47 protein-coding genes (1 of these 47 only partly in view) are annotated in these 49,175 nt (G+C 66.9%); 20 read left to right on the forward strand and 27 right to left on the reverse strand.

The annotated features are described in order from the left end of the window. On the forward strand, positions 1-738 hold the 3' portion of the coding sequence (locus L3N39_RS18465; RefSeq protein ID WP_237258881.1) for an HlyD family type I secretion periplasmic adaptor subunit. It extends 615 nt beyond the left edge of the window; only the last 738 of its 1,353 coding nucleotides appear in the window; its start codon lies beyond the left edge, outside the window; its stop codon occupies positions 736-738. Here L3N39_RS18465 and L3N39_RS18470 read toward each other — a convergent pair. Beyond that, positions 714-1,331: a tRNA-uridine aminocarboxypropyltransferase gene (locus L3N39_RS18470; RefSeq protein WP_237258882.1), complete on the reverse strand. Its 618-nt coding sequence runs from the start codon at positions 1,329-1,331 to the stop codon at positions 714-716. The two genes, L3N39_RS18465 and L3N39_RS18470, sit on opposite strands and share 25 nt — an antisense overlap. A 92-nt stretch (positions 1,332-1,423) precedes the next feature. Here L3N39_RS18470 and L3N39_RS18475 point away from each other — a divergent pair, with 92 nt between their 5' ends. Beyond that, positions 1,424-2,089 carry a glutathione S-transferase gene (locus tag L3N39_RS18475; RefSeq protein ID WP_237258883.1) on the forward strand — a complete coding sequence of 222 codons (666 nt, stop codon included), beginning with the start codon at positions 1,424-1,426 and terminating at the stop codon, positions 2,087-2,089. 12 nt (positions 2,090-2,101) lie between these two features. On the opposite strand, the gene L3N39_RS18920 is transcribed toward L3N39_RS18475, so the two are convergent. The 3 genes from L3N39_RS18920 to cysK all read right to left on the reverse strand — a co-directional run bounded on the left by L3N39_RS18920 (position 2,102) and on the right by cysK (position 5,157). Next, positions 2,102-2,230 carry a PA1414 family protein gene (locus L3N39_RS18920; protein ID WP_284691956.1) on the reverse strand — a complete coding sequence of 43 codons (129 nt, stop codon included), beginning with the start codon at positions 2,228-2,230 and terminating at the stop codon, positions 2,102-2,104. A 176-nt stretch (positions 2,231-2,406) separates the two neighbouring features. Further along, positions 2,407-4,128: a bifunctional isocitrate dehydrogenase kinase/phosphatase gene (aceK, locus tag L3N39_RS18480; RefSeq protein WP_237258884.1), complete on the reverse strand. Its 1,722-nt coding sequence runs from the start codon at positions 4,126-4,128 to the stop codon at positions 2,407-2,409. A gap of 54 nt (positions 4,129-4,182) precedes the next feature. Further along, entirely contained in the window at positions 4,183-5,157 is a 975-nt protein-coding gene (gene cysK / locus L3N39_RS18485; protein WP_237258885.1) for a cysteine synthase A, read from the reverse strand. Between the two features lie 125 nt (positions 5,158-5,282). On the opposite strand from cysK, the gene L3N39_RS18490 reads away from it, so the two are divergent. The 4 genes from L3N39_RS18490 to L3N39_RS18505 all read left to right on the forward strand — a co-directional run bounded on the left by L3N39_RS18490 (position 5,283) and on the right by L3N39_RS18505 (position 9,082). Next, positions 5,283-6,353: a DUF748 domain-containing protein gene (locus L3N39_RS18490; RefSeq protein WP_237258886.1), complete on the forward strand. Its 1,071-nt coding sequence runs from the start codon at positions 5,283-5,285 to the stop codon at positions 6,351-6,353. Between the two features lie 142 nt (positions 6,354-6,495). After that, entirely contained in the window at positions 6,496-7,341 is an 846-nt protein-coding gene (locus tag L3N39_RS18495; RefSeq protein WP_237258887.1) for an AAA family ATPase, read from the forward strand. A 120-nt stretch (positions 7,342-7,461) separates the two neighbouring features. Then, on the forward strand, positions 7,462-7,860 hold the full coding sequence (locus L3N39_RS18500) for a GFA family protein (RefSeq protein ID WP_237258888.1): 399 nt from the start codon (positions 7,462-7,464) through the stop codon (positions 7,858-7,860). A gap of 43 nt (positions 7,861-7,903) precedes the next feature. Next, on the forward strand, positions 7,904-9,082 hold the full coding sequence (locus L3N39_RS18505; RefSeq protein WP_237258889.1) for a vWA domain-containing protein: 1,179 nt from the start codon (positions 7,904-7,906) through the stop codon (positions 9,080-9,082). A 7-nt stretch (positions 9,083-9,089) separates the two neighbouring features. Here the strand turns inward: L3N39_RS18505 and L3N39_RS18510 are convergent, their stop codons facing one another. The 3 genes from L3N39_RS18510 to L3N39_RS18520 are packed head-to-tail and all read right to left on the reverse strand — an operon-like array spanning position 9,090 to position 10,896. Next, a complete protein-coding gene (locus L3N39_RS18510; protein WP_237258890.1) occupies positions 9,090-9,605 on the reverse strand; it encodes a DUF2937 family protein in 516 nt (171 codons plus the stop codon). Beyond that, a complete protein-coding gene (locus L3N39_RS18515) occupies positions 9,599-10,381 on the reverse strand; it encodes a class II glutamine amidotransferase (protein WP_237258891.1) in 783 nt (260 codons plus the stop codon). The genes L3N39_RS18510 and L3N39_RS18515 overlap by 7 nt, the downstream gene beginning before the upstream one ends. Positions 10,382-10,422: 41 nt before the next feature. Next, positions 10,423-10,896 carry an MFS transporter gene (locus L3N39_RS18520; RefSeq protein WP_237258892.1) on the reverse strand — a complete coding sequence of 158 codons (474 nt, stop codon included), beginning with the start codon at positions 10,894-10,896 and terminating at the stop codon, positions 10,423-10,425. A gap of 201 nt (positions 10,897-11,097) precedes the next feature. Here L3N39_RS18520 and L3N39_RS18525 point away from each other — a divergent pair, with 201 nt between their 5' ends. Beyond that, positions 11,098-11,538, forward strand: a complete 441-nt coding sequence (locus L3N39_RS18525; protein ID WP_237258893.1) for a universal stress protein — start codon at positions 11,098-11,100, stop codon at positions 11,536-11,538. Positions 11,539-11,569: 31 nt separating this feature from the next. On the opposite strand, the gene L3N39_RS18530 is transcribed toward L3N39_RS18525, so the two are convergent. Together L3N39_RS18530 and L3N39_RS18535 are read right to left on the reverse strand one after the other, a co-directional pair. Beyond that, positions 11,570-12,262: a DUF6901 family protein gene (locus L3N39_RS18530; RefSeq protein ID WP_237258894.1), complete on the reverse strand. Its 693-nt coding sequence runs from the start codon at positions 12,260-12,262 to the stop codon at positions 11,570-11,572. Between the two features lie 123 nt (positions 12,263-12,385). Continuing rightward, on the reverse strand, positions 12,386-14,302 hold the full coding sequence (locus tag L3N39_RS18535; protein WP_237258895.1) for an ATP-binding cassette domain-containing protein: 1,917 nt from the start codon (positions 14,300-14,302) through the stop codon (positions 12,386-12,388). A 230-nt stretch (positions 14,303-14,532) separates the two neighbouring features. Between L3N39_RS18535 and L3N39_RS18540 the strand changes: the two genes are divergently transcribed. After that, on the forward strand, positions 14,533-16,455 hold the full coding sequence (locus L3N39_RS18540; protein WP_237258896.1) for a transglycosylase SLT domain-containing protein: 1,923 nt from the start codon (positions 14,533-14,535) through the stop codon (positions 16,453-16,455). A 12-nt stretch (positions 16,456-16,467) separates the two neighbouring features. Here the strand turns inward: L3N39_RS18540 and L3N39_RS18545 are convergent, their stop codons facing one another. From L3N39_RS18545 to yegS, 3 genes are read right to left on the reverse strand one after another with little or no spacing between them, the layout of a single operon-like run. Beyond that, positions 16,468-17,268 (reverse strand): MOSC domain-containing protein, encoded by an 801-nt coding sequence (locus L3N39_RS18545; protein WP_237258898.1) that lies wholly within the window; start codon positions 17,266-17,268, stop codon positions 16,468-16,470. A 45-nt stretch (positions 17,269-17,313) separates the two neighbouring features. Then, entirely contained in the window at positions 17,314-18,246 is a 933-nt protein-coding gene (locus L3N39_RS18550; protein WP_237258900.1) for a chemotaxis protein CheV, read from the reverse strand. Positions 18,247-18,301: 55 nt separating this feature from the next. Then, positions 18,302-19,246 carry a lipid kinase YegS gene (gene yegS / locus L3N39_RS18555; protein WP_237258901.1) on the reverse strand — a complete coding sequence of 315 codons (945 nt, stop codon included), beginning with the start codon at positions 19,244-19,246 and terminating at the stop codon, positions 18,302-18,304. Between the two features lie 376 nt (positions 19,247-19,622). Between yegS and L3N39_RS18560 the strand changes: the two genes are divergently transcribed. From L3N39_RS18560 to L3N39_RS18610, 11 genes are all read left to right on the forward strand, one after another. After that, positions 19,623-21,056: an undecaprenyl-phosphate glucose phosphotransferase gene (locus L3N39_RS18560; RefSeq protein ID WP_237258903.1), complete on the forward strand. Its 1,434-nt coding sequence runs from the start codon at positions 19,623-19,625 to the stop codon at positions 21,054-21,056. A gap of 151 nt (positions 21,057-21,207) precedes the next feature. Then, complete coding sequence (locus L3N39_RS18565; protein ID WP_237258905.1) at positions 21,208-21,645, forward strand: low molecular weight protein-tyrosine-phosphatase; 438 nt, start codon at positions 21,208-21,210, stop codon at positions 21,643-21,645. Positions 21,646-21,661: 16 nt separating this feature from the next. Continuing rightward, positions 21,662-23,872, forward strand: coding sequence for a polysaccharide biosynthesis tyrosine autokinase (locus L3N39_RS18570; protein WP_237258906.1), 2,211 nt, complete (start codon positions 21,662-21,664; stop codon positions 23,870-23,872). Between the two features lie 134 nt (positions 23,873-24,006). Next, positions 24,007-25,077: a glycoside hydrolase family 5 protein gene (locus tag L3N39_RS18575; RefSeq protein WP_237258908.1), complete on the forward strand. Its 1,071-nt coding sequence runs from the start codon at positions 24,007-24,009 to the stop codon at positions 25,075-25,077. Positions 25,078-25,095: 18 nt separating this feature from the next. Further along, a complete protein-coding gene (locus tag L3N39_RS18580) occupies positions 25,096-26,283 on the forward strand; it encodes a polysaccharide pyruvyl transferase family protein (protein WP_237258909.1) in 1,188 nt (395 codons plus the stop codon). Positions 26,284-26,286: 3 nt separating this feature from the next. Then, positions 26,287-27,519 carry a lipopolysaccharide biosynthesis protein gene (locus L3N39_RS18585; protein ID WP_237258910.1) on the forward strand — a complete coding sequence of 411 codons (1,233 nt, stop codon included), beginning with the start codon at positions 26,287-26,289 and terminating at the stop codon, positions 27,517-27,519. 59 nt (positions 27,520-27,578) lie between these two features. Beyond that, complete coding sequence (locus L3N39_RS18590) at positions 27,579-28,829, forward strand: Coenzyme F420 hydrogenase/dehydrogenase, beta subunit C-terminal domain (protein WP_237258912.1); 1,251 nt, start codon at positions 27,579-27,581, stop codon at positions 28,827-28,829. Positions 28,830-28,872: 43 nt separating this feature from the next. Continuing rightward, positions 28,873-30,126 (forward strand): hypothetical protein, encoded by a 1,254-nt coding sequence (locus tag L3N39_RS18595; protein ID WP_237258913.1) that lies wholly within the window; start codon positions 28,873-28,875, stop codon positions 30,124-30,126. Next, positions 30,086-30,964 carry a glycosyltransferase family 2 protein gene (locus tag L3N39_RS18600; protein ID WP_237258915.1) on the forward strand — a complete coding sequence of 293 codons (879 nt, stop codon included), beginning with the start codon at positions 30,086-30,088 and terminating at the stop codon, positions 30,962-30,964. Before L3N39_RS18595 ends, L3N39_RS18600 begins: the two co-directional genes overlap by 41 nt. Further along, complete coding sequence (locus L3N39_RS18605; protein WP_237258916.1) at positions 30,954-31,721, forward strand: WecB/TagA/CpsF family glycosyltransferase; 768 nt, start codon at positions 30,954-30,956, stop codon at positions 31,719-31,721. The genes L3N39_RS18600 and L3N39_RS18605 overlap by 11 nt, the downstream gene beginning before the upstream one ends. Before the next feature lie 363 nt (positions 31,722-32,084). Further along, on the forward strand, positions 32,085-33,185 hold the full coding sequence (locus L3N39_RS18610) for a polysaccharide biosynthesis/export family protein (protein WP_237258917.1): 1,101 nt from the start codon (positions 32,085-32,087) through the stop codon (positions 33,183-33,185). Between the two features lie 71 nt (positions 33,186-33,256). Here L3N39_RS18610 and L3N39_RS18615 read toward each other — a convergent pair whose 3' ends face one another. The 12 genes from L3N39_RS18615 to L3N39_RS18670 all read right to left on the reverse strand — a co-directional run bounded on the left by L3N39_RS18615 (position 33,257) and on the right by L3N39_RS18670 (position 45,593). Next, entirely contained in the window at positions 33,257-34,525 is a 1,269-nt protein-coding gene (locus L3N39_RS18615) for an OprD family porin (RefSeq protein ID WP_237258918.1), read from the reverse strand. A 97-nt stretch (positions 34,526-34,622) separates the two neighbouring features. Continuing rightward, entirely contained in the window at positions 34,623-35,840 is a 1,218-nt protein-coding gene (locus L3N39_RS18620) for a benzoate/H(+) symporter BenE family transporter (protein WP_237258919.1), read from the reverse strand. 198 nt (positions 35,841-36,038) lie between these two features. Beyond that, the gene (catA, locus tag L3N39_RS18625; RefSeq protein ID WP_237258920.1) at positions 36,039-36,977 is read right to left on the reverse strand and encodes a catechol 1,2-dioxygenase; all 939 of its coding nucleotides are present in this window, start codon (positions 36,975-36,977) and stop codon (positions 36,039-36,041) included. A gap of 43 nt (positions 36,978-37,020) precedes the next feature. Continuing rightward, on the reverse strand, positions 37,021-37,311 hold the full coding sequence (gene catC / locus L3N39_RS18630) for a muconolactone Delta-isomerase (RefSeq protein WP_237258921.1): 291 nt from the start codon (positions 37,309-37,311) through the stop codon (positions 37,021-37,023). Between the two features lie 19 nt (positions 37,312-37,330). After that, positions 37,331-38,452: a muconate cycloisomerase family protein gene (locus L3N39_RS18635; RefSeq protein WP_237258922.1), complete on the reverse strand. Its 1,122-nt coding sequence runs from the start codon at positions 38,450-38,452 to the stop codon at positions 37,331-37,333. Positions 38,453-38,480: 28 nt separating this feature from the next. Further along, positions 38,481-39,824, reverse strand: coding sequence for an MFS transporter (locus L3N39_RS18640; RefSeq protein WP_237258923.1), 1,344 nt, complete (start codon positions 39,822-39,824; stop codon positions 38,481-38,483). Between the two features lie 148 nt (positions 39,825-39,972). Beyond that, positions 39,973-40,737, reverse strand: a complete 765-nt coding sequence (locus L3N39_RS18645; protein WP_237258924.1) for a 1,6-dihydroxycyclohexa-2,4-diene-1-carboxylate dehydrogenase — start codon at positions 40,735-40,737, stop codon at positions 39,973-39,975. Positions 40,738-40,885: 148 nt separating this feature from the next. Further along, positions 40,886-41,896 (reverse strand): benzoate 1,2-dioxygenase electron transfer component BenC, encoded by a 1,011-nt coding sequence (gene benC / locus L3N39_RS18650; protein ID WP_237258925.1) that lies wholly within the window; start codon positions 41,894-41,896, stop codon positions 40,886-40,888. Positions 41,897-41,953: 57 nt separating this feature from the next. After that, complete coding sequence (benB, locus tag L3N39_RS18655; RefSeq protein WP_237258926.1) at positions 41,954-42,442, reverse strand: benzoate 1,2-dioxygenase small subunit; 489 nt, start codon at positions 42,440-42,442, stop codon at positions 41,954-41,956. Continuing rightward, positions 42,443-43,804, reverse strand: coding sequence for a benzoate 1,2-dioxygenase large subunit (gene benA / locus L3N39_RS18660; protein ID WP_237258927.1), 1,362 nt, complete (start codon positions 43,802-43,804; stop codon positions 42,443-42,445). It abuts the gene before it with no gap. Positions 43,805-44,004: 200 nt separating this feature from the next. Then, positions 44,005-44,955, reverse strand: a complete 951-nt coding sequence (locus L3N39_RS18665; RefSeq protein WP_237258928.1) for an AraC family transcriptional regulator — start codon at positions 44,953-44,955, stop codon at positions 44,005-44,007. 242 nt (positions 44,956-45,197) lie between these two features. After that, a complete protein-coding gene (locus tag L3N39_RS18670; RefSeq protein WP_237258929.1) occupies positions 45,198-45,593 on the reverse strand; it encodes a MerR family transcriptional regulator in 396 nt (131 codons plus the stop codon). 64 nt (positions 45,594-45,657) lie between these two features. Here L3N39_RS18670 and L3N39_RS18675 point away from each other — a divergent pair, with 64 nt between their 5' ends. Then, positions 45,658-46,293 (forward strand): cation efflux transmembrane domain-containing protein, encoded by a 636-nt coding sequence (locus tag L3N39_RS18675; RefSeq protein ID WP_237258930.1) that lies wholly within the window; start codon positions 45,658-45,660, stop codon positions 46,291-46,293. A gap of 25 nt (positions 46,294-46,318) precedes the next feature. Here L3N39_RS18675 and L3N39_RS18925 read toward each other — a convergent pair whose 3' ends face one another. The 3 genes from L3N39_RS18925 to L3N39_RS18685 form a co-directional block, all read right to left on the reverse strand. Then, positions 46,319-46,453 carry a hypothetical protein gene (locus L3N39_RS18925; RefSeq protein WP_284691957.1) on the reverse strand — a complete coding sequence of 45 codons (135 nt, stop codon included), beginning with the start codon at positions 46,451-46,453 and terminating at the stop codon, positions 46,319-46,321. 127 nt (positions 46,454-46,580) lie between these two features. Further along, entirely contained in the window at positions 46,581-47,417 is an 837-nt protein-coding gene (locus L3N39_RS18680) for a CAP domain-containing protein (RefSeq protein ID WP_237258931.1), read from the reverse strand. Positions 47,418-47,545: 128 nt separating this feature from the next. Beyond that, positions 47,546-48,937: an amino acid permease gene (locus tag L3N39_RS18685; RefSeq protein ID WP_237258932.1), complete on the reverse strand. Its 1,392-nt coding sequence runs from the start codon at positions 48,935-48,937 to the stop codon at positions 47,546-47,548. Positions 48,938-49,175: the final 238 nt, after the last annotated feature.

Below are 49,175 nucleotides of genomic sequence, written 5' to 3' on the forward strand. Positions count from 1 at the left end.
CAGCAGGAGCTGAACATGTCGAGCCCGCTGGTGGCCGCCGGCGCGGTGTCGGAGGTGGAGATCCTCAGGCTGCGCCGCAGCATGGTGGAGGTGCGCGGCGCGCTGGATGCGACCACCCTGGCGCTGCCGCGGGCCGAGGCGGCGGCCAAGGAGATCCAGAGCCGGATCGAGCAATCTGAACTGGCCTTCCGCGCCCAGGCGGTCAAGGAGCTGAACGAGGCGCGCACCCACCTGCAGAAGGTCACCGCCACCAGCGTGGCGATCCAGGACCGCGTCAGCCGCACCACGGTGATGTCCCCGGTACATGGCGTGGTCAAGCAGCTGAACGTCAACACCATCGGCGGCGTGGTGCAGCCGGGCAGCAACCTGCTGGAGATCGTGCCGCTGGAGGACAACCTGCTGGTCGAGGCCAGGGTCCGCCCGCAGGACATCGCCTTCCTGCACCCCGGCCAGCGCGCCATGGTGAAGTTCACCGCCTACGACTACACCATCTATGGCGGCCTCACCGCGAAACTCGAGCTGATCAGCGCCGATACCATCACCGACAAGGATGGCCGCAGCTTCTATCTGATCCAGGTGCGCACCGACAGGAACTACCTCGGCACCAAGGACCACCCGCTGGTGATCATCCCCGGCATGGTCGCCACCGTGGACATCATCACCGGCCACAAGAGCGTGCTCGACTACATGCTCAAGCCGGTCCTCAAGGCCCGCTACGAGGCGCTGCGCGAACGCTGAGCCAGCGCCTCGCCTGTGGCATGGTTGCGCCGGTAGGTCTGCTCGCCCATCGCCGCGATCTGCCCGTCGATCAGGGCTTCGAACGGGCGCAGCAACGCATCGAAGCGCCGGGTGTCCTCCAGCGCGTTCAGCGCAGTGACCAGCGCTTCGATCGTCGAAAGCGCGCCCTCGGCCGGAGCCTTGCGCAAGCGGTAGCGTGAAGTCAGCCCCGGCGGCAGGGCCACCCGTGGCAGGGCCGCCAGCCAGGGGTTCACATGCAGCAGCTTGCGCGCCTTGCGCCAGGTGCCATCGGGCACGATCAGCCGCAGCGGCCGCTCGCTGGCCGCCAGCTCGGTCAGGCTCAAGGCATCGTCACCAGGGAACAGCAGATAGTCGCCCACCAGGCCATCGACGGGCTCGGCGAAGCGCTCGCCGATGCAAAGCTGCGCGTTGCGCAGGCCCAGCGCCGCCAGCCGCGCGGTGTTCAGCGCATGCCCGGCCTCGCTCGGGTGCTGCAGGATGAGCACCTGTGCGCGGCTGTCCAGCGAAGGAATCAGCGGGCAGAGGCACTGCGCCAGGGGGCGCTGGCAGCGGGAACAGGATGGTCGTGGCATGGCTTCACCTCGGGCGGCGCAGTCTGCCACAAGCGGGCAGCCTGCGGCAGAGCGACTAAGCTTGCTGCCGCCGACCGCAGAAGGACACTCCCATGATCACCGTGCATCACCTGGAGCACTCGCGCTCCCACCGCGTGCTCTGGCTGCTCGAAGAGCTTGGCGCGCCCTACACGCTCAAGCGCTACCCGCGCGACCCGCAGACCCTGCTCGCGCCCGACGAACTCAAGGCCGTGCATCCGCTGGGCAAGTCGCCGGTCATCGAGGATGGCGAGCAAGTCGTCGCCGAATCCGCCGCGATACTCGAGTACCTGCTCGACACCCACGGCGACGGGCGGCTGCGCCCGGCGCCGGGGACGCCCGAGTACCTGCGCTACCGCTACTGGCTGCACTATGCCGAAGGCTCGGCGATGCCGCCGCTGCTGCTCAAGCTGGTGTTCGATCGCGTGGCCAGCGCGCCCATGCCGTTCTTCGTGCGGCCGATCGCCCGCGCCATCGCAGCCAAGGCCAACCAGGCGTTCATCGGCCCGCAGCTGCGCTTGCACCTGGACTATCTGGAAGCGGAGTTGGACAAGACACAGTGGTTCGTCGGCGACAGTTTCAGCGCCGCCGACATCCAGCTGAGCTATCCCATCGAGGCAGCTGCGACCCGCGCCGGCCTGGACGAAAGCCGGCCCCGGCTGATGAGCTACCTGCAGCGCATCCGCGCGCGCCCGGCCTACCAGCGGGCGGTCGAGCGCGGCGGTTCGCCGGTTCCCTGAAGTGCGCCGAACTCAGCGCCGGCGCGGTCGCCCGGCGTCGGCGCGCTCGGCACGCACGCGGATCGGCTGTATCCGCGGCGGCTCGGCCAGCCCGAGGGCAACCGCCAAGCGCCACATCAAGTAGTTGAGCCTTGCTTTCATGGTGGAACCCTCCTGCTGAAACGGGTCACAGCACAGCCGAGCTGGCTTCATACCGAGCATAATCCAAGTTCCGCCGGATCGCCTGCCTCCCTTCCCGCCGCTCGGCGGTTGCGTCGCCGTGGCTTGGCCGGCCCTATCAAGTGCGACCGGCACGCGGCTGCGGCGTTCACCCAGCCCTACTGGCGGTCGTTGCGCCGCCGATAGGGGAACACGTCGATCACCTTGCCCGCGCGAATCGCCTCCTGCAGGCCCTTCCAGTAGTCGGCGTCGTAGAGTTCGCCATGCAATTGCGCGAACAGCCGGCGCAGCTTGGCGTCAGCGAACAGGAAGCGCGGGAACTCCTCGGGGAAGACATCGTTGGGCCCGACCGAATACCAGGGCTCCGAGGCCAGCTCGTCCTCCGGGTAGCGTGGCTCGGGGATATGGCGGAAATTCACCTCGGTGAGAAAGCAGATCTCGTCGTAGTCGTAGAACACCACCCGTCCGTGGCGGGTCACGCCGAAGTTCTTCAGCAGCATGTCGCCGGGGAAGATGTTCGCCGCGGCCAGCTGCTTGATCGCCAGGCCATAGTCGTCGAGCACCTCGCGCCGCTGCTCCTCGCTGGCGTGCTCCAGGTAGATGTTCAGCGGCGTCATGCGCCGCTCCGTCCAGCAGTGGCGCACCAGCACGCTGTCGCCCTGGACCTCGACGGTCGAAGGCGCGACCTCGAGCAGCTCGGCCAGGCACTCCGGCTCGAACCGTGCCTTGGGGAAGCGGAAGTCGGCAAACTCCAGGGTATCGGCCATGCGCCCGACCCGGTCCACGCTCTTGACCAGCCGGTACTTCTCGATGACGGTCGCATGGTCGACGGTCTTGGTCGGCGAGAAGCGATCCTTGATGACCTTGAACACCGTGCTGAAACCCGGCAGCGTGAACACGCTCATCACCATCCCGCGCACCCCGGGGGCCATGACGAAGCGATCGTCGCTGCTGGCCAGGTGGCCGATCAGCGCGCGATAGAACTCGGACTTGCCGTGCCGGTAGAAGCCGATCGAGGTGTACAGTTCGGCGATGTGCTTGCCCGGCAGGATGCGCCGCAGCAGGCCGATGAACTCCGCCGGCACCGGCACCTCGACCATGAAGTAGGAACGGGTGAAGGAGAAGATGATCGAGACTTCCGCCTCGTCGGTGATTGCGCCGTCGGCGATGATGCCCTCGCCCTCGCGGTGGATCAGCGGGATCGCCAGCGGCCACTGCTCGTCCAGGGTGAAGATCCGCCCGATCAGGTAGGCGCCCTTGTTGCGATAGAGCACCGAGGCGAAGAGTTCGACGGTCAGTTCCGGGTCCTTGCAGACCCAGTCGGGCAGCGACTCGCACAACTGCGCCTGCAGGTGGCGCACGTCCGCCGCGCGGTCGAGGTAGGGCACGCCGAAGGCATAGTCGTCGAGGATGTGTTCGAGGGTGCCGGCCAGGTCGCCCTGCGGCCGGTAGCTGCGCGTCTGCGCGACACGCTCACGCCCGGCGACCGAGGGCCGGGTGGTATGGATGAACATGGTGCCGTCGCTGATGCAGTCGTGGCTGAAAAGGCTGCAGAAGATCGAGTTGTACCAGGTCTCCGACAGCTCGTCGTCGAAGCGCGGGTCGATCAGCTCGATATAGGCGCTCTTGACCTGCGGCCAGCGCTCGACCTGAAGCAGCGTTTCGCCGACGAAGGCGGCCAGCAGGCGCTGGCGCGTCTCGGCGACCTTCTTCTCGTACAGGTGGATACGCTCGGCCGAGGCACGCTGGGCCTCCTGCCACTGCGCCCGCTCGAAACGCTCACGCGCGCCCTCGGTGATCAGCCGGAACTGTTCGCGGTAGTCGTCGAAGCCAAGCAGGATCTGCCGCGCGATCTCGGCAGCGGGCCATTGCCTCGCCATGGGTAACTCCAGCGGATCGGGGACCATGCGCCGCGGGCAACGCCCGCGGCGCCCCTACTGCACCAGTTCCTGGTCGCTGAACAAGTCGGCGAAGAGCATGGTCGACAGGTAGCGCTCGCCCGAGTCGGGCAGGATCACCACGATGTTCTTGCCCTGCATTTCCGGCCGCTCGGCCAGGCGAACCGCCGCCGCCATCGCCGCACCGCCGGAGATGCCGCAGAGGATGCCCTCCTCGCGCATCAGGCGTAGCGCCATCTGCTTGGCCTGCTCGTCCTCGATCAGCTCGACGCGATCGACCAGCGACAGGTCGAGGTTCTTCGGCACGAAGCCGGCGCCGATGCCCTGGATCTTGTGCGGGCTGGGCTTGAGCGCCTCGCCGGCCAGCGTCTGGCTGATCACTGGCGAGCCGCTCGGCTCGACCGCGACGCTGAGGATCTGCTTGCCACGGGTGTGCTTGATGTAGCGCGAGACGCCGGTCAGCGTGCCGCCGGTGCCCACGCCGGCGACCAGCACGTCGATGCCGCCGTCGGTGTCGTTCCAGATCTCCGGACCGGTGGTCTTCTCGTGGATGGCCGGGTTGGACGGGTTGTCGAACTGCTGCGGCAGGAAATAGCGCGCCGGGTCCGACTCGGCGATCTCGGTGGCCTTCTCGATGGCGCCCTTCATGCCCTTGGCCGGTTCGGTGAGCACCAGCTCGGCACCGAGCGCCTTGAGTACCTTGCGTCGCTCCAGGCTCATCGAGGCCGGCATGGTCAGCATCAGCTTGTAGCCGCGCGCCGCGGCGACGAACGCCAGGCCGATGCCGGTATTGCCGGAGGTCGGCTCGACGATGGTCATGCCCGGCTTGAGCCGGCCGCTCTCCTCGGCGTCCCAGATCATCCCGGCACCGACGCGGCACTTGACCGAATAGGCGGGGTTGCGACCCTCGGTCTTGGCCATGATGCTCACGCCCTTGGGTCCGAGGCGGTTGATCATGACCAGCGGCGTATTGCCGATCGAACGTGCGTTGTCTGCGTAGATGCGGCTCATCGGGGTATCCCTGCGTGACGTGAAACCAGGCCGAAAGCCTATGCCCAGTCCGCACGGGCGTCCAGCCGAACTCGATGCCGCCGGGCGCGGTCCATCGAGGGAACCTTGTGCTGCGGATCGCTCCGATGAAACGCCGCTACCTGCCCTTCTGGCTGCTTGCCGCCGTCGCCCTGCTGCTCCTGGCCGTGCACCTGGCCCTACCGCCCTACGTGCGCAACTACCTCAACCAGCGCATGGCCGACATGGGCGACTACCGCGGCCAGGTGGAAGATGTCGACCTGGCCTGGTGGCGCGGCGCCTACCGGGTCGAAGGCCTGCTGATCGAGAAGAAGGGCAAGCGCGTGCAGGCGCCGCTGTTCAAGGCCCCCGGCATCGACATCGCGGTCAGCTGGCGCGCGCTCTGGCAGGATCGGGCGATCGTCGGCGAGGTGGAGTTCGAGCAGCCGCAGCTCAACTTCGTCGACGGCGGCAAGGGCGGCGAATCGCAGCGCGGCGAAGGCGTGGACTGGCGCGACATGCTCGACGAACTGCTGCCCTTCACCCTAAACGAGATCCGCGTGATCGACGGTCAGCTGTCGTTTCGCAACTTCAATGCCGACCCGCAGGTGCACGTCTATGCCAGCGACATCGACGCCTCGCTGTACAACCTGACCAACACCCGCGACGAGGACGGCAAGCGCGTGGCCACCTTCGAGGGCACCGGCAAGCTGTTCAACCGCGACCCCATCGAGGCCAGCGCCCGCTTCGATCCCTTCACCGACTGGCAGGACTTCGAGCTGAGCCTGCGCACCACCGGCGTCGCCCTTACCCAGCTCAACGACTTCAGCCAGGCCTACGGCAAGTTCGACTTCGCCGGCGGCAGCGCCGACCTGGTGATGGAGGTCGAGGCCAATGACGGCAAGCTCGATGGGTATATCAAGCCGCTCCTGCACGATGTCGACGTGTTCGACCTGGAGCAGGACGTGGAGAACGACGACCGCGGCTTCTTCCAGGCCTTGTGGGAGGCGGTGGTCGGCGGCGGGCAGGAAGTCCTGCAGAACCAGCGCAAGGACCAGTTCGCCACCCGCATCGAGCTCTCCGGCAGCACCCAGTCGGCCGACATGAGCCCCTTCCAGGCCTTTATCGCCGTGCTGCGCAATGCCTTCGTCGAAGCCTTCACCCCACGTTTCGAGCGCTCGCTGGACGAGGGGGACTGAGCGAACGCGGCCCGAATCGCTCGACTCGATCATTCAGTGACTGAATGACGGTCTCGCGTTCACAGCCAGCCGCCCTTCCCTTATAGTCGAGCCCCTGTTGCAAACCCACGCCTGCGTGCCAGGCCGGCCCAAGGAATCCGCGATGAAATTCGAAGGTACCCAGTCCTACGTCGCCACCGACGACCTCAAGCTCGCCGTCAACGCCGCCATCACCCTGCAGCGCCCGCTGCTGGTCAAGGGCGAGCCGGGCACCGGCAAGACCATGCTCGCCGAGCAGCTGGCCGAGTCCTTCGGCGCCAAGCTCATCACCTGGCACATCAAGTCCACCACCAAGGCCCACCAGGGCCTCTACGAATACGACGCGGTCAGTCGCCTGCGCGATTCGCAGCTGGGCGTGGACAAGGTCCACGACGTGAAGAACTACATCAAGAAGGGCAAGCTGTGGGAGGCCTTCGAGGCCGAGCAGCGGGTGATCCTGCTGATCGACGAGATCGACAAGGCCGACATCGAGTTTCCCAACGACCTGCTGCAGGAACTCGACAAGATGGAGTTCTACGTCTACGAGACCAACGAGACGATCAAGGCCAGGCAGCGGCCGATCATCATCATCACCTCGAACAACGAGAAGGAGCTGCCCGACGCGTTCCTGCGCCGCTGCTTCTTCCACTACATCGCCTTCCCGGATCGCGAGACGCTGCAGAGGATCGTCGACGTGCACTACCCCGGCATCAAGCAGTCGCTGGTGTCCGAGGCGCTGGACATCTTCTTCGACGTGCGCAAGGTGCCCGGCCTGAAGAAGAAGCCTTCCACCAGCGAACTGGTCGACTGGCTGAAGCTGCTGATGGCCGACGAGATCGGCGAGGCGGTGCTGCGCGAGCGCGACCCGACCCGGGCGATCCCGCCCTTGGCCGGCGCCCTGGTGAAGAACGAGCAGGACGTGATGCTGCTCGAGCGCCTGGCCTTCATGAGCCGGCGCGCCAGCCGCTGAGCGCCTGTCGTCGGCGCGGCCGGCACGGGGTTCGCCGGCTGGCGGCGCCTCGGCTAACGTCACAGAAGATGCGGCTTTGCCGTCGCCCTGCCGTGATCACCGCCGAACTGGAGAGAAGCCATGCAAACGCATACCGGAAGCTGCCTGTGCGGCGTCGTGCGCTATCGCATCGACGCGCCGATCGACGCACTGACCCACTGTCACTGCAAGATGTGCCGCAAGGCGCATGGCACCGCCTTCGCCAGCTACGCGAGCGTTCCGCTGGAGGCCTTCCACTTTCTCTCCGGCAAGGACCAGCTGGGCGTGTATCACTCCTCCGACCATGTCACCCGTACCTTCTGCATCCGCTGCGGCTCGAACCTGCAGTTCGTCGACAACCGCGAGCACCAGTTGGGCGTCGCCGCCGGCACCCTCGACTCGGCGCTGCCACCGCCGCCGCAGGAGCACATCTTCGTCGACTCCAAGGCGAGCTGGTACGAGATCGATGACGCCCTGCCGCAACACAATGCCGATCGCTAACTTGAATGCCCGTGCCACCGCCGGCACGCCCGAGGTGTAGTCCATGCTGCTTGGCCTGTTCAACGAAATGCGCGCCGCCAAGGTTCCGGTCTCGCTGCGCGAACTGCTCGACCTGATCGAGGCGCTCAAGCACCGCGTGGTGTTCGCCGACATGGACGAGTTCTACTTCCTGGCGCGCACGGTGATGGTCAAGGACGAGCGCCACTTCGACAAGTTCGACCGGGCGTTCGGTGCCTACTTCAAGGGCCTGGAGAATCTCGACCGGCATCTCGAGGCGCTGATTCCCGAGGACTGGCTGCGCAAGGAATTCGAGCGCCACCTCAGCGACGAGGAACGCGCGCAGATCCAGTCGCTCGGCGGCCTGGACAAGCTGATCGAGGAATTCAAGAAGCGCCTCGAGGAGCAGAAGGAGCGCCACGCCGGCGGCAACAAGTGGATCGGCACCGGCGGTACCAGCCCGTTCGGCTCCGGCGGCTACAACCCCGAGGGCATCCGCGTCGGCGATGCCGGCAAGCGCCAGGGCAAGGCGGTCAAGGTCTGGGACCAGCGCGAGTACAAGAACCTCGACGACCAGGTCGAGCTGGGCACGCGCAACATCAAGATCGCCCTGCGCCGCCTGCGCAAATTCGCCCGTGAAGGCGCGCACGACGAGCTGGACATCGACGGCACCATCGACCACACCGCGCGTGACGCCGGCCTGCTGAACATCCAGATGCGCCCGGAGCGGCGCAACGCGGTCAAGCTGCTGCTGCTGATGGACATCGGCGGCTCGATGGATGCCCACGTCAAGGTCTGCGAGGAGCTGTTCTCGGCCTGTCGCACGGAGTTCAAGAACCTCGAGTTCTTCTACTTCCACAACTTCATCTATGAATCGGTGTGGAAGAACAACTTCCGCCGCATGTCCGAGCGCACCGCGACGCTGGACCTGCTGCACAAGTACGGCCCGGACTACAAGGTGGTGTTCGTCGGCGACGCGGCGATGGCGCCCTACGAGATCACCCAGGCCGGCGGCAGCGTCGAGCACTGGAACGAGGAAGCCGGCTACGTCTGGATGCAGCGCTTCATGGAGAAGTACAAGAAGCTGGTCTGGATCAACCCCTACCCGAAGGACGCCTGGGGCTACACCGCCTCGACCGGCATCGTGCGCGAACTGGTCGAGGACCGCATGTACCCGCTGACCCTCGGCGGGCTCGAGGACGGCATGCGCTTCCTCGCCAAGTGACGGCCGCTCAGCGATAGCCCCGCTGGCGCCTGGACCGCGGGCGCAACGGATAGCTCAGCGCCAGCAGCAGGCTCTCGACCAGCCAGGCCAGCAGCAGCGCCGAACCGATGCCCCAGGCCACCGCATCCGGCGCAAGCAGCACGCGGAATTCGTAGCTGCGCCAGACTTCCGCACGCAACGAGCGCTCGGCGCCCAGCAGCACATGCCAGGCACGGGCGTACCAGGGCCGCTGCATCGCCTGCCATTCGCGCTCCAGCAGGCTGGCCCGCTGCACCAGCCGGTCGACGCTCGCCGCATCGCTCTGGATCACCGGGTCCTGGCTCTCGCGGTAGTGCGCGACCAGAGCGGCCAGGTCGCCGTCGAAGAAGCGCCGCGCGGTGTCATGGAAACCGCCCAAGGCCTGCTCGGCCTCCAGCCGGCGCGCCTCGACATGGCGGCTGTAGGCCTCGAGGAACCCGGGCACCTGCACGCCGACCAGCAGGCCGAGGGCGAACAGCGCCAGGCGCAGGTAGCTTCTCAGCATGCTTCCACCTGGCCGCTGGCCACGCACTGCCCCAGTCGCCAGAGGCTCCACTGCCCCGGGGCGTGCAAGTCCCAGCGCTCGTTATCGGTGAGCGGCTCGGTAGCCAGCACGGTCACCACGTCGTCCGGTGTGGTCTCGGCGCGAAAGTCGACCTTGAGTTCGGTATCGCGCAGTTGCGCCGGGCCGAACGGCGCCTGGCGGGTGATCTGCGCCAGCTTGGTGCTGCAGAAGCTGAACAGCCATTCGCCGTTGCTCAGCAGGCAGTTGAACACGCCGCGGGTGCGGTATTCGGCGCAGGCCTCGATGAACAGCGGCAACAGCGACTCGGCGGCGACCGGCTCGGGAAAGCCCGCGCGGACCCGGTTGAGCAGATCGCAGAAGGCCGCCTCGCTGTCGGTCTCGCCGACCGGGCGATAGAAGCCGGCGGCCGGATAGAAGTCGGCCAGCTGGCCGTTATGGGCGAAGCACCAGTACTGGCCCCACAGCTCGCGGCTGAACGGGTGGGTGTTGGCCAGCGAGACGGTGCCGACGTTGGCGTGGCGAATATGGCCGATGACCACCTCGCTCTTGATCTGGTAGCGCTGCAGCATCTTCGCCACCTCGGAGTCGCAGCTGGCCACCGGATCCTGGAACAGCCGCAGGCCGCGCCCTTCATAGAAGGCCACGCCCCAGCCATCACGGTGCGGGCCGGTACGCCCGCCCCGCTGCATCAGGCCGGTCAGGCTGAAGACGACGTCGGTGGGAACGTTGGCGCTCATGCCAAGCAACTCGCACATGCCTCTACTCCGCTGGGGGCTTCGCTGACTGGGACGGCTTTCTACAGCCTGGGTTCGGTTCGCAGGTAGCGGCCGCGCGGCGCCTCTCGCTCGGTCTCGTCCGCTTCGAGCCGCTCGCGCAGGGTGCGCGGGTCGTCCTCCTGCCGCTCGCCCTCGCGCGCCGCCCGGCGCTGGCGGGCCTTGCGCTCGAGCGGCCAGCGCACCAGCACCAGCAGCAGGTAGAGCGCCAGGGCGATCAGCCCGTAGACGGCGAGGTCCGCCACCGCGCGCCAGGCGTTGTTGCCGACGTCCAGCAGCATGTCCATCGCGGTGATCGCCACCGCCGGGGCAAACAGCTCCTTCTCCGGCTCGACGATGGTTGGCGTGAACAGCAGCACGGCCACAATCAACCGCAGCGGCTCGCGCAGCCCGCGCCACATCCAGCGCGTGGCGCGGAACCAGACCAGCAGGCAACCGAGCGCGGCGACCAGGTACAGCGACCAGGCCAGCAGGTAGTCGTTGTGAAATATCTCCATTCAATCTCTCGCAGCGGCGGACACGCCCGGGCAAACAGGTGCGGCATGATAGCAGCCCGGCGGCATGCCGGTTGCGCCACGCGACCATGGGGCACTGGCGCAACGGGGATCAACTTCGTATAACCGCACCACTCATCGAAAGCCTGCCCGCATCGATCCGGGCGACCATAATTGCCAATACGCAAGCCAAGGAGAATCACCATGCCCTACCAGAACATACTGGTTGCCACCGACCTCCACGAGGAGTGCCATCCGGTCGTCGCGCGGGCGCAGGACCTGGCCACCAGCAGCGGTGCCAAGCTGATGCTGGTGCACGTCATCGAGCCCATGGCCATGGCCTTCGGCGGTGACGTGCCGATGGACCTGTCGATGCTCCAGCAACAGCAGTTCGAGCAGGCCCGCGACCGGCTGAATGTCTTTGCCGAGAACTACCCGGGATTGCTGCCCGAGCACCGCCACGTCGCCTACGGCCAACCGCGCCAGGAAGTGCATCGCCTGGCCAAGGAACAGCACTGCGACCTGATCGTGGTCGGCAGCCACGGCCGCCACGGCCTGGCGCTGCTGCTCGGCTCGACAGCCAACGACATCCTCCACGGTGCGCCCTGCGACGTGCTGGCGGTACGCCTGAACAAACCGGAATGAACCCCTGCCCCGCGCCGCGAGGGCGCGGGGTTCAGGTCATTTCCAGCTCCTCGCCTGCGGACATCACCAGCGGGCGGATCTTCTGCAGCTGGGTTTCCAGCGAGACGGTCAGGCTCGATGCCATGGAAAAGAAGGTCAGGAAGGCCTTGAGGTTCGAGTCGCCCTGGCAGGTATCGTGGATGCGCTGCCAGAACGCCTGGTTGACCAGTTGCAGCTGCTGGAACGAGCGCACCAGCCCGCGCAGCTCCCAGTCGGCGTGACGCCCCTCGCGCAGGTTGAAGTATTGCCGCGCCAGGTACAGCGACACCGCGCGCAGGACGAACTCGCGGTTGTTGGCGAACGGCAGGTGCTGCTGGGCCATCGGCTTGAGACGGGCCAGCACCGGGCAGGCGCTGGTCGCCATGATCACCCCGAGCAGCGCACGCAGCCCTTCCTCGAGGCCGACCATCTTGGTGTATTCGCGCTCGGGCGTGCGCACCCAGACCAGCGCCTTCTGGATGGCCGGCAGGCCCTGGAAGTCCTCGATCACGCGGTGCAGGTCCACCGCCGCCGGGCAGTGGCTGTACTGCTCGCGGCTCAGCGGGCAGTTGGCACAGCGCTGGTGCTCCAGGCGCGTCCACTGCGGCGCCTGCGCCGCGGCCTGCGGGTCGTAGCCACGATCCAGTTCGATCCGGTAGCTGAAATCGTGCTGGTCATCCAGGGTGATACGGTATTCGATAGCCATCTATGCTCCATCATCGTGACTGCGACCGACGCAAGCTAAGGGTCGCCGGCCGCGCCGACATTGACCCAACTCACGCTGCCATCAGTTCGCCATCCACCCTCTGTGGCGTTTGGCGACCCCGCCTCATTCTTCCAGTTCGGCCCAGCGCTCGACGAGGCCATCGAGTTCCTGCTGCAGCGCCTCGAGCCGCGCCAACACCTGGCCGGTGACCTCGGCAGGCTGCTGGTAGAACGCCGGCGCCGAAATCTGCGCCTGCAGCGCGGCGATGCCTTGCTCCACCTCGTCGATCTTGCCGGGCAGTGCTTCCAGCTCGCGCTGCAGCTTGTAGCTGAGCTTCTTCTTCGCCGGCGCCTCGACCGCCACGGCGGCCGGCTTGGCGGCTTCGGCGGCCGGGCTGTCGCCGCCCCTGGCAGGCTTGTCGGCGCCGTCGGCCACGCCCAGCAGCTTCGGCGAACCGCCCTGGCGCAGCCAGTCCTGGTAGCCGCCGACATACTCGCGCACCTCGCCGTCGCCCTGGAACACCAGCGTGCTGGTGACCACGTTGTCGAGGAAGGCGCGGTCGTGGCTGACCATCAGCACGGTGCCCTGGAAGCCGAGCAGCACCTCCTCGAGCAGCTCGAGGGTTTCCACATCGAGATCGTTGGTCGGCTCGTCGAGCACCAGCAGGTTGGCCGGCTTGCTGAACAGGCGAGCCAGCAAGAGCCGTGCCCGCTCGCCGCCGGACAGCGCCTTGACCGGCGTGCGTGCGCGCTGCGGGCTGAACAGGAAGTCGCCCAGGTAGCTCAGCACGTGGCGGTTCTGGCCATCGATGGTGATGAACTCGCGGCCCTCGGCGAGGTTGTCGATGACGGTCTTTTCCAGGTCCAGCTGGTGACGCAATTGGTCGAAATACGCCACTTCCAGCTTCGTTCCCACATGGATGCTGCCGCTGCTGGGCTGCAGCTCGCCGAGCAGCAGCTTGAGCAGCGTGGTCTTGCCCGAGCCGTTGGCGCCGAGCAGGCCGATGCGGTCGCCGCGCTGCAGCACCATGGAGAAGTCGCGGATCAGCGGCTCGCCGCCGGGATGGGCGAAGCCGACGTGCTCGGCGACGATCACCTGCTTGCCGGACTTCTCCGCCGCCTCGAGCTGGAAGCTGGCCTTGCCCTGGCGCTCGCGGCGCTCGCTGCGTTCGGCACGCATCGCCTTGAGCGCGCGGACGCGGCCCTCGTTGCGGGTGCGGCGCGCCTTGATGCCCTGGCGGATCCACACTTCCTCCTGGGCCAGCTTCTTGTCGAACAGCGCGTTGGCGGTCTCTTCGGCGGCCAGCTGCTGCTCCTTGTGCACCAGGAAGCTGGCGTAGTCGCCGTTCCAGTCGATCAGGTGGCCGCGGTCGAGCTCGAGGATGCGCGTGGCCAGGTTCTGCAGGAAGGCACGGTCGTGGGTGATGAACAGCACCGCGCCGTTGAAGCCGGCGAGCGCATCTTCCAGCCAGGCGATGGCACCGATGTCCAGGTGGTTGGTGGGCTCGTCGAGCAACAGCAGGTCCGGCTCGGAGACCAGCGCCTGGGCCAGCAGCACGCGTCGGCGCCAGCCGCCGGAGAGTTCGGCCAGGGTGCGGTCGGCAGGCAGTTGCAGGCGGCTCAGGGTGCTGTCGACCAGTTGCTGCAGGCGCCAGCCGTCCTTCGCCTCCAGGGCCTGCTGCACGTGCATGAGCTTTTCCAGGTCGGCCTCGCCCTGGATGTTCAGGCTCAGGTGGTGGTACTCGGCGAGCAGCTCGCCGACGCCGGCCAGCCCCTCGGCGACCACGTCGAACACGGTGCGCTCGTCGGCGCGCGGCAGCTCCTGCGGCAGCTCGCCGATCTTCAGCCCCGGCGCCCGCCAGATCTCGCCGTCGTCGGGCTGCCGGGCGCCCTTGACCAGGCTCATCATGCTGGACTTGCCGGTGCCGTTGCGGCCGATGATGCAGACCCGCTCGCCGCGCGCGATCTGCCAGGACACCTGGTCCAGCAGCGGGGTGGTGCCGTAGGCGAGGGACACATCGGCGAACTTGAGCAGGGTCATGGCTACCTCCGGAAAACAGGGCGCGCAGTCTAGCAGATGGCGGCTGCCAGCCGGCCGGCGCGAAGCTCAACCGGCGCGGGGACGGCGGCGTCTGGCGCGGGGCCTGGCTGACGTTCGTCGGCTGGATTCTTTTCTCACCGCAGCCAGCCGATAGCACGTTTAACTGCTCCGGGCGGCAGGCTAAGCTAGCGCCTGTAGCGCCCTGCTCGAACCCCTTGCCCGGAAGTCTCATGCGCAGTCGACTCCCCCGCCTCCTATTGTTGCTCCTGCTCGCGGCCATGGCCCTGCAGGCCACCGCCGCGAGCCTGTCCCAGCAACGCCAGTACTACGACGAAGCCAAGCGGGCGCTGGCCAAGGGTGACAGCGGCCCCTACCGGCGCTACGCCGCGGCGCTGCGCGACTATCCGCTGGAGCCCTATCTCGCCTATGACGAGCTGACCGCGCGGCTGAAGACGGCCAGCAACGCGGAGGTGGAGAAATTCCTCGCCGAACACGGCGACCTGCCCCAGGTCGGCTGGATGAAGCTGCGCTGGCTGCGCCTGCTGGCGGCGCGCGGCGACTGGCAGCCGTTCCTCGATCACTACGACCCCAAGCTCAACTTCACCGAACTCGACTGCCTGTTCGGCCAGTACCAGGTCGGCCGCGGCATCGCCGAAGGCGACCAGACCGCCGAGAAGCTGTGGCTGGTCGGCAAGTCCCAGCCCGAAGCCTGCGACCGCCTGTTCGAGATGTGGCAGGCGCGCGGCGGGCTGACCGAGGAACGGCTCTGGAAGCGCACCAAGCTGGCGGTGGAGAACGGCAACTACGGGCTGGCCAGCTACCTGACCAAGCAGCTCGGCAGCCACCGGGCCTACGGCCAGCTGCTGGTGGAAGTCGCGCAGAAGCCGCAGCTGCTGGCGCAGACCGAGCGCTTCGGCGCCGCCAACCCGGCCATGGCCGACGTGGTCTCCATCGGCCTGCGCCGCCTCGCCCGCCAGGATCCGGAAAAGGCCCTCGGCCTGCTGGACGGCTATGCCCGGCGCATGGCCTTCTCCGCCGAGGAAAAGGTCGCCATCGCCCGGCAGATCGGCCTGACCCTGGCCAAGCGCTTCGACAGCCGCGCCCTGCAGGTGATGGCCGAGTACGATCCCGAACTGCGCGACAACACCGTCAGCGAATGGCGCGCACGCCTGCTGCTGCGCCTGGGTCGCTGGGACGATGCCTACCGGCTGACCAGTCGCTTCCCCGACGAGCTGGCCAAGACCAACCGCTGGCGCTACTGGCGGGCGCGCAGCCTGGAACTGACCGCTCCGGAAAAGCCCCAGGCCATCCCGCTCTACGCGCCGGTGGCCGAGGAGCGCGACTTCTACGGCTTCCTCTCGGCCGACCGCATCCAGGCGCCCTACAAGCTCAACCACCAGCCGCTCAAGCTGCCACTCAGGGTGGTGCAGAAGGTGCGCAACACGGCCGGCATCCGCCGCGCGCTGGAATTCCACGACCGCGGGCAGATCGTCGACGGCCGCCGCGAGTGGTACCACGTCGGCCGCCTGTTCGACCGCGACGAGCTGGTCGCCCAGGCCCAGCTGGCCTACGACAAGGGCTGGTACTTCCCGGCGATCCGCAGCATCAGCCAGGCACAGTACTGGGACGACCTGGACATCCGCTTCCCCATGGCGCACCGCAGCACCCTGGTCAGCGCCGCCCGCGCCCGGGAGATCCACCCCAGCTGGGCCTTCGCCATCACCCGCCAGGAAAGCGCCTTCATGGCCGATGCGCGCTCGCACGTCGGCGCCAGCGGGCTGATGCAGCTGATGCCGGCCACCGCCAAGGAAACCGCCAGGCGTTTCGGCATTCCGCTGTCCTCGCCGCAGCAGGTGCTCAATCCGAACGTCAACATCCAGCTCGGCACCGCCTACCTCAGCCAGATCTACAACCAGTTCAACGGCAACCGCGTGCTCGCCTCGGCGGCCTACAACGCCGGCCCGGGCCGCGTGCGCCAGTGGCTGCGCGACGCCTCGCACCTGTCGTTCGACGTCTGGGTGGAGAGCATCCCCTTCGACGAGACGCGTCAGTACGTGCAGAACGTGCTGACCTATTCGGTGATCTACGGGCAGAAGCTCAACACCCCGCAACCGCTGGTGGAGTGGCACGAGCGCTTCTTCGACGGCCAGTGAGGCGCGGCGGCGCTACTCGAGCACCTCTACCGGCATGCCCAGCTCTAGCTCGCCGCAGCCCTCGGCGATCAGGTTCTGGCCGAAGAACACCCCGCCATCGCCCTTGCGGTAGCTCATCAGCGTGGCCAGCGGCTCGCGGTCGGCGGCGCGCTCGGCGGTGCGCGGGTCGATGGTCGGGATCACGCAGCGCGAGCAGGGCTTGACCACGCGCAGCTCCAGCGCGCCGATGCGGATGCGCTTCCAGCCATCCTCGGCATAGGGCGCGGCGCCGGCGACCACCAGGTTGGGGCGAAAACGCAGCATCTCCAGCGGCCGGCCGACGCGCTCGACCAGGTCGTCCAGCGACGCCTGGCCGATCAGCAGGAAGGGAAAGCCATCGCTGAACGCAGCGCGCTCGCCCGGCCCGGCATAGGCCGGGTCGATCGGGATGCCCTGCCCGGCCGGCATGTACACCAGCCGGCAGGGCCGGCCGAGCCAGCGGCTCAGCCACTCGGCCGCGGCCTCGCCGGCATCCGGCACCTGCACCTGGTTGTTCCAGATCTGCACGCCGCGCGCGGCCTCGCCTGCCGGCACGCCGACCCTGAGCGGCGGCATGCCGGGCGCCGCCAGGCCGAGCGCCGCGGCGTCGTGCCAGCGCGCCTCGAGCAGGGCCAGTTGCGGCAGCACGCGCTGGGTCAGGAAGCGGCCGCTGTCGGCGTCGACCAGCATCCAGCGACGGTCACCGACCAGGCCGAGGGCATCGCTGCGAGCGCGGACGAGCGCCTCGCCGCTGGCGGACTTGAGGGGGAATCGGTAGATCGAGGAGAGATGCATGCGGCGCCTCCGTTCGCGAAGCGCCGCAGCATAGCGCAGCCGGGCTCAGTGCGGCGTGTCGCGCAGCAGGCGGTCGCGCACCACGTCGACCAGCTTTTCCGGCTGGAACTTGGAGAGGAAGTTGTCGCAGCCGACCTTCTGCACCATCGCCTGGTTGAACGAGCCGGACAACGAGGTGTGCAGCACCACATAGAGGTCGCGCATGCGCGGGTCGTGGCGGATCTCGGTGGTCAGGCGGTAGCCGTCCATCTCCGGCATCTCGGCATCGGTGAAGACCATCAGCAGCTTGTCGGTCAGCACCTCGCCGGCATCGGCCCAGGCACGCAGCAGGTTCAGCCCCTTGAGCCCGTCGGTCGCGGTGTGGATCGTCACGCCGAGCTGCACCAGGGTGTCGCGCAGCTGCGCCAGGGCGACGCTGGAATCGTCGACGCAGAGCACCTCGCGCCCGCGCGCGCGCTCGAGCAGCGGGTCGGCCAGGCGCTCCGGCGGGATGTTGGTGTCGTAGGGGACGATCTCGGCGAGCACCTTCTCCACGTCGATCACCTCGACCAGTTCGTTCTCCACCTTGGTGATCGCCGTCAGGTAGTGCTGGCGCCCGGCGGTGCTTGGCGGCGGCATCACCTCGTCCCAGTTCAGGTTGAGGATGCGGTCGACGCTGCCGACCAGGAACGCCTGCACGGTACGGTTGTACTCGGTGACGATGATGGTGCTGCGCTCGTCCGGCACCAGCGGACGCAGGCCGATCGCCAGCGACAGGTCGATCACCGGCAGGGTCTGCCCGCGCAGGTTGATGACGCCGCACACCGAGCTGTGGCGGTGCGGCATCAGGGTCATCTTCGGCAGCTGGACGACTTCCTGCACCTTGAACACGTTGATCGCGAACTTCTGCCGCCCGGACAGCCGGAACATGAGGATTTCCAGGCGATTCTGTCCCACCAGGCGGGTACGTTGATCGACTGAATCGAGAATTCCGGCCATGGCCGACTCCTTGTGAACGCGGGATACCGGGGTATCGGCCGCCGCGCGCCGCGCTTTACCTCCCCCGCGCAGATTTCGGATCGGCGTCCGTGCCGGGCGCCGTCGCGCCGCCGCGCAGCGGCGAGTCGCCCGGCAGGTGCATGCGCAGGGCCTTGCCCAGGACATCGAAATGCAGCTGCTCGCCCAGCGCCGGCTCGCCGTCGAGGTTGACGTCGATCGGCTGCGGCGCCTCGATGTCGAGCCAGGCCACGCGGGCGCTCACCGACACCGTCTCGACGCCGAGCAGGCCACCGCTGAGCAGCGTGCCCAGGGTGCCAACGGTGTCCTCCGGTGCCGGCACGATGCAGACATCCAGCAAGCCGTCGTCGACCAGTGCCTGCGGGCAGAGCAGCTGGCCGCCGCCGGCCTGGCGGCCGTTGCCGACGCCGAAGGCGAGGAAGTCACCTTCCCAATCGAAGCCCGGCCCCTGGAAGCGGCCATGGGCCGAGCCGATCTCGGCGAAACGGGTCAGCCCGGTGAGCAGGTAGGCGCCGCCGCCGAGCACGCGCTTGAGCTCCTCCGAGGTGCTGGCGGTGACGCGGCTGCCGAAGCCGCCGGTGGCCATGTTGACGAAGGGCTCGCCGTTCATCTGGCCGACATCGATGGCCACCGGCGGCTCGTCGAGCAGCGCCAGCGCCTCGCCGGATACCAGCGGGATGCCCGCCGCGCGGGCGAAATCGTTCGCCGTGCCCAGCGGCAGCAACGCCAGGCTGGCATCGCTGCCGGCGGCCAGCAGCGCCTGCACCACCTCGCGCAGGGTGCCGTCGCCACCGCCGGCGATCAGGGTGCGGTAGCCGGCCGCCAGCGCCTCATCCACCAGCCGCGCGGTGTCGCCCGGCTCCCAGGTCACACGCACGGCCAGGTCCCAGCCGAGCTCGCGCTGGAGCTCGACCGCTTCGCGGACATCGGCATTGGTCGCCTGCTTGCCATGCAGGATCAGCAGAGCCTTGGGAGCTGTCATCGAACGCGTCCTTTGCAGCGGTACTGCCCATGAGACTGGAGCCGACAGCGAAAGTTGTAGCCCAGCGAAGCGGCCCCGGATTAATCCAAAACTTCGATATGAGGCTCCGCCCGTCGTCAACCCCGGCTGCCGTCCAGACTCGGTGGCAGCCGCTCATTCCGCGCAATTTCGCTGCCTAATCAGGTAGTTGCGCGCGTTTTGCGCGACTCGCTGATTTTCCGTCGCATCCGCCGACCGGACTGAACTCCTGAAATACCCCAAGGTCGGAGCAGGAGTCCTGATGCGGATGCGATAGCGGCCTGCCATCAATCGCCCCGTCCGGCACACCAAATTCGAGCATTGAGTCAGCGGCTTTAGCTGAGGAAGGAGCCTTGTGATGCGTTTACAGTCTGTTGGAACCCTTGAGTATGCTCACCCAAGCTTCGTCGACTACTTTCTTGCCAGCGTCCGGCTGATCCATGGCCTGACCGCGATCCTGCCGGGGCTCCTGCTGTTGCTGATGCTGCCCGACCTGCCTTCGGCGGGCGGACCGTTCAGTGCCTTCCTGATGTTCTTCGGGGTGATCTCGGTGATCATCTTCCAGTCGCTGGGCATCTACAGCGAGGAAGTGTTCAGCACCCTGCTGCGTTTCCGCATCATGCTGCTGGCCTGGGCCGCCGCCTTCAGCCTGCTGATCTTCATGCACCAGGGCATGGGCATGTTCGGCTACCTGCAGACCGAGCACCTGGCCTTCTGGTTCTTCGCCAGCCTGGCGCTGTTCGGCGCCGAGCGCCTGGCGATGCTCTCGCTGTTCCGCCGGCGCATGGCCCGCGGCATGTACCTGCAGAACGCGGTGATCCTCGGCGGCACCGACAACGGCATCCGCGTTGCCGAATACCTGCAGCACAACCGTGACATCCGCACCGGCGTGCTCGGCTTCATCGACGACCGCCTCGGTCGCCTGCCGGCCGAGCTGGCCAGCCTGCCGCTGCTGGGCAACACCGCCGACCTCGAGCGGCTGATCCGCGAGGAGAAGGTCACCCAGGTGCTGGTCGCCCTGCCCTGGTTCGCCGACAGCCGCATCGGCCAGGTCATCGACCGCCTGCGCCAGCTGCCGGTCAACGTATTGCTGGTACCGGACATGGTCGCCTTCCGCCGGGCCAACAAGCGCATCACCGAAGTGGCCGGCCTGCCGACGCTGATCGCCTCCGACGTGCCGCTGCGTGGCTGGTCGCCGTTCTTCAAGCGCCTGGAGGATATCGTGCTGTCGAGCATCGCCCTGCTCTGCGCCGCGCCGGTGATGCTGGCCATCGCCCTGGCAATCAAGCTCGACTCGCGCGGCCCGGTGTTCTTCAAGCAGAAGCGCTACGGCTACAACAACCGCCTGATCGAGGTGTTCAAGTTCCGCTCGATGTACCACGAGAAGAGCGACGCCAACGCCGACCGCCAGACCACCCGCGGCGACGACCGTATCACCCGCGTCGGCCACTTCATCCGCAAGACCAGCCTCGATGAGCTGCCGCAGCTGATCAACGTGTTCCTCGGCAGCATGTCGATGGTCGGCCCGCGCCCGCACGCCACCGCGACCAAGGCCGCCGGGGTGTTGTTCGAGGACGCCGTGTCCGAATACTCGGCGCGCCACCGGGTCAAGCCGGGCATCACCGGCTGGGCGCAGATCAACGGCTACCGCGGCGAGACCGACACCCTGGAGAAGATCGAGAAGCGCGTCGAGTACGACCTCGACTACATCGAGCGCTGGTCGGTCTGGTTCGACCTCTACATCCTCTTCCGCACCGTACCCGCGCTGATTTCGAACAAGGACGTGTACTGACGCCACGGGCGCCGGCAAGCCGCCTGGGGCTTGTCGAACGGGGCGCGCCGGCGCCCTTCGATCAGGGAGGAACTAATGATCACAGACACCATCTCATTTGCGTTCCAAACCGGCCGGCCCGATCCGGCCAGCCGGTGAGGCAGAGATTTTTATGTTCAAGAACATTCTCATCGTCTGTGTCGGGAACATCTGCCGAAGCCCCATGGCCGAGGCGATGCTCCAGGCCAGACTCGGCGGAACCGGCCTGACGATCGCTTCGGCAGGCATCGGCGCACTAGTAGGTAACCCGATGGACAAGACCGCACACGAGGTTTTGCAGGAACACGGATTGGAGCACACGGCTCACCGTGCACGGCAGGTGGATGCCCACATGCTGCACGAGGCCGACCTGATCCTGGCCATGGAGCACAGCCACATCCAGCACATCCGCCAGATGGCGCCGGAAGTCCATGGCAAGACGTTCCTGATCGGCAAATGGCGCGACGAGCTGGAGATCCCCGATCCCTACCGCCAGTCCCGCCCCGCCTTCGAGCACGTACACGGCCTTCTGACGCAGTCCGTCGAAAGCTGGCTTCCTTACCTGAAGTAAAAGAAAAGGAACTTCAATGACCACCATGCCTCGCCCCATCTACGAGACCAAAGAGGAAAAGGACATCGACCTTGCCCACCTCTTTGACACCTTCATCAACAACCGTGGGCTGATCATCGGCATCACCGGCTTCTTCGCCGCGCTGGGCATCGCCTATGCGCTGCTGGCGACGCCGGTGTACCTGGCCAGCGCGATGATCCAGATCGAACCCAAGACCGGCCTGCCCAGCCTGACCGACGTGGTCAACACCAACCCGCCGGTGTCCCCGGCGCAGACCGAGATCGCCCTGCTCAAGTCGCGCTCGGTGGTCGGTGGCGCGGTCGAGAACCTGAACCTGGACATCATCATCAAGCCGCACCACTTCCCGGTGATCGGCGGCTTCATGGCGCGCCGCTTCGAACCGAGCGAGGAAGGCGAGCTGGGCTGGTACCCGACCGGCCTGGACGCCTACGCCTGGGGCGGCGAGAAGCTGCGGATCACCCGCCTCGACGTGCCGGACAAGATGCACGGCGAGGAGCTGACCCTCGAGGCCGCGGAGAATGGCGGCTTCATCCTGCGCGACACCGACGATGAAGTGGTCGCCCAGGGCGTGGTCGGCGAGCCGGTCGAGGCCGACGGCTACACCGTCAACGTCGCCGAGCTGCTGGCCCGCCCCGGCACCACCTTCACGGTGATCAAGAACCGCACCTACAACACCACCGAGGCGTACCAGAACCGCCTGTCCGCCGGCGAGCACGGCAAGCAGTCGGGCATCGTCAACGTCACCCTCGAGGACACCGACCCCGAGCAGGCCGTGCGCGTGCTCGAAGAGGTGGCCACCCGCTACGTCCAGCAGAACGTCGCGCGCAACGCCGCCGAGGCGACCCAGAGCCTGCAGTTCCTCGACGAGCAGGTGCCGGCCGTGCGCCGCAAGCTGGAGGAAGCGCAGACCGCGCTGAACAAGTACCAGACCGGCTCGCGCACGGTGGACATCACCGCCGAGACCCAGTCGGTGCTCGACCGCATCGTCGACCTGGAAAAGCAGATCTCCGAGCAGAACCTCAAGCGTACGGAGATGGAGCGCCGCTTCACCCGCCAGCACCCGAACTTCCAGGCGCTGATGAACCAGATCAACCAGCTGCAGAACCAGAAGACCGAGCTGGAGAAGCAGATCGGCACCCTGCCCTCGACCCAGCAGGAACTGCTGCGCCTGAACCGTGACGTGGAAGTTTCCTCGGAAACCTACTCGATGCTGCTGAACAAGACCCAGGAGCTGGACATCATCCGCGCCGGAACCGTGGGCAACGTGCGCATCATCGACCATGCCGCCGCCGACCTGGAAAGCCCGGTCAAGCCGAACAAGCCGCTGGTGATCATCGTCGCCACCCTGCTCGGCCTGATCATCGCCACTGCCTTCGTCTATGTGCGCGAAGCGCTCAAGCGCGGCGTCGAGAACCCCGAGGACATCGAGCGCTCCGGCACCCCGGTCTACGCCGCGATCCCGTTCAGCGAAAAGCAGTCTTCGCTGGAGAAGCGCCTGGCCAACTTCAAGCGCGACAAGAGTGCCGCGTCCTACCTGCTGTCGGTCAACGACCCGGCGGACCTGGCCACCGAGGCGATGCGCAGCCTGCGTACCAGCCTGCACTTCGCGATGATCGAGGCGAAGAACAACGTGCTGATGATCACCGGCCCGAGCCCGGCGGTCGGCAAGTCGTTCGTCACCACCAACCTGGCCGCGGTCATCGCCCAGTCCGGCAAGCGCGTGCTGCTGGTCGACTCCGACATGCGCAAGGGCTACCTGCACAAGGTCATGCGTTGCAATGGCGACAAGGGCCTGTCGGACATCCTCTCCGGCCGCATCACCCTGTTCGATGCGATCCAGAAGACCCAGCTGAACAACCTGCACGTGATCAGCCACGGCCAGCTGCCGCCGAACCCCTCGGAACTGCTGATGCACGAGAACTTCGCGCGGTTCGTCAAGGAAGTCAGCACCATGTACGACCTGGTGATCTTCGACACCCCGCCGATCCTCGCCGTGACCGACGCCGCGCTGGTCGGCAGCCAGGCCGGCACCACCCTGATGGTCACCCGCTACGGCATGAACGGCATCAAGGAAATCGAAGCCGCCAAGCGCCGCCTCGAGCAGAACGGCCTGCTGGTCAAGGGCGTGATCTTCAACGCCGTGGTCCGCAAGGCCTCCACCTACGGCGAGTACGGCTACTACCAGTACGAGTACGTGAGCAAGTGATGCACGGGCGATGGGGCGGCTAGCCGTCGCATCGCCGCTGCACCAGGCGGGCCGTGGCTCGCGCGAATCCCATCCCCTCCCCTGGGGCCCGTGCGGCCCCGGCGGGTGGCTATTGTCCGAAGGCAGGCAGTTCGATGAGCCCTTGCACAACCATTCGACGCATGACGCGCCTGGCCCTGCTGGTGGCGCTCGCCACGAGCGCGCCGCTGGCCGCTGCGCAGAACGAGGCAGGCAGGACCGGCATCGACCTGATCGGCGTGAACCTCGCCGGCGCCGAGTTCGCCCCCCAGGTGACCCCGGGCAAGCACGGCAAGCACTACTACTATCCGGCCAAGCAGCACCTCAAGTACTACGCCGACAAGGGCATCCGCCTGATCCGCTTCCCGTTCCTCTGGGAGCGGGTGCAGCACAACCTCGGCGAGGGCCTGGACGGCGAGCAGCTCAGCCTGCTCAAGCGCACCCTGGACTTCGCCATGCAGCATGACCAGCAGGTCATCCTCGACATGCACAACTACGGACGCTACCAGGGCCAGCTGATCGGCTCGAGCGAAGTGCCCTACGCCGCCTACGCCGATGTCTGGCGCAAGCTCGCCGAGCGCTTCAAGGGCCACCCGGCGCTGCTCGGCTACGACATCATGAACGAGCCGCACAGCACCGTCGGCCTCTGGCCCGGCGCGGCGCAGGCGGCGGTCGACGCCATCCGCGAGGTGGACGACCAGACGCTGATCTTCGTCGAGGGCGAGCGCTGGGCCAGCGCCTACCACTGGCCGCTGGTCAACGGCAACTTCCTGCTGCGCGACCCGGCCGAGCGCATCGTCTACGAGGCGCACCTGTATTTCGACGAGGACTTCTCCGGCAAGTACCTGCCCGGCAAGAGCCGCAACATCGACCCGATGCTCGGCGTCGAGCGCGCGCGGCCCTTCGTCGAGTGGCTGAAGAAGCACGGCCAGAAGGGCTTCCTCGGCGAGTACGGCGTCCCCGACGACCTGCCCGCCGCCAGCGTGGCCATGGACAACCTGCTCGGCTACCTCAACGACAACTGCATACCCAGCGCCTACTGGGCGGCCGGGCCCGGCTGGGGCAAGTACAAGCTGGCCATCGAGCCGCGCGACCGCCAGGACCGCCCGCAGATGGCCATCCTGCAGAAGCACCTGGCCAACGATTGCACCTCCTTCGGCCCTTCTCCGGCGCCAAGCGCTGACTGATTCTGGAGTAACCACACGATGAAATTCGGACTGCTTTGGCACTCGTTCTCTTCCGGCAACCTCGGCGTCGGAGCCCTGAGCATCTCCAACATGCTGCTGATCGACGAAGCGGCGCGCAAATGCGGCATCACCCCGGAGTTCCTCATCATCGGCTCCTCCGGCCCGTGCGACTACCCGCTGCCGGCCGAGCGCTTCAACTACGAGTTCATCGAGTTCAACGAGAAGGCCCTGCTGAAGAACCCCCACGGCCTGTACCAGGCCATCGCCTCGTGCGACGCGGTGTTCGACATCGGCGAGGGCGACAGCTTCTCCGACATCTATGGCGCCAAGCGCCTGATCAAGCTCCTGGTCAGCAAGGGCATGGCCCTGGGCGCGCGGGTGCCACTGATCCTCTCGCCGCAGACCATCGGCCCGTTCAAGTCCGACTGGGGCACCCGCGCCTCGGCCTGGGTGATGAAGAAGAGCAGCATGGTGTTCGCCCGTGACCACCAGTCCTACGCGGTGCTCGAGCAGCTGGACGTGCCCAACCGCGACGAGGTGATCGACGTCGCCTTCCACCTGCCCTTCGAGCGCCAGGTGCGCGAGCCCGACCCGGCGCGGCTGGCGGTGGGCATCAGCGTCTCGGCGCTGCTGCACCACGGCGGCTACGAGGGCAGCGCCAACCAGTTCGGCCTGCGCGCCGACTACAAGGCGCTGACCGACCAGCTGATCCAGGCGCTGTTCGAGCGCGGCCACGAGGTGCACCTGGTGCCCCACGTGATCCCGCTCGGCTTCCCTGCCGAGGATGACTTCAGCGTCTCGCAGGCGCTGCAGAAGCGCTACCCCGAGCTCAAGCTGGCGCCGCGCTTCCGCGGGCCGATCGAGGCCAAGAGCTACATCAGCGGCCTGGACTTCTTCGTCGGCGCGCGCATGCACGCCACCATCGGCGCCTTCTCCGCCGGCGTGCCGGTGGTGCCGCTGGCCTACAGCCGCAAGTTCGCCGGGCTCTACCAGTCGCTGGACTATCACCGCGTCGTCGATCTCAAGACCGAGACCACCGAAAGCGCCCTGTCCAGCGTCCTGGCCTACCTGGACCAGCGCGAGCAGCTCAAGGCCGAGGTCGCCGCCAGCGGCGCGATCATCCGCCGCAAGCTGGATGCCTACGGCGACGCCCTGGAGCGCATCCTGCTGTCGCTGCACCAGGGCCAGGCGGTCTACCAGAGATAAGCCATGCGCGATCATGCCCTGATGGGAATCACCACGGCGGCGCGGACCGCCGTGCAGCTGGGCACGCTACTGATCCTGGCAAGGACGCTCGGGCCCACCGACTTCGGCTTCATCTCGATCGTCATCACCTGGTCGACCATCGTCGCCCTGGTGACCGACTACGGCTTCGGCATGCGCGCGCTGCGCGACATCGGTGCCGAGCGCGAGCGCGCCGGGGAGATCATGTCGGCCAGCCTGGCGGCGAAGACGGTGCTGGTGCTGCCGGCCTGCCTGATCCTGCTGCCGCTGATCCTCTTCGTCCTCGACCTGAGCACGGCCGAGCGCATCGCCTCGGTGCTGTTCCTGCTCGGCACCCTGGCCTCGTCCTACGGCGACCTCGGCCTGACGGTGTTCCGCAGCATCGGCCAGTTCCAGCGCGAGACCCGCCTGGTGGTGATCACCGCGCTGCTGCACTTCGCCCTGGTCGGCCTGGCGATCCTGCTCAGCAACGAGGTGGTCGCCATCGGCCTGGCGTTCCTCGCCTCGCGGCTGATCTACGCGGCCAGCGCCCTGCGCGCGCTGTCGAAGATCCTCGACCTGGGTGGCATCCTGCGTACCTCGCGGCAGACCCTGGGCGAGCGCTTCCGCAGCTCGACCAGCTTCGCGGTGGACAGCGGCGCGACCAACATCTTCGCCCAGCTCGACGTCATCCTGGTCAACCACCTGGCCGGGCGCGAGGCGGCGGGCATCTACTTCGCCGGCTCGCGCCTGGTGCAGGGCGCGGTGCCGTTCAGCGTGCTGCTGGCCAGCGTGCACATCCCGCGCTTCGCCCACCGCCTGCACCACAAGACACCGGGGCTGGGCCGCTACGGCGCACGCATCCTCGGCGAATACATCGCCCTGGGCCTGGTGCTGGCGCTGGGCTTCTACCTGGTCGGCCCGCTGTTCACCGACTACTTCCTCGGTGCCGGCTACGCCGAACTCAACACCCTGTGGCTGGCGTTCGCCTGCTTCACCGCCGCGCGCTTCGTCGCCGCCGGGCTGGGCGTGCAGCTGATGGCCATGGGCACCGGTTTTTTGCGCACCTTCGGAATCATTTTCTCCGGCGTTGTCACAGTGACCTGTTACTGGTTGTTCATCCCCAGCAACGGCATACAGGCAGCGCCCTGGGTATCGGCGCTCGGCATGGCCGTGCTGACGCTCATCTACGGCTATGCGGTGCAGAACATCTACCGCAAGCAGCGGGCCGGCGCATGACCGGCAACGTCAAACACCGGGCCGCCACTGGCGGTCCGCAGCTCAAGGGAAAGGCTGCTATGAAAGCGCTACTCGATCGTGTCCTGAAAAACGACCTGTGCAGCGGTTGCGGCATGTGCAGTTCGGTCGCCTCCGAAGATGCCCTGCGCATGCGCCTGAGCGCGGACGGCTACAACCGGCCGACGCTCAACCCGGATTTTCGCAACCGCGAGATCGCCGACGCGCAGACCACCGCCGCCTTCGCCAAGTCGTGCCCGGCGCTGAACCTCGACATCCGCCCGTACAAGTCGAAGAACTACCACCCCATCTGGGGCGAGATCCTGCACACGCTCAAGGGCTATGCCGCCGACGACGAGATCCGCCAGGCCGGTTCCTCCGGCGGGGTGATCTCGGCGCTGGCGCAGTACTGCCTGGAGCGCAAGCTGGTCGACGGGGTGATCCAGATCCAGGCCTCGGCGCAGGATCCGCTGGAGAACGTGGCGATCATCAGCCGCTCGCGGCAGAACGTCATCGCCTCCTCCGGCTCGCGCTATGCGCCGGCCTCGCCGGCCGAGGCGCTGCGCTGGGTGGCGATGTCCACCGAGAAGTACCTGTTCGTCGGCAAGCCGTGCGACGTCGCCGCGGTGCGCCAGATGCAGGCGCACAACCCGCGGCTGAAGGAGAACATCCCCTACGTGGTGTCCTTCATGTGCGCCGGCACGCCGAGCCTGCACGGCACCGAGCAGGTGCTGGAGAAGCTCGAGGCCAAGCGCGAGGACGTCACCGCCTTCCGCTACCGCGGCGACGGCTGGCCGGGGCTGACCAAGGCCACGCTGAAGAACGGCGAGGCGCGCACCATGACCTACAACGACTCCTGGGGAAAGGTGCTCAACCGCCACCTGCAGACGCGCTGCAAGATCTGCCCGGACGGCATCGGCGAGTTCGCCGACATCGTCTGCGCCGATGGCTGGGAAGGCGACGAGAAGGGCTACCCGTCGTTCGAGGAACGCGAGGGCAACTCGCTGATCCTGATCCGTACGCCGAACGGCCGTGAACTTTTTCGCAACGCCGAGGCCGATGGTGTTGTCAAAGCCGAGGCCTTCGACACCGGCAGCATCTTCGCCATCCAGCCGTTCCAGTACTACCGGCGCACGACGATCCTGCCGCGGCTCTGGGCGATGAAGCTGCTGATGCTGAAAACCCCGAGCTACAAGGGCTTCGAGCTTGGCAAGGGAATGCGGGAGATCGGCCTGTACCAGAGCTTCAAGGCCTTCACCGGCCTGTTGGTACGGCGCAAGAAGATCAAGCGGCGCGCGCTCGAGACGGCGTGAGTCGCCCCGCGAACAAGGAACCCAAACCTAAGGACCCAGGTTGATGACGACTTTCAGTTCACGCTTCTTTTTCTTCCCGCTGATGTTTCTGGCGATCGTGCTGCACTTCTCGGTGTTCGGCGAGAGTCCGCACAACCCCTACGGCATCAAGGGCGTGAACGAGCTCTTCATCGCCATCTGCCTGGTGTTCGCCTTCCTGCTGGCCCTGGCGCAGGCCGAGGACGCCTCGCGCGAGCTGCGCATCCTCATGTACTACTGCCTGTACACGGTGGTGGTGTTTCAGCTGCTGCCGGCGGTGTTCGCCTACTTCACCTATGGCCAGCCGATCGTCTTCGGGCTGATCGAGGAACGCCGGGTGCTGTTCTGCCTGGGCTTCGCGCCGCTGCTGTTCCTTTCCAAGCGGGTCAGCACGCTGCAGTTCGAGCGCGCGCTGATCTACGCGGCGCTGTTCGCCGCGTTCCTCTCCTGGTGCTTCAAGTTCGGCGTGATTCCGGACATGCGCGCCGAAGTGCGCTCCGACGACCGCCCGGACCGCTCGTCCATCGGCCCGTTCCTGATCTGCTTCGGCTACTTCTACTGCATCCAGCTGTGGCACAAGGCGGCCTCGCCGATCAACGACGCCGCACGCAACCGCACGCTCTACCTGGTACTGGCGGCGCTCTTGCTGCTGACCCTGGTGTTCGCCACCCAGACCCGCCAGCTGATCGTCCTCAGCCTGGCCTTCACCCTGTTCTGCCTGCGGGCCAAGGCCGTCATCTGGGCCGCCTCGCTGTGCGTGCTGCTGTCGCCGTTCTACTTCTACCCCAGCCTGCTCGAGGTGCTGGGCCTGAACGTCGACTTCTACAGCCAGTCGGTCACCACCGTCGAGGATGGCGCCCGCCCGATCACCATCGCCGCGATCATGCGCCACCTGGACCTGGTCAACTGGCTGCCCAGCGGCTCGCTGTCGCTGATGTGGCGCGAAGGCTTCGTCCCCTACTTCGGCGAACACTTCTTCCTCTCCGACGTGGGCATCGTCGGCACGCTGTTCCGCTTCGGTTTCCTCACCTTCCTGATCATCCCGCTGACGCTGCTGATCTATCAGCGCATCGCCAAGAACATCAACCGCGACCTGTCGTTCATCTATGCGGTGATGCTCGCCTACTTCGTCATCTGGCCGCTCAACGGCCTGATGGAGTACGGCCAGCCGGTGATCGCCATGCTGTTCGTCATCCACTCCCTGAAAGCCCGCCACCTTCGCAGCCAGGAAAGACTCCATGAACGTCGCACTTATCCTCAACTACAAAGCTGCTACTGAAACCATCAGCTGCGTCGAGAGCCTGCGCAGCCACTGCCGGGCGATCGACCACATCATCGTCATCGACAACGATTCGCAGGACGGCTCGCTGGTCGCCTTCCAGCAATGGCAGCAGGAAGCCGGGGCGCACAACGTCACCCTGCTCGCCAACCCGCAGAACAACGGCTATGCCGGCGGCAACAACTACGGCATCCGCTGGGCGCAGGCCAACCTGCCGGTGGAGCACTACTGGATCGTCAACAACGACACCTACGTCGAGGAAGACGCCTTCTCGCCGCTGCTCGAGGAGCTCAAGCGCAACGACCGCCAGTTCGTCGGCTCGGTGATCCTCAGCGCCGCCGACGGCCACCTCGAGTGCTACGGCGGCGGCAAGCTCTACCCGCTGCTGGGCAAGGCCAAGCTGCTCGGCAAGGGCCAGACGCTCGAGTCCATGGCCCAGCAACAGGAGCAGCCCGACTACCTGATGGGCTGCAGCCTGGCGTTCTCGGCACGCCTGCTCGAGCGCATCGGCCTGATGGACGAGGACTACTTCATGTACTCCGAGGAAGTCGACTGGCAGTTCCAGGCGCGCAAGCTCGGCGTCGGCATCAAGGTGGTCCCGGCGAGCCGGCTATTCCACTACGGCTCGCTCAGCTCCGGCGGCCGCTCGGCCTTCTATCACTACTACCGCAACCGCGCCGCCACGCGATTCAACAAGCGCTTCTACGGCGCGCCGTTCGCGCTGGCCTCGGCGTGTTTCCTGTCGGCGATCACGCTGATCAAGGAATACAACCACCCGGCCCTGGCCTGGTCCGGCATCAAGGGCGCCTTCAAGGGAGTAACGATGAGTGTCGAGTAAAACGAACCATGCATTCGGTGTGGACTTCTATACCGGCAGCAAGGCCGCCTTGCTCGCGACCATCCGCGAGGGCGTCCGCCAGCCCTATTCGTTCGTCGTCACGCCGAACGTCGACCACCTGGCCCAGCTGCAGGACAGCGCACCACTGCGCAACGCCTACGCCAAGGCCCGCCTGCGCATCTGCGACAGCCGCATCCTGATGCCGCTGCTGCACCGCCTGGGCGTGCCGGTCGAGGAAGTCATCCCCGGCAGCGACCTGACCATGGACCTGCTGCGCTGGGCCGACCGCGACGGCCTGCGCATCGTATTGATCGGCGGCACCGACGAGGAAGTCGGCAAGCTGCGCCAGCTGTATCCGCGCATCGAGCTGCACCACCACAACCCGCCGATGGGCTTCATCAAATCGCCCGAGGAGGTCGAGCGCTGCCTGCGCTTCGTCCGCGAGCACCCCTCGGAGCTGGTCTTCTATGCCGTCGGCGCGCCGCGCCAGGAGATCCTCGCCAGTTCCATCGAACAACACGAACGGACCGGCATGGGCTTCTGCATCGGCGCCTCGATTTCCTTCGCCACCGGCACCGTCAAGCGGGCGCCGCGCTGGATGCAGAACTGCCGGTTGGAATGGCTGCACCGCATGGCATCGGAACCGCGCCGGCTGGTACGGCGCTACCTGCACGACGCGCTGTTCATCATCCCGGCCTACCGCCGCGAGCGCGCCGCGCGCCTGCACACGGGCCGCACGGCCAATCAGGACGTGTAGCGAAATAACGAAAATTTCGATGTTGATGCCGGCATTGGCGTTGAACCTGAGGCAAACGAGACGGTCTATCCCTACTGCAACCCAACGCTGGCAAAACAATATTGCCAGGCCACCGGTGCGGAGCAGCCAGGCACGGCGCTCCCACGGTGGGTAGAACAATAACGGTGCCGGTACCCAGCCGTCCCGGCCGCGTCATTGAAGGAGAGACCACTTTGACTACCCAACCATGGTCGTCGAGGAGTGTGGGCCGATGAACCCCAGCCTCGACCGGCACGGGATCCTCGATCCGCTGTACGCCTTGCAGAACGTCATCAACGCCGTCTCACACCGTGAGCTCCACCAACTCCGTCAAGGATGAATCCCATGAAGCCATTCTTCGCTATCGCCCTCACCTCGGCCCTGGTACTCCAGGGTTGTGCCTTCGCCCCCGGCCAGTACCTGGACCCGGACGAGTTCAACAACGGCGGCACCGCCGAAGACGGCACCGTCGAACTGCTGCGCATCACCCCGGACATGCTCAAGGGTGACCTGGTCTCCGACCGCGGCACCTCCAGCAAGCAGGAACTGCTGGGCTACAAGCCCAGCGACTATCGCATCGGCGCCAACGACCTGCTCTACATCACCGTCTGGGACCACCCGGAGCTGACCGCGCCGTCCGGCCCGCAGCAGCAGATCGACGCCAACGGTCGCCTGGTGCGCCCTGACGGCACCCTGTTCTACCCCTACATCGGCAACGTGCAGGCCGCCGGCAAGACCATCGAGGAGCTGCGCCGCACCATTGCCCAGCGCCTGACCAACTACATCGACAGCCCGCAGGTGGACGTCAGCATCCTGCGCTTCGGCAGCCAGCGCGTGGTGGTCTCCGGTGCGTTCAACACCGCCGGCGAAGTACCGATCACCACCGCGCCGATGACCATCGTCCAGGCCATCGGCCAGGCCGGGGTCAACGTCGATACCGCCGACCTCACCGGCCTGGTGCTCAAGCGTGACGGCCGCGAGTACGTGCTCAACGTCGACTCGCTGAACCGCTCCGACTCCTGGCTGAACCAGGTCTACCTGAAGGACGGCGACCAGTTGCACCTGCCGTACAACGACCAGAAGAAGATCTACGTGCTCGGCGAAGTGATGCTGCCGCAGGCGATGACCTTCAAGGCCACCAGCGTCAACCTGATGGATGCCATCGGCTCGGCCGGCGGCGTGCGCCAGGACACCGCCGATGGCGAGGCCATCTACGTGATCCGCGGCGCCGAGAACATCGCCACCGAGAAGGCCAAGGTGTTCCAGCTCAACGCGGCATCGCCGACCGCCTTCGCCCTGGCCAAGCACTTCCCGCTGCAGCCGCAGGACGTGGTGTTCGTCGGCCCGGCCAACATCACCCGCTGGAACCGCTTCATCAGCCAGTTGCTGCCGTCGGCCAGCATCGTCGGCACCGGCGCCGCCGCGGAATACAACCTGTCCCGCTAAGCGCAACGCCCGCGACACCACGAAAAACCCCGCCAGCTGGCGGGGTTTTTTCGTCTGGCGACAGACGCGAGTCAGAACAGCTTCCAGGTGTAGGTCAGGATCAGGCGGTTCTCGTCGATGTCGGTGCGGTAGTTCGAGCGCGCGGTGACGTTGCGCACGCGCACGCCCAGGCCCTTGAGCGCGCCGCTCTGCAGCACGTAGCCGATGTCCAGGTCGCGCTCGAAGTCCTTGCCCTCGAAGCCGCGCCCGGTATCGACGTTGTCGCCCTTGAGATAGCGCACGCCGGCGACCAGCCCGGGCACGCCCATGGCCGCGAAGTCGTAGTCGTAGCGCAGCTGCCAGGAGCGCTCGTCGGGCGAAGCGAACTCGTAGGTCGGCACCTCGTTGCCCAGCGGGCTGACGGTGACGAACAGCCGCGGGAAGCCGTCGTCGCCGTACATCGCCTGGTAGCCGAGGTAGAAGGTGTGGCCGCCGTGCTTGGCCGAGAGCAGCGAGTAGAACGCCTGGTTGTCGAGCTTGCCGATCAGCTGGTCGCCATCCTCGGCCGAATCGTAGAAGCCAAGGTTGGCACCCAGGGTCCAGGCGCCCATTGGCTGGCTGTGCTTGAGGCTGGCGTGGCGCTGGTTGTAGATGTCCTCGAGCTGCGCGTACCAGAGGCCGACACTGGTGCGGTTGCCGTTGAAGGCGTAGTCGGCGCCGGCGTAGTTGAAGCGGTCGCTGGTGGCGCTGAAGTTCGGCCGGTAGCCGATGATGGTGGCCATCTCGCCGTCGCCCGCCTCGTTGCGCAGGCTGGTGGAGCGCAGCTGCCCGCCCTGCAGGGTCAGGCCGTCGATCTCGTTGGAAACCAGCGAGGCGCCCTGGTAGGTGTTGGGCAGCAGGCGGTTATCGGTCGCCGTCAGCACCGGCAGGTTCGGTTGCAGCTCGCCGACCCGCAGCACCGTTTTGGAAATCCGCATCTTCGCCGCCACGCCCAGGCGGCTGTAGTCATCCGGCGCCTGCTCGCCGTAGGCGCCCGGCAACAGGCCGGTGCCGGCGCGGTCGGGGCTGGAATCGAGCTTCAGGCCCAAGAGGCCGATGGCATCGAGACCGAAGCCGACCGGGCCGTCGGTGAAGCCGGACTGGGCATTGAGCACGAAGCCCTGGGCCCACTCCTCGGCCTTGGACTGGGTCGACGGCCCGACGATGTCGGAGAAGTCGCGGCTGAAGTAGTAGTTGCGTGCATGCAGGGTGGCGCTGGCGCCCCCGAGGAAACCCTCCTCGGCGGCGAATGCGGCGGGCACGCCGGCGCAGGCCAGGCTGATGGTCAGGGCAAGGCGGGACAACTTCGCTTGATGGATCATCGATTGCTCTCTTTTTTGTTGTTTTGCGGGTACAGCCTGCCGAGCCCCCTGGAACCAGGGAGCGCATCGGCAGATGGGTGACGCGGGAAGTTCGGTCTTAGCGCGAGGCGGCGCGGCCCGCCTCCGGGCAGTCCGGCTGTGAGGTTCGGCGCGGGTGCCAGCGCAGCAGCAGGTGCGTGGCGATGCCGAAGATCAGGCCCCAGAACGCCGCGGACAGGCCGAGGAAGCTCATGCCCGAGGCCGTGACCAGGAAGGTCACCAGCGCCGCCTCGCGATCGTCCGGCGCGGCCATCGCACCGTTGAGCGCCGCGCCGATGGCGCCGAGCAGCGCCAGCCCGGCCAGCGCGGCGATCAGTGCCTGGGGAAAGGCGCTGAACAGCGAGACCACGGTGGCGCCGAACACGCCGAACACCAGGTAGACCACGCCGCCCGAGACGCCGGCGACATAGCGCCGCGCAGGGTCCTCGTGGGCGTCGCGGCCGGTGCAGATCGCCGCGGTGATCGCCGCCAGGGTCAGGCCGTGGCAGCCAAACGGCGCCAGCAGCAGCGAACCCAGCGAACTGGAGGTGATCAGCGGGCTGGCCGGGGTCTGGTAGCCGGCACTGCGCAGCACTGCCATGCCGGGGACGAACTGCCCGGTCAGCGCCACCATGATCAGCGGCAGGGCCACGTTGAGGATCACCTGCCAGTCGAACTCGGGGGTGATCCACTGCGGCGTGGCCAGGCCCAGCACGATGGCATCGGTGCGCAGCTCGCCGCTGCCCACGGCCACCGTCAGGCCCACCGCCAGCACGGCGAACACCGCATAGCGCGGCATCAGCCGGCGGCCGAGCAGGTAGGCGAGGAACATCGCCAGCACCAGCAGCGGCGCCGACTTCACCGAGACGAACAGGCCGGTGCCGAAGCGGAACAGGATGCCGGCCATCATCGCCGCGGCAATCGCCGCCGGCAGGCGGCGGATGATGCGGTCGAAGGTGCCGGACAGGCCGACCAGCAGGATCACCGCGCCGGTGACCAGGTAGGCGCCGACCGCCTGGCCGAGGCTGATCTCCGGCAAGAGGCTGATCAACAACGCCGATCCGGGCGCCGACCAGGCGATGACGATGGGTACGCGGTAGCGCAGGCTGAGCAGGATGCCGAGCACACCGCTGCCGATGGAAATGGTCCAGATCCAGGAAGACAGCACCGCCTCGGGCAGGCCCGCGGCATGGGCGACCTGGAAGATGATGACCAGGGGCCCGGCGTAGGAAATCACGGTCGCGATGAAACCGGCGACCGCCGCCGAGACTGAGAAATCTCTGAGCAACGCTTTCATACCGCCTCGCAAGGAATTCTGGCGTGCCTCTTGGGGCCGCTCTTGTTCTGGGGTCCGTTGACGTTAGCAGACCCGAAGGACGCGCCGCTGAGCCACCTCGTGTGCGTCGCCGACCGGCGAACGCTGTGCGGGTGGATCATCTCGGCGAGCCTCTGTTGACGCAGGGGCCGCCGGCAGCTGCCGGCGGCCCCTTTGGGCTCAGGCCTCCTGCAGGGCGCGCGGGCGCTTGCTCCGCTGCTCGGCGCTCGGGCTCGGCGCCGCCTGCAGCTGGAAGTCGAAGTCCAGCTCGGCGAAGCGCCCTTCGACGCCACGCGCCTTCGCCTGCTCGGCGTCGTCGATGAAGCGGATGTCGCCGACCAGGCCGTCGCGGGTGGCGTAGGCGAAGTCGTCCCACAGGTACTTCTCGCCGGCCAGGTTGATCTGCGTGGTCAGCAGGCGATGGCCGGGGGCGGAGATGAAGAAGTGGATGTGCGCCGGACGCTGGCCATGGCGGCCCAGCAGGTCGAGGCATTCCTGGGTCGGGCCCTGCGGGTCGCAACCGTAGCCGCACGGCACGATGCTGCGCGCACGGTAGCGGCCGTCGGCGTCGGTGACAATGCGGCGGCGCAGGTTGTACTCCGACTGGCTCTTGTCGAAGAACGAGTAGTTGCCCTTGGTGTTGGCGTGCCACAGGTCGACGGTGGCGCCGGCGACCGGGTTGCCCTCGGCATCCACCACGCGGCCCTGGAGGAACATCACGGTGGCTTCGTCCAGCTCGGTGCCGTCGTCCATCCGCGCCTCGCCCTGGCAGATCGGCGCGCCGGCCACGTACAGCGGGCCTTCGATGGTGCGCGGGGTGCCGCCGGTCAGGCCGACCTGCTCGTCCTTGGCGTCCTGCAGCAGGTCGAGGAAGTGTTCCAGGCCCAGGCCCGCCACCAGCAGGCCGGCTTCGTGGCGGCCGCCGAGGCGGTTGAGGTAGTCCACCGCCAGCCAGAACTCGTCCTGGGTCACTTCCAGGTCTTCGACGATCCTGGCCACGTCGTTGACGATGCGCAGCATCAGCTGCTTGACCCGGGAGCTGCCCTGGTCGTTGTTGAAGCCGCTGACTTCCTTGAAGAAGTCCTGAACTTGGGCGGTCTGGGAAATTTTCACGGTCATTGTCGTTTCCTCGAATTGTTGTTGTGAGGCGCTATGCGGGCGATCAGCGATCATCGGCATGGATGGACGAAGGATGGCGGCACAGGCCGGTCACCTCGATGTCCATGTAGGGGAACAGCGGCAGTTGCATGAGGGTGTCATGCAGGGCCTCGACGCTTTCCACGTCGAACACGCTGTAGTTGGCGTAGTGGCCGGCGATGCGCCACAGGTGGCGCCAGGTGCCCTCGCGCATCAGGCGCTGGGCCAGCTCCTTCTCGTCGGCCTTGATCTGCGCGGCACGCTCGGCAGGCATGTCGTGGGGCAGCTTCACGGTCATCTTTACGTGGAACAGCATCGGGAAGTCCTCCTCGGGATCACGAGCGGGCGAAGCGCTTGAGGCGCTCTTCGTCCAGGGTCAGGCCCAGGCCCGGCGTGCGCGGGACCTGCAGCTGGAAATCGCGGTAGACCGGCGGCTCGGTGACGATCTCCTCGGTCAGCAGCAGCGGACCGAACAGTTCGGTGCCCCAGGTCAGCTGGCGCAGGGTGACGAAGGCGTGCGCCGAGGCCAGGGTGCCGATGGCGCCCTCGAGCATGGTCCCGCCGTAGAGCGCGATGCCGGCCGCCTCGGCGATCTGCGCGGTGCGCAGCACGGCACGCGGGCCGCCGTTCTTGGCGATCTTCAGGGCGAACACGCTGGCCGCGCCGTCGGCCGCCAGGCTGAAGGCATCCTCGACGCTCTCGATGGACTCGTCGGCCATGATCGGCGCCGGGCTGCGCTGGTTCAGGCGTACCTGGCCGGCGCGGTTGATGCGCGAGATCGGCTGCTCGATCAGGTCGATGCCGTTGTCGCCCAGCACCTGGCAGGCGCGGATCGCCTGGGACTCGTCCCAGCCCTGGTTGACGTCGACGCGCACGCTGGCGCGTTCGCCGAGCGCCCGCTTGATGGCGACCACGTGCTGGAGGTCGCGGGCGACCTCGTTGGCACCGATCTTCAGCTTGAACAGCCGGTGACGGCGCAGATCGAGCATCTGCTCGGCTTCGGCGATGTCGCGAGCGGTATCGCCGGAGGCCAGCGTCCAGGCCACCTCCAGCCCGTCGCGCACGCGGCCGCCGAGCAGCTCGCTGACCGGCAGCCCGAGGCGCTTGCCCTGGGCATCGAGCAGCGCGCTTTCCAGGCCGGACTTGGCGAAGGTGTTGCCCTTGGCCGCCTTGTCCAGGCGCAGCATCGCGGCGTTGATGTTGCTCGCATCCTGGCCGACCAGCAGCGGCGCCAGGTGGCTGTCGATGTTCTGCTTGATGCTCTCCGGGCTTTCGTTGCCGTAGGCGAGCCCACCGATGGTGGTGGACTCACCGAGGCCTTCGATCCCGTCGGAGCAGCGCAGGCGGATCACCACCAGCGTCTGGTTCTGCATGGTGTGCATGGCCAGCTTGTGCGGGCGGATGGTCGGCAGATCGACGATGACCGCCTGGATGCTTTCGATCAGGATGGAGCTCATATCGTTTTCCCGGTTGCAGGTTCGTTGATCAGGCTTTGGCGACCACCATCGCCACCGGCTCGGCAGCGGAGCTGCGCTTGCTGGAGATGGCGAAGACGGTCATGGCCAGGGCGGCGATGACGCCCGGCACGGCGAAAGCCAGGAAGTTCAGTTGCAGCGGCAGGTTGATGCCCAGCAGCGCACCGCCGAGCAGCGGGCCGACGATGGCGCCGTTGCGGCCGATGCCCGAGGCCCAGCCGAGGCCGGTGGAGCGGATCGACAGGCCGTAGAACTGCGCGGCGGTGGCGTACAGCAGGATCTGCGTGCCGATCACGGTGGCGCCGGCGATGAAGATCAGCGTGTAGAGCACCGGCATCGGCGACTTGAAGCCCAGCAGGCTGATCGACACCACCGCCAGGGCGAAGAACACCACCACCACCTTGGACAGGTTGAAGCGGTCGCCCAGCCAGCCGCCGAGAATCGCCCCGGCCATGCCGCCGAAGTTCAGCGCCAGCAGGAACGACAGGCTCGAGCCCAGGCTGTAGCCGGCGTTGGCCATCAGCTTCGGCAGCCAGGAACCCAGCGCATAGACCATCAGCAGGCAGCAGAAGAACGCCACCCAGATCGAGACGGTGCGCACGCCACGACCTTCGCGGAACAGCTCCAGCACCGAGGCACTCTTGCCCTTGATGTCGGCCATCACCAGGTCATCGCCGGCACCGAGCTGGCGCGTCGGATCGACCTTGTTCAGCAGCGTGCGGGCCTGTTCGGTGCGGCCCTGGCGCACCAGGAAGCCGACGGATTCGGGCAGGTACCAGAGGATCACCGGCAGCAGCAGCAGCGGCACCGCGGCGGCGAAGAACATGGCTTCCCAGCCGAAGCGCGGCAGCATGTAGATGCCCAGGCCGGCGGAGAGCATGCCACCCAGCGAATAGCCGCTGAACATCACCGCAACCAGCGTGCTGCGGCGCTTCTTCGGCGCGTACTCGTTCATCAGCGCCACTACGTTGGGCATCAGGCCGCCGCAGCCAAGGCCGGCGATGAAGCGGAAGATGCCGAACTCGGTCGGGCTGCTGGCGAAGCCGTTGAGTACCGTCGCGCCGCTGAACAGCACGAAGCAGATGGCCACGCCCATCTTGCGGCCGATGCGATCGGCCAGGGTGCCGAACACCAGGGCGCCGAACATCATGCCGAACAGCGCGTAGCTGCCCAGGGCGCCGGCTTGCAGCGGCGTCAGGCCCCACTCCTTCATGATCACCGGCAGCACCACGCCGTAGATGAACAGGTCGTAACCGTCGAAGATCAGCAGCAGTGCGCACAGGCACACCACCAGCCAGTGGAACCCGGTGAAACGGGCGTTATCGATGACCTCGTGCACGTCTATCTTTCGCATGGCATGACTCTCTATTGTTTTTGTATGTCTTTTTTGATTCACCCGCCGTGCCGGCTGGGCTTCTCGCCGTACCGCCGCGCCGTGGCGCGGCGTTTGTTCTGCGTTGCGCCAGGGTCCGGGCGAGCGACCCTGGCGCCGGTAGCTCTGCTCAGCCCTGGTCGCCGCCGCCGACCGGCAGGGTCACGCCGGTGATGTAGGAGGCCTCGTCGGAAGCCAGGAAGAGGATCGCGCCGACCTGCTCGTCGAGCGTGCCGTAGCGCTTCATCAGGCTGCTGTCGATGGTCTGGTCGACGATCTGCTGGTACCAGGCCTTCTCCTGCTCGCTCTGCTCGGCGGCATTGCGCGGGATGCGCCGCGGCGGTGCCTCGGTGCCACCCGGTGCGGTGGCGTTGACGCGGATGCCGCGCTGGGCGGTCTCGAACGCCAGGCAGGCGGTGAGCGCGTTGACGCCGCCCTTGGCCGCGCCGTAGGGCACGCGGTTGACGCTGCGCGTGGCGATGGAGGAAACGTTGACGATGGCACCGCTGCCCTGCTCGAGCATCTGCGGCAGCGCGGCGTTGCAGCACCACAGGGTGGGGAACAGCGAGCGGCGCACCTCGGCCTCGATCTCCTGCTCGCGGTAGTGCTCGAACGGCTTGGCCCAGATGGTGCCGCCGACGTTGTTGATCAGGATGTCGAGGCGGCCGAAGCGCTCGACCGCCGCGCGCATGACCTGCTGGCAGTCGCCGTACTGCTCCAGGTCGGCGGTCAGGCAGAGCACCGCGTCCTGTCCGGCCAGCTCGTGGACCAGTTCGGAGCGGTCCACCGCGACGACCTTCGCACCCTCGGCCAGCATCCGCTCGGCGACCCGCCGGCCGATGCCCTGGGCAGCGCCGGTGACCACGGCAACCTTGTTGTGGAAACGTGTGTTCATCTACCTTCCCTCGATGGTCGAAGCGATGCACAAGCCCCTGTGGAAGCGAGCTTGCTCGCGAAGTTTTTCGGTGCGGTGATCCAAGCACCTGTGCCGATCCCTTTTTCGCGGGCAAGCCCGCTCCTACCAGTCCGTGCGGTTCATGCCCTTATGCGCTGGCGGCGAACTTCTCGTAGTAGAAATTGGCCGGCTCGATGCCCTGCTCGCGGATGAACTGGCTGACCGCCTCCACCATCGGCGGCGGGCCGCACAGGTAGATGTCCACTTCGCCGTCGTTGAGGTGGGTCGGCTCGATGTGCTGGGTCACGTAGCCCTTCTGCGGGTAGGCGCTGTCCGGGCTGGCCACGCAGGCGCTGAAGGTGAAGTTGGGGATGCGCGCGGCGAAGTCGGCCAGGCGCTCCATCTCCACCAGGTCGTGGTCGTGGGTCACGCCGTAGACCAGGTGCACCGGGTGCTCGCTGCCTTCGTCGGCGATCTTCTCCAGCATCGCGGTGAACGGTGCCAGGCCGGTGCCGCCGGCCAGCAGCAGCAGCGGGCGCTTGATCTCGCGCAGGTAGAAGCTGCCCAGCGGGCCGGTCAGCTCGAGGCTGTCGCCGGCCTTGGCCAGGTTGCTGAGGAAGGAACTCATCAGCCCGCCCGGCACGTTGCGGATCAGGAAGCTCACCTCGCCGCCCTTCTGCAGCGAGCTGAAGGAGTAGGCGCGGGTCTGCTCGGTGCCGGGCACCTTGAGGTTGACGTACTGGCCCGGCAGGAACGCCAGCCTGCTCAGCGACTCGCCGCGGATCGACAGCGCAATGGTGCTTGCCGAGAGCTGGCGGACCTGGCTGATCGCCGCCTCGTAGCTGCCCTGCGGCGCCTTGCACACGGCCGAGGAAGCCGGTACGCGGACCACGCAGTCGCTTTCGACGCGCATCTGGCAGGTCAGCACGTAGCCCTGGGCGGCCTCGTCCTCGCTCAGCGCGTCCTCGATGTACTCCTCGCCGAGGTCGTAGACGCCGGACTCGGCCTGGCACTTGCACGCACCGCAGGCGCCGTCACGGCAGTCCAGCGGGATGTTGATCCCCTGGCGGTAGGAGGCGTCGGCGACGGTCTCGCCGGGATTGATGTCGATGAAGCGGGTTACGCCGTCTTCGAAATTCAACGCGATGGTATGCGTCATGCTGCACCTCGCTTGCACGGGGTCGGCGGCCCTGGCGCATGGCGCCAGGGCCTGGGTTCAGATGTGGTAGACGTCGATGACCTGGCGCACGTAGTCGTTCTTCAGCACGACCTTCTTGGCCTTGATCAGCAGGTTCTCGCCACGGGTGTCCAGCGTGTAGAAGCTGGTGCCGTAGAACTGGTCGACCGTCTTGTAGCGGAAGCTCAGGGTGTGCCAGTTGAAGCGCACCTTGCACAAGCCCTCGCCCTGCTCGACCAGCTCGATGTTGCTGATGTTGTGCGAGGTACGGGTGTCCGGGATGGTCGCGCTGGAGCGCTCGGTACGGATGCGGAACACCCGGTCCTCGAGGCCGCCACGGTTGCCGTACCAGATCAGCGAGATCTCGGTCTGCGGGTCTTCTGTCAGCTGGTCGCGGTCATCCCAGGCCGGCATCCAGAAGGTCGCATCCGGCGCGTACTGCTCCAGCCAGGCGTCCCAGTCCTTGTCGTCCAGGTAGCGCGCCTCGCGGTAGAGGAAGTCGCGCACGGTTTCATAGGAGACGGTCATTTACGCGCCCTCCACGTGGATCAGCTGGTCGCGCTCGCTCTCCAGCGCCTTGACCATCTGCTGCTGCCAGTACTCGTGCTGGCGCACGAACAGGCCTTCGTCTTCGGTGCGCACGCCGCTGAGCGCGGGGTTGAGGTCGATCTGCCGGGCAGCCTCGTCCGGCCCTTCGATCCAGTGCTCGGCACCGCGCGACATGTCGTTCCACTCCATCGCACGGCCCTGGTAGCCGGCCTGGCAGGCGCGGAACTCTTCCAGGTCGTCCGGGGTGGCCATGCCACTGACATTGAAGAAGTCCTCGTACTGGCGGATGCGCCGGGCACGCGCCTCGGCACTCTCGCCCTTCGGCGCGACGCAGTAGATGGTGACTTCGGTCTTGTCGACGGAGATCGGCCGGGCGATGCGCAGCTGCGAGCCGAACTGGTCCATCAGGTACAGGTTCGGGTACAGGCAGAGGTTGCGCGAGTGACCGATCATCCAGTCGGCACGCGCCTCGCCGTACTCGGCAACCAGGCGCTCGCGCTGGCTGAACAGCGGGCGATCCTCGGGGTTGTCCCAGCGGGTCCAGAGCAGCAGGTGGCCGTTCTCGAAGGAGTAGAAACCGCCGCCCTTCTTGCCCCAGCCGCCGGCGCTCATGGCGCGGATGTCGTCGCCGGCTTCCTTGAGCTTGCGTTGCTGCTGGGTGGCCGCGTAGTTCCAGTGCACGGCGGTGACGTGGTAGCCGTCGGCGCCGTTCTCGGCGGTCAGCTTCCAGTTGCCTTCGTAGACATAGCTGGACGAGCCGCGCAGCACTTCCAGGCCTGCTGGCGACTGGTCGACCACCATGTCGATGATCTTCCTGGCCTCGCCGAGGAATTCTTCGAGCGGCAGTACGTCGGGATTCAGGCTGCCAAACAGGAAGCCACGGTAGGACTCGAAGCGCGCGACCTTCTTCAGGTCGTGGGAGCCGTCGCAGTTGAAGCTCGACGGATAGCCGGCCTCCTTCGGATCCTTGACCTTGAGCAGCTTACCGGAGTTGTTGAAGGTCCAGCCGTGGAACGGGCAGGTGTAGCTGGACTTGTTGCCGCTCTTGAAGCGGCACAGCACCGCGCCCTTGTGGCTGCAGGCGTTGATGAACGCGTTGAGCTCACCATCCTTGTTGCGCGCGATGATGATGGGCTGGCGACCCATGTTGGTGGTGAAGTAGTCGTTCTTCTCCGGGATCTGGCTCTCGTGGGCGAGGAACACCCAGTTGCCTTCGAAGATGTACTTCATTTCCAGCTCGAACAGCTGGGGATTGGTGAACATCTCACGCTTGTTGCGGTAGATGCCCTTTTCCTTGTCTTCTTCGAGCAAGGACTGGATGTAATCGAATCCGAGGGTCATGGCCGGCTCCGTTGTTATTGTTGCCTACGGGGCCAAGGTTAAGGTGGCTGGAAAATGACCAATATCCGCTTTCTGCACGAGCCTCATCCGTTTTTTGCAGCTTGATGACACAGCCTGCAGCCCTCGGATCACCTTTCGCGGGGCGAAAAAAAACCGGCGCGCCTCGCGGCGGCCGGCTTGGGAAAAACGGCGTCGTGGCCTCAGTGGGCGCGGCGCAGGGTATCGGAGGGCAGTTCGCCGAAGGCGTTGCGGTAGCTTTCCGAGAAACGCCCCAGGTGCAGGAAGCCATAGTCCATGGCGATCTCGGTGACGTTGCGCACCCGGCCTTCCGGGTCGCTCAGCGAGCAGCGCACGCGCTCGAGCTTGCGCTGGCGGATGAACGACTTCGGCGTGGTGCCGGCCTTGCGCTCGAACAGCACGTACAGCGAGCGCGGGCTCATGCGTGCCAGCTCGGCCAGCTGCTCGACGGTGATGTCCTGCTTGATGTGTTCTTCGATGTAGTCGACCAGCCGGCCGAACGTGGGGCAGCCTTCGACGCCCTCGCGGCTGACATTGTTGGTCAGCAGGCAGAGCAGCTTGCTGGCGATGATGCGGCTGTACTGCTCCTGCACCAGGCCGACGCTCGACGCGCTCTCGGCCTCGTGGCAGACCAGCCCGAGCAGGCTGTCGAAGCCTTCCATCTGGTCCAGGCGATAGCGGTTGTCGCTGAAGCGGATGCCTTCGCGCGGCGCCTTCCAGCGGTTTTCCAGGCAGGCCTGCTCGAGGAAGGCCGCCGGCAGCTTGACGATCAGCTTCTCGCAATCGTCGGAATAGGTCAGGTCGACGGGATCGTCGGGATTGATCAGCAACAGCTCGCCGGGCGTGAAGACATGTTCCTGGCCCCGGCCGCGCCACAGGCAGTGACCGCGCTGCAACACCTGCAAATGGTAGAGGCTGCCCAGCGCCGGCGAGGTGACCTGCACCTGGCCGCCGTAGCGGATCTGGCAGAGATCCAGCCGGCCGAACTTGCGGTGGCTCAGGCTGGCCTCGGGGCGGGTCTTGGCGCTGAGGCGGATGCAATGCGGACCCACGTGTTCGTTGACGTAATCGGATACGTCGTGGGGGTCGGCATGATCGAAGATCCGGCTCGTCAACTTCAGCTGGCTGTCCATCGGTGATACCTGATTGTTTTTGTATTCTTGGGAACGCATCTCTGGCGCTCCTCGCACGCATGCCTAGTAAACACCGGCCAACGCACCCTGGCGACTGCAAAAGTTCGATGATGTCCGATAGCCGAACAACTTCGCTTTCAAAACGTTACAAAAGTTGCACAGGCGCCAGGAGCCGCGTCCGCCGGAGGTTCCGGCAAAGCGAATCGCTTGCGGGCGGGCGGCCATCCGGCTGTCGGTGGCGATCAGGCTTCGCGGCTGAGGGCCTCGACGATCCGGCACTTGCGTACCGACGACTCATGGCAGCCGACCAGTTGCTCGAGCTCGGCCTCGAGCCGCTGCAGGTCGGCGATGCGCTGGCGAACCTCCTGCAGGTGGTGGCTGGCCAGGCGATCGACGTCGGCGCAGGGCTGGAGGGGATTGTCGGCAAGATCGGCCAGGGTACGAATCTCGTCCAGCGAGAAGCCGAGCTCACGGCCGCGCTTGATGAAGCGCAGGCGCCCGGCGGCTTCCTCACCGTAGCTGCGGTAGCCGGCCTCGGTGCGCGCGGCCGGGCCAAGCAGGCCGATGCGCTCGTAGTAGCGAATGGTTTCCACCTTGACCCCGGCCATCCGGCCGAGCTTTCCGATCGTCACTGGCATGGCTTGACCCTGTAGCAGCTACAGGGTTTAGCGTAGCCGCTACCTTGTATCGGGAGCCACCATCATGGCCGGATGTTCTTGCAGCCAGGGCTGCGCAAGCCCAGCAACCAGCGCGCGCTACCGGCGCATCCTGTGGATCGCCCTGGCGGTCAACCTGAGCATGTTCCTCGTCGAGATCGGCGCCGGCCTGCATGCCGGCTCGGTTTCGCTGCTGTCCGACTCGCTGGATTTCTTCGGCGATGCGGCCAACTACGGCGTGAGCCTCTGGGTGCTCGGCCTCGGCGTGGCGATGCGGGCGCGCGCCTCGCTGGCCAAGGCGCTGACCATGGGCAGCTTCGGCGTGTTCATCCTCAGCGTGACTGTGATCAATTTTCTCGATGGGAAGGTCCCGGACGCCCCAACCATGGGCCTGGTCGGCCTGCTCGCACTGCTCGCCAACGTCGCCGTCGCCGCGCTGCTCTATGCCTACCGCGAAGGCGACAGCAACATGCGCAGCGTCTGGCTGTGCAGCCGCAACGATGCGCTGGGCAACCTGGCGGTGATGCTCGCCGCGCTCGGGGTGTTCGGTACGGGCGCCGGCTGGCCCGACCTGATCGTCGCGAGCAGCATGGCGCTGCTGTCGATCAGCGCGGCGGTGCAGATCATCCGGCATGCCAGCGCCGAGCTGCGCGAGCAGCGCCTGGCGGTAGAGCAAGGCTGAGCCGGTCGCCTCGCCCGGTGAGTGGCTAGACGCCGGGCTGACGCAGCGCCAGCAGGGCGAAGCCACAGAGGATCCCGGCCAGGGCGATCAGCCAGCCGATCCGATGGGCGTGGTTCTTCTGGGCCTGGCGAACCGGGTCCAGCGCTTTCTTCTTTCTCATGTCATCTGCCTTGCAACCGGCGCAGCGCGCGCGAGGCGTGCAAGGATGCCTGCGCCCGGCGACGGAGAAAAGCCCGGCTTGCCGCCACGCAGGCAACGGCGGCCTCGGCCGCGCAGGCGCCCCCCGCTCAGGGCGTGCCGAACAGGCCGGTCCAGTAGATGTGCGCATCGCTCTGCGGATCCACCGCGTAGGCGGCACCGAAGTCGCGGAACTGCGCGTTCATCAGGTTGGCGCAGTGCCCGGGGCTCGCCAGCCAGCCGTCGACCACCTTTTGCGCGGCGCCCTGTCCGGCGGCGATGTTCTCGCCCACCTGGCGTCCTGCGTAGCCGGCCAGCTCGGCACGGTCGCCAGGCGTGCGGCCATCGCGATCCAGGTGACTGAAGAAGTTGCCATTGGCCATGGCGCGGCTGTGGGCTTCGGCGACGCTCGCCAGCTCGGCGCTCCAGGCCAGCGCCGGCGCCGCGGCGAACGCCTGGCCGCCGCACTGGCGGGCGCTGGAACGGGCCTGGTTGAGCCGCTCGAGCAACTTGTGCCCCTCGACCTGCCAATCGCCGAGGCGCCCGTCCAGCAACGGCCGGGCCAGGACGATGCGCCAGTCACGCTCGAGGCGGCTGACGCCGATATCGACGAACTGCGGATCGAGCAGCACCTTGCAGAAGCTCTCGCGCAACGCGCGCATGGCCGCCGCCGCATCGCGCGGTCCGGACAGGGTGATCGCCTGCACGTTGACCATCGGGTAGCCCGCCTGGCCCAGCAACTGCTGCAGATCACCCGGTGCCTCGACCGGCAGCGCCAGCCGGCGGTCTTCGCTCAGCGGCGACAGCTCTTCGCTGGCCCGCTCGCCGCAGCGCTGCACCTCGCTGCGGTAGCTGTTGATCGACTGGATCAGCTGGGTTTCTTCGTTCGCGCTGGCCTGCCCGGCCCAGGCCAGGGCAAGCAGCAGGACGGAACAGGGGATGCGCATGGTGGCTCTCCGGCAGGTGGGCGACCGGGCGCCGCCGCAACGAGAGCGCCATCGTGCTGCAGGCGGCCGGCCATTGTCACCCCCCCGGGGGCCGCTGCAGCCAGGCGCGGCCGCGGCCGCGGTGGCGATCAGGCGTGGTGCAAGCGTGCCTGGCGCACGCGGAACAGTGCCCAGAGCAGCAGCACCCAGAACGGGATGGCGTAGACCGACATGCGGATGCCCGGAATCCACAGCATGATCACCAGGATGCCGACGACGAAGGCCAGGCACAGGTAGTTGCTCAGCGGGAACCAGAACGCCTTGAAGCTCGGCTCGACACCCTGGCGCTGCATGGCCCGGCGGAACTTCAGGTGCGCCAGGCTGATCATCGCCCAGTTGATCACCAGCGCGGCAACCACCAGCGACATCAGCAGCTCCAGGGCATTCTGCGGCACCAGGTAGTTGACCAGCACGCAGGCCAGGGTCACCGCCGCCGATACGCCGATCGCCAGCACCGGAACGCCGCGGCGGTTGACCTTGAGCAGCGCGCGCGGGGCATCGCCCTGCTCGGCCAGGCCGTAGAGCATGCGGCTGTTGCAGTAGACGCCGCTGTTGTAGACCGACAGTGCGGCGGTCAGCACCACGAAGTTCAGCAGGTGCGCCGCCGTGTCGCTGCCGATCAGCGAGAAGATCTGCACGAAGGGGCTGCCGCTGTAGGGATCGGCGGCCGAGCCGAGGGTTTCCAGCAGGCTGTCCCAGGGATACAGCGCCAGCAGCACGGTCAGCGCGCCGATGTAGAAGATCAGGATGCGGTAGACCACCTGGTTGATCGCCTTGGGGATCACCGTCTTCGGCTCGGCCGCCTCGGCCGCTGTGATGCCCACCAGCTCCAGCCCGCCGAAGGAGAACATGATGATCGCCAGCGCCATCACCAGGCCCTCGACCCCGTTGGGGAAGAAGCCGCCGTGGCTCCAGAGGTTGCTGATGCTCGCCTGCTCGCCGCCCTGCCCGCTGACCAGCAGGAACAGCCCGAGCAGGATCATGCCGATGATCGCCACCACCTTGATGATGGCGAACCAGAACTCGGCCTCGCCGAACGACTTCACGTTGGTCAGGTTGATCAGGTTGATCAGCACGAAGAACGCCGCGGCCGTCGCCCAGGTCGGGATCTCCGGCCACCAGAACTGTACGTACTTGCCGACCGCGGTCAGCTCGGCCATGCCGACCAGCACGTAGAGCACCCAGTAGTTCCAGCCGGAAAGGAAGCCGGCGAAGGGTCCCCAGTACTGGTGGGCGAAATGGCTGAAGGAGCCGGCGACCGGCTCCTCGACGATCATCTCGCCCAACTGGCGCATGATCAGGAAGGCGATCAGGCCGCCGATGGCATAGCCGAGGATCATCGACGGCCCGGCGCTGCGCAGCACGCCGGCCGAGCCGAGGAACAGCCCGGTACCGATGGCGCCACCAAGGGCGATGAGCTGGATATGACGGTTCTTCAGGCCGCGCTGAAGCGGGCCGGCATGGAGGGTCTCGCGGGTCATGACGTCACCCTGGATTCCTGTGACGGGAGGGAAAAGCCGCGCACTGCGCGGAGGTCGTGCGGCAACAGCTGCTGCCGTGCGGGCCCGGGCGGGGCCGGGCGAAGCGGCGCGGATTGTACACCGCCCTCGGCCCGCCGCTCATGTGCAATGACAGCGCAGAGCTAGCTGTGTAAACCCACTACGTTGTTCAGTGGAAGCGGAGCGCGGCTGATGGGAGGCCGGTAGCCGAGGCTGGCAT

Source organism: Pseudomonas oligotrophica (assembly GCF_021726475.1).
Classification (GTDB): domain Bacteria; phylum Pseudomonadota; class Gammaproteobacteria; order Pseudomonadales; family Pseudomonadaceae; genus Stutzerimonas; species Stutzerimonas oligotrophica.

What these genes read in the sequence shown, in the direction of transcription:
- L3N39_RS18470 (WP_237258882.1), bottom strand. Translation starts at nt 1,331, where the DNA reads ATGCCACGACCATCCTGTTCCCGCTGCCAGCGCCCCCTGGCGCAGTGC.
- L3N39_RS18475 (WP_237258883.1), top strand. Translation starts at nt 1,424, where the DNA reads ATGATCACCGTGCATCACCTGGAGCACTCGCGCTCCCACCGCGTGCTC.
- L3N39_RS18920 (WP_284691956.1), bottom strand. Translation starts at nt 2,230, where the DNA reads ATGAAAGCAAGGCTCAACTACTTGATGTGGCGCTTGGCGGTTGCCCTC.
- aceK (WP_237258884.1), bottom strand. Translation starts at nt 4,128, where the DNA reads ATGGCGAGGCAATGGCCCGCTGCCGAGATCGCGCGGCAGATCCTGCTT.
- cysK (WP_237258885.1), bottom strand. Translation starts at nt 5,157, where the DNA reads ATGAGCCGCATCTACGCAGACAACGCACGTTCGATCGGCAATACGCCG.
- L3N39_RS18490 (WP_237258886.1), top strand. Translation starts at nt 5,283, where the DNA reads ATGAAACGCCGCTACCTGCCCTTCTGGCTGCTTGCCGCCGTCGCCCTG.
- L3N39_RS18495 (WP_237258887.1), top strand. Translation starts at nt 6,496, where the DNA reads ATGAAATTCGAAGGTACCCAGTCCTACGTCGCCACCGACGACCTCAAG.
- L3N39_RS18500 (WP_237258888.1), top strand. Translation starts at nt 7,462, where the DNA reads ATGCAAACGCATACCGGAAGCTGCCTGTGCGGCGTCGTGCGCTATCGC.
- L3N39_RS18505 (WP_237258889.1), top strand. Translation starts at nt 7,904, where the DNA reads ATGCTGCTTGGCCTGTTCAACGAAATGCGCGCCGCCAAGGTTCCGGTC.
- L3N39_RS18510 (WP_237258890.1), bottom strand. Translation starts at nt 9,605, where the DNA reads ATGCTGAGAAGCTACCTGCGCCTGGCGCTGTTCGCCCTCGGCCTGCTG.
- L3N39_RS18515 (WP_237258891.1), bottom strand. Translation starts at nt 10,381, where the DNA reads ATGTGCGAGTTGCTTGGCATGAGCGCCAACGTTCCCACCGACGTCGTC.
- L3N39_RS18520 (WP_237258892.1), bottom strand. Translation starts at nt 10,896, where the DNA reads ATGGAGATATTTCACAACGACTACCTGCTGGCCTGGTCGCTGTACCTG.
- L3N39_RS18525 (WP_237258893.1), top strand. Translation starts at nt 11,098, where the DNA reads ATGCCCTACCAGAACATACTGGTTGCCACCGACCTCCACGAGGAGTGC.
- L3N39_RS18530 (WP_237258894.1), bottom strand. Translation starts at nt 12,262, where the DNA reads ATGGCTATCGAATACCGTATCACCCTGGATGACCAGCACGATTTCAGC.
- L3N39_RS18535 (WP_237258895.1), bottom strand. Translation starts at nt 14,302, where the DNA reads ATGACCCTGCTCAAGTTCGCCGATGTGTCCCTCGCCTACGGCACCACC.
- L3N39_RS18540 (WP_237258896.1), top strand. Translation starts at nt 14,533, where the DNA reads ATGCGCAGTCGACTCCCCCGCCTCCTATTGTTGCTCCTGCTCGCGGCC.
- L3N39_RS18545 (WP_237258898.1), bottom strand. Translation starts at nt 17,268, where the DNA reads ATGCATCTCTCCTCGATCTACCGATTCCCCCTCAAGTCCGCCAGCGGC.
- L3N39_RS18550 (WP_237258900.1), bottom strand. Translation starts at nt 18,246, where the DNA reads ATGGCCGGAATTCTCGATTCAGTCGATCAACGTACCCGCCTGGTGGGA.
- yegS (WP_237258901.1), bottom strand. Translation starts at nt 19,246, where the DNA reads ATGACAGCTCCCAAGGCTCTGCTGATCCTGCATGGCAAGCAGGCGACC.
- L3N39_RS18560 (WP_237258903.1), top strand. Translation starts at nt 19,623, where the DNA reads ATGCGTTTACAGTCTGTTGGAACCCTTGAGTATGCTCACCCAAGCTTC.
- L3N39_RS18565 (WP_237258905.1), top strand. Translation starts at nt 21,208, where the DNA reads ATGTTCAAGAACATTCTCATCGTCTGTGTCGGGAACATCTGCCGAAGC.
- L3N39_RS18570 (WP_237258906.1), top strand. Translation starts at nt 21,662, where the DNA reads ATGACCACCATGCCTCGCCCCATCTACGAGACCAAAGAGGAAAAGGAC.
- L3N39_RS18575 (WP_237258908.1), top strand. Translation starts at nt 24,007, where the DNA reads ATGAGCCCTTGCACAACCATTCGACGCATGACGCGCCTGGCCCTGCTG.
- L3N39_RS18580 (WP_237258909.1), top strand. Translation starts at nt 25,096, where the DNA reads ATGAAATTCGGACTGCTTTGGCACTCGTTCTCTTCCGGCAACCTCGGC.
- L3N39_RS18585 (WP_237258910.1), top strand. Translation starts at nt 26,287, where the DNA reads ATGCGCGATCATGCCCTGATGGGAATCACCACGGCGGCGCGGACCGCC.
- L3N39_RS18590 (WP_237258912.1), top strand. Translation starts at nt 27,579, where the DNA reads ATGAAAGCGCTACTCGATCGTGTCCTGAAAAACGACCTGTGCAGCGGT.
- L3N39_RS18595 (WP_237258913.1), top strand. Translation starts at nt 28,873, where the DNA reads ATGACGACTTTCAGTTCACGCTTCTTTTTCTTCCCGCTGATGTTTCTG.
- L3N39_RS18600 (WP_237258915.1), top strand. Translation starts at nt 30,086, where the DNA reads ATGAACGTCGCACTTATCCTCAACTACAAAGCTGCTACTGAAACCATC.
- L3N39_RS18610 (WP_237258917.1), top strand. Translation starts at nt 32,085, where the DNA reads ATGAAGCCATTCTTCGCTATCGCCCTCACCTCGGCCCTGGTACTCCAG.
- L3N39_RS18615 (WP_237258918.1), bottom strand. Translation starts at nt 34,525, where the DNA reads ATGATCCATCAAGCGAAGTTGTCCCGCCTTGCCCTGACCATCAGCCTG.
- L3N39_RS18620 (WP_237258919.1), bottom strand. Translation starts at nt 35,840, where the DNA reads ATGAAAGCGTTGCTCAGAGATTTCTCAGTCTCGGCGGCGGTCGCCGGT.
- catA (WP_237258920.1), bottom strand. Translation starts at nt 36,977, where the DNA reads ATGACCGTGAAAATTTCCCAGACCGCCCAAGTTCAGGACTTCTTCAAG.
- catC (WP_237258921.1), bottom strand. Translation starts at nt 37,311, where the DNA reads ATGCTGTTCCACGTAAAGATGACCGTGAAGCTGCCCCACGACATGCCT.
- L3N39_RS18635 (WP_237258922.1), bottom strand. Translation starts at nt 38,452, where the DNA reads ATGAGCTCCATCCTGATCGAAAGCATCCAGGCGGTCATCGTCGATCTG.
- L3N39_RS18640 (WP_237258923.1), bottom strand. Translation starts at nt 39,824, where the DNA reads ATGCGAAAGATAGACGTGCACGAGGTCATCGATAACGCCCGTTTCACC.
- L3N39_RS18645 (WP_237258924.1), bottom strand. Translation starts at nt 40,737, where the DNA reads ATGAACACACGTTTCCACAACAAGGTTGCCGTGGTCACCGGCGCTGCC.
- benC (WP_237258925.1), bottom strand. Translation starts at nt 41,896, where the DNA reads ATGACGCATACCATCGCGTTGAATTTCGAAGACGGCGTAACCCGCTTC.
- benB (WP_237258926.1), bottom strand. Translation starts at nt 42,442, where the DNA reads ATGACCGTCTCCTATGAAACCGTGCGCGACTTCCTCTACCGCGAGGCG.
- benA (WP_237258927.1), bottom strand. Translation starts at nt 43,804, where the DNA reads ATGACCCTCGGATTCGATTACATCCAGTCCTTGCTCGAAGAAGACAAG.
- L3N39_RS18665 (WP_237258928.1), bottom strand. Translation starts at nt 44,955, where the DNA reads ATGGACAGCCAGCTGAAGTTGACGAGCCGGATCTTCGATCATGCCGAC.
- L3N39_RS18670 (WP_237258929.1), bottom strand. Translation starts at nt 45,593, where the DNA reads ATGCCAGTGACGATCGGAAAGCTCGGCCGGATGGCCGGGGTCAAGGTG.
- L3N39_RS18675 (WP_237258930.1), top strand. Translation starts at nt 45,658, where the DNA reads ATGGCCGGATGTTCTTGCAGCCAGGGCTGCGCAAGCCCAGCAACCAGC.
- L3N39_RS18925 (WP_284691957.1), bottom strand. Translation starts at nt 46,453, where the DNA reads ATGAGAAAGAAGAAAGCGCTGGACCCGGTTCGCCAGGCCCAGAAGAAC.
- L3N39_RS18680 (WP_237258931.1), bottom strand. Translation starts at nt 47,417, where the DNA reads ATGCGCATCCCCTGTTCCGTCCTGCTGCTTGCCCTGGCCTGGGCCGGG.
- L3N39_RS18685 (WP_237258932.1), bottom strand. Translation starts at nt 48,937, where the DNA reads ATGACCCGCGAGACCCTCCATGCCGGCCCGCTTCAGCGCGGCCTGAAG.